Raw genomic sequence first — 57,671 nt, forward strand, 5'->3', positions numbered from 1 at the left:
AGTGTTCCGCTACCTGGAAGAAAACCACACCCTGGACGAGTTCCGGCACAAGTATTTGAACCTGATCGAAACCGGTCTGCGTGAAGTAGGTAAAGCATGAGTCTGCAGCAACCTCTCGTCACCGTGATCATCGCCTCCTACAACCACGGGCCGTACATCGAGCAGAGCATCCTCAGTGTGCTTGGCCAGACCTACGCCAATATCGAATTACTGGTGGTGGACGACGGTTCCAAGGATGACAGCGTGGAACGCATCCAGCGCTTGCAGGCCGAGCACGGGTTTGATTTCCAGGTTCAGCAGAACCAGGGCCTGACCAACACCCTGAATGGCGCCATCGCTCGCGCCAAAGGCAGCCTGATCGCGCCATTCGGTTCCGATGACATCATGCTACCGGAGCGTATTGCCACTCAGGTTGCCTACATGGAAGGCAAACCGAAGGTGGGCATCTGTGCCGGCAATATCGAGTTGATCGATGGTGACGGCAAGCCGTACCCGGAGAAGAAGCAGCGCCGCGATTTGCCGTTTCGCAGCCTGGATTTCGATGACCTGTTCCTGGACCGCAAGCCGTTTCCGCCGGCACCGACCCTGATGATCCGTCGGCAGGCGCTGGAAGAGGTCGGCGGATTCGATCCGCTGATTCCGCTGGAAGACTTGTTGATCGAGTTGAAGATCACCCACGCCGGCTACACCATCGACGTATTGAACGTGGTGATGGCGCGCTATCGCCAGCACGCGACCAATACGTACAAGAATCACCGCTATATGATCCAGAACATCCTCAAGACTTACGGGTTGTTCAGCGATCATCCGGCCTACGATCAGGTTCGCTACAACTTCCTGAACTCGATGTTCCTCAAGACCGCCGACCGCGACCGGCCGCTGGCGCGGGAGATCCTCAAGCAGATTCCCTTGAAGTTCTGGGGACGCAAGACCCTGCGTGGGTTGGTGCGGCTGTATCTGGCGCCGCAGCGCAGCTCATAGGGCTTTGGCCTGGCCATTGCGTATAGCGCAATGGCCAGGGGCTTGGAACCTCAGCGGTTCACACCATCACTTGGCCGGGCCAGCGACCTGCGCGACCGGACTATTGAGCTTCAGCACCTGTTCACGGATCTTCGCCGTGGCACTTGGCGAGGCAACCGAGGCATAGCCCTTGGCCAATTGCTCGAAATGGGTTTCGAACAACCAGTTGCGATCCTGTGGATAACGCTGCATGTGCCGCAGGTTGCGCTGGCGCAGGGCGTTGCGCAGGGCTGACGGGTAGATGCGCATGTCGGCCACGTCAATCAGGCCGAACTCGCCGTCATCCATCAACAGCACGTTGCCCAAATGCAGGGAGCGGAAGTACACGCCGCGCTCGTGAAGCTGGGCCATGAACCGGCCGAAACGCTCAATCAACGATTCCCGCAGGCTGCTGTCCAGGCTTTGCAGGGCCTGGCGCAGGGTCAGGCCGGGCAGCGGCTGATAACGTACGGCGCTGCTGGCATCCTTTAACTGGTAGAGATTGAGGATGACCGGTGATGGAATCCCCAATGCACGCAGTTGCTCACTGTTGCTGGCAAAGCGCTCCGAATAGGGATTGAAACTGCCGGAGGTGTACCAGCGACGAGGGCGGAACAGCTTGAGGAAGCTGCCATCCTCCAGACGCAGGACCTTGGGCCCCAGGCCATCGGCTTCGATCACGTGGGCGTTGGCGCACAGCTGTTCGAAGTCTTGAGGTTTCAGGCGTTGAACCGGCATGCGCAGCAGGCTGCGGCGACGCTGCGCGATGCTCAGGCCGGCGATCAGTGCCAGCGGGATCCACAGCAGAAACCAGTGTTCTTTTGGCCGCGAGAGAATGCCGCCGCCTTCGGTCAGGCCGGCACCGATACCGTAGGCCAGCAGGGAGGAGGCCAGGATGAACAACGGCTGTGCACGTTCCTTGAGGCTTTTGTACAGGCCCCAGCCGAGCATGAAGGCCCACGGGATGAAGCCGATGATGCCGACGTAATACAGCACACCCAGAGCAAAGCTGTGGGGCTCGCGCAGCTGATAGCCGTCGGCAAGCGTCAGGTACAGCTCTGAGTCGTAGCTGTGGCCGATCCAGGGGTGTTCGGCGATACGCTCAAGCGACATGCCCCAGATTTCGAAGCGGAACGAGCTGCCACGATTGGTGATCAGTTCGGGATAGAGCAGCAGAAGCGCCGCAGCCCCCAGCGTCATACAGGCGATCAGCAGGGCCGCGCGCCGATTGCGAGTGGTGAAACTCATCCAGAGTACGGCGAGGACCAGGGCAACCAGCGGCGTTCTCGAGCCGGTGGCCAGCACTGCAGCGGCCATGATTGCCAGTGCCGGAACGCTGAACCAGAGTACGTGCGCACGCTTGGTGGTCATGCATACGTACAGCCAGTAGACGCAGAAGAATCCGAATACGTGAGAGCTCAGTAGCGCATTATCAAGAGCCCCACGCCCGCCGATCATTCGCGCGCCCTCTGCGAAGTGGGGAGCAAAAGCCACCAGGCTGCAGGCACTGGAGACCAGCGCAATCAGCGCAGCGCAGAAGAAGATCGGTTTGAACAGTTCGTTGCGGTAATGCAGCAACAGGCCGAAACCGGCAAACAGCGTGAAGGTATTCGGTGGCCGCTTGAACAGGTCGGAATCTGTCGTGGCCTCAGGGCTCCAGAGCAGGCTGGTGAGCGCCCAGCCCGAGAAAACCAGGAAGGCAATCGCCAGGGGCTCGCGCAGTATCTGCTTGAGTTCGGTCGGGCGCAGGCACAACAGCAACAGTGTCGGCGCGGCGAAGAGCAGGTAGTAGAACCTGTGCAGTACGTTTCGATTGGTGACGAAGAACAGCGAGCTCAGGAGCAGCAACAAGCCGATGGGCAGAATCCACAGACAGAGGAAGTCGAAAACGCGGTTTGAGCCATAGGTGAGACGCTTGGATTGCATACAGAAAAGCCGTTCCAAAATAAAGAAAGCCGACCATACTAAAGTAGTGGCTATACAATGTCGCCCGTTGGATCCAACGGGGCCGCGGTTGTGCTGCGTGCAAGTACAACAGAGAAGCTGTGCTAAAGTCAGCCTCCTTTTTCAAAACCGCCGCGTGATATGACCGACTCCAGTCCGAGCGCAAGCCCTTCGAGCTTGAAAATATACTTCCGCCTGCTCAGCTACGTTAAGCCTTATGCCGGCTTGTTCGCGCTGAGTATCGTCGGCTTTCTGATTTTCGCATCGACCCAGCCAATGCTGGGCTACATCCTCAAGTACTTTGTCGACGGCCTGTCCAACCCTGAAGCGGTGTTGTTCCCCACGGTACCTGGTCTGCGGGACCTGCAACTGCTGCAGGCCGTGCCGCTGCTGATCATCCTGATCGCTGCGTGGCAGGGCCTCGGCTCGTTCCTGGGCAACTACCTGCTGGCCAAGGTTTCCCTGGGCCTGGTGCATGACCTGCGGGTGCAACTGTTCAACAACCTGCTGACCTTGCCGAATCGCTATTTCGACAATCACAACTCCGGGCACCTGATTTCCCGCATCACCTTCAACGTGACCATGGTCACCGGTGCGGCGACCGATGCCATCAAGGTAGTGATTCGCGAAGGCATGACGGTGATCTTCCTGTTCGCCTCGCTGCTGTATATGAACTGGCGCCTGACCCTGGTGATGATCGCGATCCTGCCGTTGATTGCTGTGATGGTCAGCACCGCGAGCAAGAAATTCCGCAAGCAGAGCAAGAAGATCCAGGTTGCAATGGGTGACGTCACCCACGTTGCCTCGGAAACCATCCAGGGCTACCGGGTAGTGCGCAGCTTCGGTGGTGAGGTATATGAGCAGAAGCGCTTCCTCAAGGCCAGCCTGAGCAACACCAACAAGCAACTGCGCATGACCCGTACCGGCGCGATCTACACGCCGGCGCTGCAACTGGTGATCTACAGCGCCATGGCGGTGCTGATGTTCCTGGTTTTGTACCTTCGCGGTGATGCTTCTGCAGGTGACATGGTGGCCTACATCACGTTGGCCGGCCTGTTGCCCAAGCCGATTCGTCAGCTCTCTGAAGTCAGCTCGACCATCCAGAAGGGCGTGGCCGGTGCCGAAAGCATTTTCGAGCAGTTGGACGAAGATGTGGAAATCGATCGCGGCACCATTGAGCGTGACAAGGTCAGCGGCCGCCTGGAAGTGCGCAACCTGAACTTCACCTACCCGGGCACCGATCGCCATGTGCTCAAGGACATCACCTTTACCGCAGAGCCCGGGCAGATGGTTGCCCTGGTGGGCCGTTCGGGTAGCGGCAAGTCGACCCTGGCCAGCCTGATCCCGCGTTTCTATCACCACGAGAGCGGTGAGATTCTGCTGGATGGCGTGGAAATCGAAGACTATCGCCTGCTCAACCTGCGTCGGCACATCGCCCAGGTGACTCAGCACGTGACCCTGTTTAGCGACACCGTGACCAACAACATCGCTTACGGTGACCTGGCCGGCGCACCGCGGGCCGATGTCGAGGCGGCGGCGGCCGATGCCTATGCCAAGGACTTCATCGATCAGTTGCCCAAAGGCTTCGATACCCAGGTCGGCGAAAACGGCGTGCTGCTGTCCGGTGGCCAACGCCAGCGCCTGGCAATTGCCCGGGCCTTGCTCAAGAACGCTCCGCTGCTGATCCTCGACGAGGCGACTTCGGCGCTGGATACCGAGTCGGAGCGCCATATCCAGGCAGCCCTGGACAAGGTCATGCAAGGCCGCACGACCCTGGTGATCGCCCACCGCCTGTCGACCATCGAGAAGGCCGACCTGATCCTGGTGATGGACGATGGCCGGATTGTCGAGCGTGGTACCCACGGCGAACTGCTGGCGCAAAACGGTTATTACGCCCGCCTGCACGCCATGGGCCTGGACGCGCCGATCCCGGCCGACATCACCTGATGTACCGGCGTGAGGGGCCTGGCCCCTCACGCCATTGCCCTCGCAACATCTTCTCTGCACACCCCGACAAGCCTTTGACAACCCTGTGGTAATATCGCGCCCCTGTTCATTTTGTATGTGGGTTGCTCCATGAAGTTGTCCATGCCGCGATTCGATCAAGCCCCTGTCTTGGTGGTCGGCGATGTCATGCTCGACCGTTACTGGCATGGCGGTACCTCACGGATTTCCCCTGAGGCACCGGTACCGGTAGTCAAGGTCGAGCAAATCGAAGACCGTCCAGGTGGCGCTGCCAACGTTGCCCTCAATATTGCCGCTCTCGGCGCCCCGGCCTCCCTGGTGGGTGTGACCGGCGACGACGAAGCCGCCGACAGCCTGGCCAACAGCCTGCGTGGCGCTGGTGTGCGTGCGTTGTTCCAGCGTATTCCCCACCAGCCGACCATCGTCAAGCTGCGGGTCATGAGCCGGCACCAGCAATTGCTGCGTATCGATTTTGAAGAACCCTTCGCCACCGACGCCCTGGCCCTCAGTGCCCAGGTCGACGAGTTGCTCGAAGGCATCAAGGTGCTGGTGCTGTCCGATTACGGCAAAGGCGCCTTGAGAAACCACCAGATGCTGATCCAGGCCGCCAAGGCCCGGGGCATTCCGGTACTGGCGGATCCCAAGGGCAAGGACTTCTCGATTTATCGGGGTGCCAGCCTGATCACGCCGAACCTCAGCGAATTTGAAACCATCGTCGGCGGTTGCGTCGATGAGCACGAGTTGGTCACCAAGGGCGCCAAGCTCATGGCCGACCTCGACCTGGGCGCCTTGCTGGTAACCCGTGGCGAACACGGCATGACCTTGCTGCGCCCTGATCACCCGGCGATGCACCTGCCAGCGCGAGCCCGTGAAGTGTTCGACGTGACCGGGGCCGGTGACACGGTGATTTCCACCCTGGCCGCCTCCATTGCCGCCGGTGAAGAGTTGCCCCACGCAGTGGCCCTGGCCAATCTTGCAGCGGGCATTGTGGTTGGCAAACTGGGTACGGCTGCCATCAGCGCACCTGAGCTGCGCCGCGCCATCCAGCGTTCCGAGGGTTCGGAGCGCGGTGTGTTGAGTATCGAACAACTGCTGTTGGCGATTGACGATGCCCGTGCCCATAAAGAGAGCATTGTCTTCACCAATGGTTGCTTCGACATCCTCCACGCCGGTCACGTGACCTACCTGGAGCAGGCGCGGGCCCAAGGCGATCGCTTGATCGTGGCGGTCAACGACGATGCGTCGGTCAGCCGCCTGAAAGGGCCTGGCCGCCCGATCAACAGTGTCGACCGTCGCATGGCGGTACTGGCGGGCCTGGGGGCGGTGGACTGGGTGATCAGCTTTGCCGAGGGGACACCGGAAAACCTGTTGGCCCAGGTCAAGCCGGACGTACTGGTCAAGGGCGGTGATTATTCGGTCGACCAGGTGGTCGGTGCCGATATCGTCAGTGCTTATGGCGGCAAGGTCAAAGTGTTGGGGCTGGTTGAAAACAGCTCGACCACGGCGATTGTCGAGAAGATCCGCAATAACTGATGGTGGGAGCGGGCTTGTGTGGGAGCGAGCTTGCTCACGAAAGCGGTGGATCAGTCACACATATGCTGACTGACACTGCGCTTTCGCGAGCAAGCCCGCTCCCACATTCGGCCGCCGTGACCTGACGTCCGGTTACCGGTTGGCTTTTTTCTTCGGCACGATCTTGCGCAAGATCTGCCGCGCCTTGCCGGTCAACCGCTTCAATTTCGACTCTTTTTCTGGCGCGCTCAGCCCCTGCTGCCGCAGCCAATCCTTCCAGCGGATCCGCTCATCACGCACTACCCAGCCTTCCTGCTGTGCAAAGCTCTCAGCCAGATATAACCCTCGCGTACTCGCCGGATACAGCTGATCCTTCTTCAAGGTATACAGCTCTGCACACGGCTGTCCGTCCTTCAGCGGCATCAGGTACAGGTCCGGGCGCTGGCGGTCCAGGCGGGCCACCAGTTGGTCGCCCTCCAGGCGCTCGTCCACATGAAACAGACTCAGGGACTTTGCTTCCTTGGGTACTTCCAGGCGCAAGTCATAAATCAACTGCAGCGAAGCCGTCGGCAGGTGCACGTAAGCGCGTGGCCGTTCAATCAATTGCATGGTGGCGCAGCGCACCGGGCGCGCGGCCCCGGACAGCGGTGAGAGACGAAACGGCAACGCTTCGCGGTAGTGCAGGGCAGACGAGTAGGGGGCCGGAAGCCAGGTGTCGTTGAAGCGCCCGCCCAGCCAGCCTTCCGGGGTTTCCAGCAGGCATTCCTCGGCGATTTCCTGGATGGCGGTGTGCAGTGGCAGGTTCAGCTCGTGGGCCGGCACATAACCGGAGATCAGCTTGAGCACAACGTCGCCACGGTCTTGCCGACGCTGGCGCACCAGCACCCAGTAATCACGGTTCTGCCAATGCAGCGTCAGGCGCACCGAGACACCAAGGTTGGCCAGTTCCAGCACGAAACGCTCAGTGTCTTTCACCTCCACCGGCTTGCGCCGTTGCAGGGTCTGGGCGAAGTTGAGCGGCATGCCGACGCTCTGGTAACTCAAGCCTTCGGGCGTGGCTTCGACATGCAGCGGCAGTGTTTTAAAGTTACTCGGGTTTTTTCTAATGAGCGTTCGCGCCATGTCGGCTCCTTCTTGCGTCGGGGTCGGCCGCGTCGGCGGCATCAGAGTTGGCGAATGACCTTGGCAGCGGTCGCTACGTTATGGGCGAGGTGCAGCGGATTGATGGTCCCGACAATAGCACTGGCCACGCCGGTTTGCGCAAACAACAACATGAAACTGGCGTAAATTGGATCCACTCCTGATTCCAGGCAGACATGGCCACTGGCTAGTGCCTTTTTCACCAGGATGCCTTTGCCATGGGCGGCAGCATAATCAATGACGGCTTTCTCGGCCTGTTCGTTCAGATTGTAGGTAACCATGGCGCAATCGCCTTGTTCCAGAGCCTTCACACCGCCCTCGACGGTTTTGCCCGAGAAGCCGAAACCACGGATCTTGCCCTCGCGCTTGAGGTCCTCCAGGGTCTGATACACCTCGCAGTCGTTGAGGATATGCAGGTCATTGCCGTCGGAGTGCACCAGCACTAGGTCGATAAAATCCGTTTCAAGTCGTTTCAGACTGCGCTCCACTGAAAGCCGGGTGTGGGCCGCGCTGAAATCGTGGTGGGACACGCCCTCGGCGAACTCCTCACCCACCTTGCTGACGATCACCCATTCCTGGCGCTGACCACGCAACAGCGGGCCCAGGCGTTCTTCGCTGCGGCCATAGGCCGGCGCGGTGTCGATCAGGTTGATGCCCAATTGCCGGGCCTGGCGCAGCAGCATCCGCGCGGCATCGTCATCGGGAATCTGGAAGCCGCTGGGGTATTTCACCCCTTGGTCGCGGCCCAGCTTGACGGTTCCCAGTCCCAGCGGCGAAACCATCAAACCGGTGCTGCCCAATGGGCGATGAAGGTCATGCAGGGTCGGCAGGGTCATGGCAGCAGTTGCTCCCAGGCAGGTTGGGCGATGGCGGGTTTTGGCAGGTCGGGGAGCGTTTCCGTGACACTTGGCTTGATGCCGTCACGTTCCAGTGCGTTGATCACCCGATCAGCGAAGTCCGGCGCCAATGCCAGCTTGGTCGGCCAGCCCACCAGCAGGCGATCCTGCTCGGCGAGGAAGGCGTTGTCCGGGCGGGTCAGGCCTGACTGCAACGGCTCGGCGCGGTCCACGCGCAGGGTCGCCCACTGAGTCTGGCTCATATCGATCCAGGGCAGCAGCTGCGCCAACTCCTTTTGTGCGGTGGCGATCTGTTGCTCCGGGGTGCGGGCCACACCTTCGGCCTCGGCGATATCGCCGCCGAGGTACCACACCCAATTGCCATCGGCGGCGGGGTGTGTGGTCACAGTGATGCGCGGCTTGGTGCCGCCACCCAGGCAATGGGCGTAGAGCGGCTTCAGGCCGGGGCCCTTGGCGATGATCATGTGCAGCGGTCGACGTTGCATGGCGGGTTGGCTCAGGCCCAGGGCGCTGAGCAAATCCGCAGTGCCGCCACCGGCGCTGAGGACGATACGCTGGGCGCGGATCTCGCGGCCATCGACCTTCAGGCCTGCCAGCGTGCCGTCTTCCATTAACGGTTCGATCTTCTCCCCGGCGAGCAAGCCATCACCGGCCAGTTGCGCCAGGCGTTCGATCAGGCTCGGGACGTCGATCACCAGTTCGGCCAGGCGATAGACCTTGCCCTTGAAGCGTCGGTCCTGCAGGGCCGGTGGCAGGTCATCGCCCTTCACTTGGTCCACACGGCCACGCACGGCCTTGCTGGCGAAGAAGCTGGTGAGGTTGCCGGCGATAGTCCCCGGCGACCACAAATAGTGGGCTTCGGACAGCAGGCGTACGCCCGAAAGGTCCAGCTCGCCGTTGCCCGCCAAGGCTTCGCGCCAGCGGCGGGGCATGTCGGCGATGGCTTCGGAGGCGCCGGTCAGGGCACCATGCAGTGCGTATTTCGCACCGCCGTGGATGATCCCCTGGGACTTCACGCTTTGCCCGCCGCCGAGGGTGGCGCTTTCCACCAGCACCGTGGAAAAGCCCTGGCGGCGCAGGCGCGCATTGAGCCAGAGGCCGGCAACCCCGGCGCCGACAATTAGAACGTCGGTGGAAATAACGGATGGCATGCAGCGACCTCAGTGTTCAAGACAGGCTGCGCAGTATACAGGCTCATGCAGTGAATCTTCGCCCCAGCGCTCCCTAATGACAGGCGCACCGTAGGAGCTGTCGAGTGAAACGAGGCTGCGAGTTTCAGCCTCAGTTGAGTCTCACGTGAACGCTCAGTGCCCGGCCGTTTTCGAGAACAACTGAATCACCACCACCCCCAGCACAATCAGGCCCATCCCGAGCATCGCCGGGATATCCAGTTTCTGCCCATAGATAAACAGCGCGGCGATGCTGACCATCACGATGCCCATCCCGGCCCACACTGCATACGCGACACCCACCGGCACGGTGCGCACCACCAGCGTCAGCATCCAGAAGGCCACGCCGTAACCGACGATCACCAGCAACAGCGGGATCGGCGTGCTGAAACCCTTGATCGCTTTCATGGAAACGGTGGCGATCACTTCCGAGCAGATGGCAATGGCCAGGTAATAGTAGGCGGCGTTCATGGGTAAATCCTCGGTACAGGGGGCAACCGCAGGAGCGAGCTTGCTCACGAAAATCGTCAACGATAACGCAGCGCATCTGGTTTAACGCGGCGTGCTGAGGTTTTTCGCGAACAAGCTCGCTCCTGCAAAGGTCGGCATTTTAGAGAATTACCAGATGCGGTAAAGTCATTACCTATCCGAATTAAAGATGGGTTGAGCCATGAGCGTGCAATGGAGTCTTGAGCAGATGCGCCTGTTTGTCAGCGTCGCCGAGCAGCGTTCGTTTTCGGCGGTGGCACGGGACCAGCGCAGGGCACAGTCGGCGGTCAGCAATGGGATTGCCTTGCTGGAGGCGGACCTGGGCCTGTGCCTGTTTGATCGCAGCAGCGGCCGCCAGCCCCGTTTGACCGAGGCCGGCACGGCATTGCTTGAAGAGGCGCGGGAAGTCTTGCGCCAGTGCGAGCGCCTGAATGGTCGCGCCTTGTCGTTGATGCGCGGCGAAGAGGCGCGCCTGCGCCTGGCCCAAGATGAAGCCATGCTCTATCAGCCGGTGCTTGATAGCCTCGAAGCGCTGGCGGGAAAATTTCCCAGCCTGGAAGTGCAGTTGTCCAGCGCGGCCCAAGGCGATGTCGCACGCAAACTGGTGGAGCGCAAGGCCGATCTGGGCCTGCTGTTCTATCACGATCAAATCCCCGAAGCGCTGGAGCGTCGGGTGCTGGGCAGTGTGGAGATGGTGACCGTGTGCGGTATCGGTCATCCCATGGCCAAGGAACAGTTCGTGGATTGCCAGCGCCTGGCACAGTTTCGCCAGTTGCTGATGGCGACCCAGACCAGTGTGTATCCCGGCAGTGAGGCCGCCAGCCCGCAAGTGTGGCGGGCTGACAGTTTCTACGTGCTGGCCGAATGGCTGGCGCGCGGCCTGGGTTGGGCCTGGTTGCCGCGGCATGTGGTGCAGTATCCGGCCTATCAGAACCAGATGGTCGAACTGAACAGCGAATGGACCCCGCCGGCGCTGGTGGTGGAGTTGGTCTGGCGCCGCGACGAGCCCCTCGGCCCGGCCGCGCGTTTCCTTGCAGAACGTTTTGCCGAGTGCTTGCAGGCGATCGACTGAAAAAGCCGATAAACTCCGCCGCCATGAATAGAACTCTCTACAGCTGTCTGTTTTACCTGGCGCTGCCGTTGGTGGCTTTACGTCTGTGGCTGCGGGCCCGCAAAGCGCCGGCTTACGCGAAGCGCGTGGGTGAACGCTTTTCCTATGGCTTGCCGGTGATGCAGCCTGGCGGGATCTGGGTGCACGCCGTGTCGGTGGGTGAAAGCATCGCCGCTGCGCCGATGATTCGCGGGCTGCTGGAACGTTATCCACAGCTGCCGATCACCGTCACCTGCATGACGCCCACCGGTTCCGAGCGGATCCAGGCGTTGTTCGCCAACGAGCCGCGCATCCAGCACTGCTACCTGCCATACGATTTGCCCTGTGCGGCCAAGCGGTTTCTCGATCGTGTGCAGCCCAAACTGGCGGTGATCATGGAGACCGAGCTGTGGCCCAACCATATTCATCAATGCGCCAAGCGCGGGATCCCCGTGGCATTGGCCAACGCACGGCTGTCGGCCCGGTCGGCCAAGGGTTACGGACGTTTCGCCAAGTTGACCGCGCCGATGCTGGCGGAAATGAGCCTGTTCGCCGTCCAGACCGAAACCGAGGCCGAGCGTTTTCGCAGCCTGGGTGCACGGCCCGAGACCGTCGAGGTCACCGGTTCGATCAAGTTCGACCTGACCATCGACCCGCAACTGCTGGAGCGCGCCGCCGCCTTGCGTGATCAATGGCACGCCAGCGAACGCCCGGTATGGATCGCCGCCAGCACCCACGAAGGCGAAGATGAAGTGGTGCTTGCCGCCCATCGCCAGTTGCTCGCCAGCTATCCCAATGCCTTGCTGATTCTGGTGCCGCGCCATCAAGAGCGCTTCAACCCGATGTTCGAGCTGTGCCAGCAACAGGGTTTCGCCACGGTGCGTCGCTCCAGCGGCGAGGCGGTGACGGCGCAGACATCCGTGTTGCTGGGCGACACCATGGGCGAGTTGCTGTTTCTTTATGCCCTGGCCGACAGCGCCTTCGTCGGCGGCAGCCTGGTCGCCACGGGCGGGCATAACCCGCTGGAACCGGCGGCCTTGGCCAAGCCGGTTATCTGCGGGCCCCACGTGTTCAACTTCCTTGAAATCAGCGCAATGATGCGTGACGCCGGCGCGTTGCAGGAAGTGGACGATGCCGAGGGTTTGGCGGTGGCGGTGCAGCGTTTGTTCGAGCTGCCGCGTGACGCGCAGAGAATGGGGCAGGCGGGGCTGGCGGTGATGCGCGCCAATCAGGGGGCGTTGAAGCGTTTGCTGGATGGGTTGGGCAGACTGCTTAACGTCTAACAACACAAATCAAATGTGGGAGCGGGCTTGCTCGCGAATGCGCAGTGTCAGTCAGCGAATAAGTCGACTGATACACCGCTTTCGCGAGCAAGCCCGCTCCCACATTGGGTTAACGGGCGGTCTTAGTAACCCGGGTTAGCCTTCAACTGCGCCGCAGCCGCCTTGGCCAGGTCCGGCGGCAGGAAGTCCTTGTCCGGGTTGTAGTCGGCCTTCAGGTACCGCGCCAGATCCTGCAGATCCCCCGGGTTCAGCGTTCCCGCCGCCTGCTTCAAGCGCAGGTTGTCGAGGATGTAGTCGTAGCGGCTGTTGTTGTAGTTGCGCACCGAGGTGTAGAGCTGGCGCTGGGCGTCCAGCACATCGACGATATTGCGCGTGCCCACCTGGTAACCGATTTCCGTGGCTTCCACCGCGCTCTGGTTGGAGATGATCGACTGACGGCGCGCCTGCACCTGCTCCACATCGGTGTTCACCGCGCGGTGCAGGTTACGGGTGTTTTCCACCACCTGGCGACGCAGGCCTTCGCGCTGCTGCTCGGTCTGCCCCAGGCGGGAATAGGATTCGCGCACTTGCGAGCTGGTCAGGCCGCCGCTGTACAGCGGGATCCTCAACTGCAAGCCTACAGTGCGTTGCGACACGTCACCGTGATACGGCTGGCCGAAGGCGCTCGGGTTACTGAAACCCAGGGCATCGTTGTCACCTTTTTCATATTGCGCCACGGCATCCAGGGTCGGCGCGTGGCCGGCCTTGCGTTGCTTGAGGGTTTCTTCGGCGGCGGTGACCGCATAGTTGCTGGCCAGCAGGTTCAGGTTCTGGCGCCCGGCGGTTTCGACCCAGGCCTTGGCGTCGTTCGGCGACGGCGGCAGCACCGGCAGCGTGTGCACGATGCCCTGGATCGAGTTGTACTGGCGGTTGGTCAGGGTGATCAGCGCTTCGAAGGCGTCGTCCACCTGGCGCTGGGCCAGGATCCGGTTGGCGCGGGCGGTGTCGTAGCTGGCCTGGGATTGCAGCACGTCGGTCTTGTCCGACAGGCCCACGTCAAAGCGCTCGTTGGACTGGTCCAGCTGGCGTTTGAAAGCCGCTTCTTCGGCCTTGGTCGAGGCCAGGTTGTCCTGGGCCCGCAGCACGGCGAAGTAGTTTTCGGCGCTTTGCAGGATCAGGTTCTGTTCGGTGGCCGAGAGTTGCAGCGAAGCCTGTTCGTTGACGGCTTCGGCAGCCTGCAACTGGAACCAGCGATCAGCGCGGAACAGTGGCTGGCTCAAGGTCGCGCGCCAGGAATGCGCATCGCGGTTGACCGTGGCCGCAGGTTGATCGAGCTGGGTGCGCACATTATTGATGTCGGCACCGGCCGACAGGTTCGGCAGCAAGCCAGCGCGGGCCTGGGGCACCACTTCTTTCTGCGCGCCGTATTGGGCGCGGGCGGCGGCCAGGTCGGCGTTGTTGTCCACCGCTTCCTGGTAGACGCTGACCAGGTCGGTTTTGGTCGTCAGGGGCGCTTCAGCTGCCCAGACCAGTCCGTTGGTCGCACAAGACACGGCGAGAGCCAGTGAAAGTTTGCGCAGCATGAGGCGATCCCTAGAGTAAATATTACGGCGATAATTTGGAGCCCAAGGCTAAGGCGGCCCATTCCTGGCGTCAAGACCTCAAGCAGTCACCGAGTGTAGTGGCGCTATCACGGCACAACAATCCTGTAATTACGCCATTCATCACGATGAATGCACCGCCGTTGGCAATTTGCCTGCTCCATGGTCTAGACTGGCCGCGTTCTTGTCGGGGTGCCTTGTTGGAAGGCTGAGATCGGTAAATACCGGATCCCGTTGAACCTGATCAGGTTAGCGCCTGCGTAGGGAACAAGATTTCTCGTCACCCGGCGAGTCCTCTTGTGCTTCGTCCGGGATGTTGTTCGACAATCGAACAGCCCGTGCGCCAAGCACAGCACTGTCACAGTGCGTCCATCCGTCACAGGTTCACTCCGACAAAAATCCACCGCCTGGATAGTTGGAGAGCCCGTGATGAGCATCGAATTAAAAAGCCAAAAATCAAAAAACACCGTGCACCTGAGTGAATCGGCCAAGGTCGACTCCGGTTCCGTACAGCCTTTTACCCGCTCGCAAAAAATCTACGTCCAGGGCACCCGTCCGGATATCCGCGTGCCGATGCGCGAAGTCAGCCTCGACGTGACCCCCACCGACTTTGGCGGCGAAATCAACGCGCCCGTGGTGGTCTACGACACCTCCGGCCCGTACACCGACCCGAATGTGATCATCGACGTGCGCAAAGGCCTGGGCGATGTGCGCTCGCCGTGGATCGAATCCCGTGGCGACACCGAGCGCCTGTCGGGCTTGAGCTCGCACTTCGGCCAACAGCGTCTGAGCGATGCCGAGCTGACCGCGCTGCGTTTCGCCCACGTGAAAAACCCGCGCCGCGCCAAGGCCGGGGCCAACGTTACCCAAATGCACTACGCCCGCAAAGGCATCATCACCGCCGAGATGGAATACGTTGCCATCCGCGAAAACATGAAGCTGGAAGAAGCCCGTGCCGCCGGCCTGCTGGAGCAGCAACACGCCGGCCACAGCTTCGGCGCCAGCGTGCCGAAAATCATCACCCCGGAATTTGTGCGCGAAGAAATCGCCCGTGGCCGCGCGATCATCCCGGCCAACATCAACCACACCGAGCTGGAACCGATGATCATCGGCCGTAACTTCCTGGTGAAGATCAACGGCAACATCGGCAACAGCGCCCTGGGTTCGTCCATCGAAGAAGAAGTGGCGAAACTGACCTGGGGCATTCGCTGGGGTTCGGACACGGTGATGGACCTGTCCACCGGCAAGCACATCCATGAAACCCGCGAGTGGATCATCCGCAACTCGCCGGTGCCGATCGGTACCGTGCCGATCTATCAAGCTCTGGAAAAAGTCGGCGGCGCCGCTGAAGACCTGACCTGGGAGCTGTTCCGCGACACCCTGATCGAACAGGCCGAGCAGGGCGTCGATTACTTCACCATCCACGCCGGCGTGCTGCTGCGCTACGTGCCGCTGACCGCCAAGCGCGTCACCGGCATCGTTTCTCGTGGGGGTTCGATCATGGCCAAGTGGTGCCTGGCGCACCACAAAGAGAACTTCACCTACACCCATTTCGACGAAATCTGCGAAATCATGAAGGCCTATGACGTCAGCTTCTCCCTGGGAGACGGCCTGCGCCCGGGCTCGATTGCCGACGCCAACGACGCCGCACAATTCGGCGAGCTGGAAACCCTTGGCGAACTGACCAAGATCGCCTGGAAGCACGACGTGCAAACCATGATCGAAGGCCCGGGCCACGTGCCGATGCAGTTGATCAAGGAGAACATGGACAAACAGCTGGAGTGCTGCGACGAGGCGCCGTTCTACACCCTCGGCCCACTGACCACCGACATCGCGCCGGGTTATGACCACATCACCTCGGGCATCGGGGCGGCGATGATCGGCTGGTTCGGTTGCGCGATGCTCTGCTACGTCACGCCGAAGGAACACTTGGGCCTGCCGAACAAGGATGACGTGAAGACCGGGATCATCACCTACAAGATCGCGGCGCATGCGGCGGACTTGGCCAAGGGGCATCCGGGGGCGCAGATTCGTGACAACGCGTTGAGCAAGGCGCGCTTTGAATTCCGCTGGGAAGACCAGTTCAACCTGGGCCTGGACCCGGACACGGCGCGTTCGTACCACGACGAAACCTTGCCGAAGGACTCGGCCAAGGTCGCGCATTTCTGCTCGATGTGCGGGCCGAAATTCTGCTCGATGAAAATCACCCAAGAAGTGCGTGAGTACGCGGCCAACCAGCGCATTGAAGCGGTGGATGTGGACGTCGCCAAGGGACTGGCAGAGCAGGCGGAGCGGTTCAAGCAGGAAGGTAGTCAGCTGTACAAAAAGGTCTGAATCAGAACCTGTGGCGAGGGAGCTTGCTCCCGCTGGAGTGCGCAGCGCTCCCGGAATCTGGATCGGTGTTTTAACTGACACTCATCAGTTGCAGGTTTTGGGGCGGCTTCGCCGCCCAGCGGGAGCAAGCTCCCTCGCCACAGGGGGTTTTCCTGATTCAAATAATAGTGTTCCTCTGAGATAACACCCTTGAGCATTCAACCCAGCACCTATTCCCCAGACATCGCAGTCCCCTTGGACAAACGCGTCTTCGGCGCCCGCGATCTCTTCTCCTTGTGGTTCTCCCTGGGCATCGGCCTGATGGTCCTGCAAACCGGCGCGCTGTTGGCGCCGGGACTGGGCCTGTCCGGCTCGTTGCTGGCGATCTTCCTCGGCACTCTGGTCGGCGTCCTGCTGCTGGCCGCCGTCGGCGTGATTGGCAGCGACACCGGCCTGTCCTCCATGGCTGCCCTCAAACTCAGTCTCGGCAACAAGGGCGCAAGCCTGCCGGCGCTGCTGAACCTGCTGCAGCTGATCGGCTGGGGCTCGTTCGAAATCATCGTGATGCGCGACGCCGCCAGCCTGTTGGGCGCTCGCGCGTTCAGCGAAGGCAGCCTGCTGACCAGCCCATTGTTCTGGACCCTGGTATTCGGCGCCCTCGCGACCTTGCTCGCCGTCAGCGGTCCGCTGACCTTCGTACGGCAGATCCTGCGCAAGTGGGGCATCTGGCTGTTGCTGGCGGCCTGCCTGTGGCTGACCTGGAACCTGTTCGCCAAAGCCGACCTGGCTGCACTCTGGGCTCAGGCCGGTGACGGTTCGATGCCATTCGCCGTGGGCTTCGATATCGCCATCGCCATGCCGCTGTCCTGGCTGCCACTGATTGCCGACTACTCGCGCTTCGGCAAACGCGCGAAAAACGTGTTCGGCGGCACGGCGCTGGGTTTCTTTATCGGTAACTTCTGGCTGATGAGCCTGGGCGTGGCCTACACCCTGGCGTTTGCGCCGAGCGGTGAAGTGAATGCGTTACTGCTGGCATTGGCCGGGGCGGGCCTGGGGATTCCGCTGCTGCTGATTCTGCTGGATGAATCAGAAAATGCCTTCGCCGATATTCACTCGGCGGCGGTGTCCAGCGGGATTCTGTTGCGTTTGAAAGTCGAGCACCTGGCGTTGGCCATCGGCGTTATCTGCACGCTGATCGCCTGCTTCGCGCCATTGGCGCAGTACCAGAACTTCCTGCTGCTGATCGGTTCTGTGTTCGCGCCGCTGTTCGGCGTGGTGCTGGTGGATCACTTCATCCTGCGCCGCCGTGGCCTTGGCGTCGCTGCCAACCTGCGCTGGCCGGCGCTGTTGGCCTGGCTCGGTGGCGTCAGTACTTATCACTTGCTGGCGAATCTGTACCCGGATGTCGGCGCGACCCTGCCGGCGCTGGTGCTGGCAGGGCTGTTGCACTTCATCCTGGGCCGGGCCTTCAGTGGCGTGCGGGCACCAGCTCAGGCTTGATCACGCCGGTCAGGCGCGCATAGGGGATGGTCATTTCGATCAGCCCCAATGCGTAGGGCGCGATGGTGGTCACGTTGTACTTGAGCACCACGCCATTGCTGGTCAAGGCCACATTCGGGGTTTTCTGGAACGGCCAGCTCTTCACAAACTCCGGGTCGCGGTCCATCTGCGAGTTGATCAGCCAGTTGTTGTGGGCGACTTTCGCGGTCTTCCAGAACGCATCTTCCTGGCCCGGCAACAGCATGTCGGTCAGGCTCAGCTCTTTGTGCAGCAGGCGTGAATAGTTGATGAAACCGCGGCCCGGCTCGCCGTGGGCGGTGCCGGTGTCCAGGTAGCTGGACACTTCGATGATCACCAGTCCGTCATGCTGCTCACGTACCTTGGCCTGCAAGTACATGCTGTTGCGGTCAGGCGACTCACGCAAGAACTTGTCGCGGTAGGCGTTCAGGGTGGCGGGCATGCTCTGGCCTGGCGAGGTGCGGGCCATCTGCAGCAGGCGCTGTTCGATGATCTGGTCCAGCTGTGGTTCCGACGGGAAGTGCACGGTGTCGATGTTTACCAACGGGCAATCCGGGCTGCTGCAGCCGGGTTTGATCTGCTCGGAGGCGTCGGAGGTGGTGTCCAGCGGCTTGAGATAGCTCGGTTGGAACAGGCTCTGGCAAGCACCCAGGGTCAAGGCGATACAGGCCACGGAGGCGATTTTTAAAAGCGACATGTGTGTCCTTCATAAATCGAGGAAAGGTGAAAATGTGGAGCTTCGACTCCCGACAAGGCAGTCAGTTCGCCACTAAGCTGATTAGAGTGAGTTTGACGCCCGCCGTCTATCCCGGCAACCGGAAAGGGGCTGCATCAAGGGGCACGAGCGCGTTAGGATGGCGCGATGTCGAGGCCGCCTCGATACCGCAAGGCAAAAAACGAGGGTTGATATGACGGACACAGCGAAATCGACGCCGAGCAAGGTTGAGATTGTTCAGCGCGACAATGCCTATAAGGGCTTCTACAAACTGGATCGGCTGAAGCTGCGGCACGAGAAGTTTGATGGCGGCATGAGCCGTGAGCTCAATCGCGAAGTCTTTGTTCGTCATGACGCCGTGTGTGTGCTGCCCTACGACCCGCAGCGCGACGAAGTGGTGCTGATCGAGCAGTTTCGCGTAGGCGCCATGGGCCGTACCGACAATCCATGGCTGATCGAAATGGTCGCCGGCCTGATCGATAAAGATGAGCAACCGGAGGAGGTTGCACACCGCGAAGCCGAAGAGGAAGCTGGCCTTACCTTCTCTGCACTCTGGCCGATCACGAAGTACTTTCCGTCGCCGGGTGGCAGCACCGAATTTGTCCACTTGTTCCTGGGCCGTTGCGAAAGCGCCGGGGCCGGTGGCGTCCATGGACTGGAAGAGGAAGCTGAAGATATCCGCGTCACCGTCTGGGCCTTTGAAGACGCCCTGCAAGCGGTACGTGACGGTAAAATTTCCAACGCAGCGAGCATTATTGCCCTGCAATGGCTTGCGCTTAATCGCGCGGAAGTGAGGGGGTTATGGCAGTAAAGGCACGGGAGCGATATCGGGTTGACCTGATCGGGCTGCAAGCAGCCTGCGAGGCCAACTATGCACGGCTCATGCGGCTGCTGCCGGACATGCGCCACACCCCCGAGGCGCGGCGCATTGCCGTGACCCACGGCGACCAGATGCTCGGTGTGCTGACCCTGGAAGTGATCGTGAACTGCCCGTACACCACCACCCTGCGGGTGCGCCAGGAGCACAGTCTGCCGTGGCTGCCGGTGCCGCAGCTGGAAGTGCAGGTGTACCACGACGCGCGCATGGCCGAAGTGATCAGCGCCGAACATGCACGACGCTTTCGCAGCATCTATCCTTACCCCAATGTGTTCATGCACCAGCCCGATGAGAAAGCCCAGCTCAATGTGTTCCTCGGCGAATGGTTGAGCCACTGCCTGGCCCTGGGCCACGAGTTCGAAGTCGTTCGATAGATGTGAACTGTGTCCGCTTCACGGGTTTCCTCTTTGTGTCCTGCCCCAGCATAATCGCCTCAAATGTCCATTCCTGTGATCACGCCCTGGGAGAACGCCTTGCCGAGCGTATCCGCCTTGAACCCTGACGCTTCGGCGTTGCTGGTGCAGTTGTCCGATAGCCACCTGTTTGCCGAGGCGGACGGCGGGCTGCTGGGCATGAAAACCCGCGAGAGCCTGCAACGGGTGATCGAGCTGGTGCTGGCGCAGCAGCCGCAGATTGAGCTGGTGCTGGCCACCGGGGATTTGTCCCAGGACGGTACGCTGGAGTCGTATCAGGCGTTTCGTGACATGACCCGACAGATTGAAGCGCCGGCGCGGTGGATTCCGGGGAATCACGATGAGCCGCAGGTGATGCTGCAAGCGGCGATCAACAGTGCGTTGCTGGAACCGGTTGTGGATGTGGGTAACTGGCGGATTACCCTGCTGGACTCGGCGGTGCCGGGCTCGGTGCCGGGGTATTTGCAGGACCAGCAACTGCAACTGTTGGCGCAATCGTTGAGTGAGGCGCCGACTCGGCATCATCTGGTGTGTTTTCACCATCATCCGGTGTCGATTGGGTGTGCTTGGATGGAGCCCATCGGTTTGCGTAATCCTGAGGCGTTGTTTGCGGTGCTGGATCGGTTCCCTCAGGTGCGTGCGGTGCTTTGGGGGCATGTGCATCAGGAAATCGACCGCGAACGCAACGGCGTGCGTCTGCTGGCTTCGCCGTCCACCTGCATCCAGTTCGCCCCCGGCAGCGAGGACTTCAAGGTGAGCGAGGAAGCGCCCGGTTATCGCTGGCTGCGCCTGCATGCCGACGGACGGTTGGAAACCGGCGTGGAGCGGGTGCAGGGCTTTGCGTTTCAGGTGGATTACGGTAGCAGCGGGTACTGACGGCTTTGGGGGCGGCGGCCTACCGGCCGGCTTGAATGTTAAAAGCGAAAGCAAAGCTGCTTTCCTGTAGGAGCGAGCTTGCTCGCGAAAAACCTGAGACCGCCGCGTTGAATCAGGATGCCCGCGTCATCGTTAACGACCTTCGCGAGCAAGCCCGCTCCCACATTTGGACCGTGCCCGCTTCTGGTTTTGCTGTTGCTTTTGCTTCACCACACTCAAGCCGGCCGGTAGGCCGCTGTGCTATCAGCCCTCACCCAAATAACGGATATGCACCCAGAAACCCCGCTAGAGCCTAGCCCTCAAGTTCCCTGTAAACTGCCCCCTCTTTGAGCTGACCCACAGAGGACCCGGAATGTCCGCATCGATCTTGTATATCCACGGCTTCAACAGCGCTCCCGCCTCCAACAAGGCCAGCCAGTTGATCACCGTGATGGGCAGCCTCGGTCTGGCCGACCAGTTGCGCGTGCCGGCCCTGCATCATCACCCCCGCCAGGCGATCCCCCAGTTGGAGGCGGCTATCCGTGAGCTCGGAAGGCCACTGCTGGTAGGCAGCTCCCTCGGCGGCTACTATGCAACCCATCTTGCCGAACGCCATGGCCTCAACGCCTTGCTGGTCAACCCGGCAGTCAGCCCTCATCGGATGTTCGACGGATACCTGGGCACCCAGAAGAACCTCTACACCGATGAAACCTGGGAATTGACCCACGATCACGTTGCAGCCCTGGCCGAGCTGGAAGTACCGGCGCCTCAGGACCCCCAGCGTTATCAGGTGTGGTTGCAGACCGGCGATGAAACACTGGATTATCGGCTCGCCCAGCAGTATTACCGGGCCTGTGCCTTGCGCATCCAGGCCGGTGGCGACCACGGTTACCAAGGTTTTGCCCAGCAGTTACCGGCGCTGTTGAGTTTTGCCGGCATTGGCGCAGATCAGTACCAATCCTTCGATTTCACCGCATTGTGAAACCGCAGGTTACTTTTTAATCGAACGACTCACGACGAGACCCCATGGCCACTCCCAGCGCTAGCTCTTATAACGCCGACGCCATCGAAGTCCTCTCGGGCCTCGACCCGGTGCGCAAACGCCCCGGCATGTACACCGACACCAGTCGGCCGAACCACCTTGCCCAGGAAGTCATCGACAACAGTGTCGACGAAGCCTTGGCCGGGCACGCCAAGTCGGTACAAGTCATCCTTCACGCCGACCATTCCCTGGAAGTGTCCGACGACGGTCGCGGCATGCCGGTGGACATTCACCCGGAAGAGGGGGTGTCGGGCGTCGAGCTGATCCTCACCAAGCTGCACGCCGGCGGCAAGTTCTCCAACAAGAACTACCAGTTCTCCGGTGGCTTGCACGGTGTGGGTATTTCCGTGGTCAACGCCCTGTCGAACCACGTGCGGGTCAAGGTCAAGCGGGACGGCAACGAGTACCAGATGACCTTCGCCGATGGCTACAAAGCCACCGACCTGGAAGTGATCGGCACCGTCGGCAAGCGTAACACCGGCACCAGCGTGTACTTCGCGCCGGACCCGAAATACTTCGATTCGCCCAAATTCTCCATCAGCCGCCTCAAGCATGTGCTCAAGGCCAAGGCTGTGCTGTGCCCGGGCCTGCTGGTCAGCTTTGAAGACAAAGGCACCGGCGAAAAGGTCGAGTGGCATTACGAAGACGGGCTGCGCTCCTACCTGGAAGACTCCGTCAGCGAATTCGAACGCCTGCCCAACGAGCCGTTCTGCGGCAGCCTGGCGGGTAATAAAGAAGCGGTGGACTGGGCCTTGCTGTGGCTGCCGGAAGGTGGCGACAGCGTTCAGGAAAGCTACGTCAACCTGATCCCGACCGCCCAGGGTGGTACCCACGTCAACGGTTTACGCCAGGGCTTGCTGGACGCCATGCGCGAATTCTGCGAATACCGCAGCCTGCTGCCGCGCGGCGTGAAGCTGGCGCCGGAAGACGTCTGGGAGCGGATCGCGTTCGTCCTGTCGATGAAGATGCAGGAGCCGCAATTCTCCGGCCAGACCAAGGAACGCCTGTCGTCCCGCGAGGCTGCGGCGTTCGTCTCGGGCGTTGTGAAGGATGCCTTCAGCCTGTGGCTCAACGAACACCCTGAATTGGGCCTGGCCCTGGCAGAGCTGGCGATCAACAACGCCGGCCGCCGCCTGAAGGCCAGCAAGAAAGTCGAACGCAAGCGCATTACCCAGGGCCCGGCACTCCCGGGCAAGCTGGCGGACTGCGCCGGGCAAGACCCGATGCGCTCCGAGCTGTTCCTGGTGGAAGGTGATTCCGCCGGCGGTTCGGCCAAGCAAGCGCGGGACAAGGAATTCCAGGCGATCCTGCCCCTGCGCGGCAAGATCCTCAACACCTGGGAGGTCGATGGCAGCGAAGTGCTGGCCAGCCAGGAAGTGCACAACATCGCCGTGGCCATCGGTGTCGACCCGGGTGCGGCAGACATGAGCCAGTTGCGCTACGGCAAGATCTGCATCCTCGCCGACGCCGACTCCGACGGTTTACACATTGCGACCTTGCTCTGTGCGCTGTTCGTCCAGCACTTCCGCCCGTTGGTGGATGCCGGTCACGTCTATGTCGCCATGCCGCCGCTGTACCGCATCGACTTGGGCAAAGAGATTTTCTACGCCCTGGACGAAGCCGAGCGCGATGGCATCCTCGATCGCCTGGTGGCCGAGAAGAAACGCGGCAAACCTCAGGTCACTCGATTCAAAGGCCTGGGTGAGATGAACCCGCCGCAATTGCGGGAAACCACCATGGACCCGAACACCCGGCGCCTGGTGCAGTTGACCCTGGAAGATTTCGCCGCTACCTCGGAAATGATGGACATGTTGCTGGCGAAGAAACGCGCGCCGGATCGCAAGAACTGGCTGGAGTCCAAGGGCAACCTGGCCGAGGTTCTGGGCTGATGCGCAGCGGTTTCGCCCTGGCGATACTGTTGTTGAGCGGGTTGGCGACCACTTCGGTGGTCGCGGCGCCTGTGGCTGAGCTGAAGCTGTTGTCGGAACACCCGGTGGAAGGCATGCGCGGCGGAAACCTGTCGGGCCTGGCCTTATGCGGTAACGAATTGTGGACAGTCTCCGATCGCGATGACGACCAGATCTACCGGCTCGATACCGCCGGTGACGTCTGGAAAGCAGAGAAGTACGGGATTGACGTGCCGCCGGTGCCGGAGTCGGGTTTGCCCTTTGGCTTGCGTTCGCGCACCAAGGCGGCTTCGTTGATTCGCGGTGGTGATCTGGATTTTGAAGGCATCAGCTGCGATGCGGCGGGCAACCGTTACATCGTCAGCGAAGCCCACGCGGCGGTGCTGCAAGTGCCGGTGACCGGTGAGCCCGAGTGGTTGAAGATCGCCCCGGGCATGGTGCGTGAGGCGCGGGCCAGTGGGATGCTGCTGCACTTCAACGCGCTGTTTGAAGGCATCGTGGTGAACCCGGAAGGCAATCAAATCTGGCTCGCAGCAGAGCGTGAGCGGCGCGGGTTGATCTCCATCAAGCGCCCGCAAACCCTCTGGGATTGTGACGGCCCTTGTGTACTGCTGAGCGAGGCCGGCCAGGAGATGCAGCCGGCGCAGTTTCCGGGCGCCAAGGCGGTGTCCAAGGACTTTGCCGACCTGGCGCTGTTCAATGGCAAGCTGTTTACCCTGGAGCGCAATGCGTTTCAGGTGTGTCGCCGGGATGCGGTCACGGCCCAGGTGGAGTTGTGCTGGTCGTTTGCCGATGAAGCGCTGACGCCGAATCGGCGTTATGCCCAGGCCTATGGATTGGCCGAAGCCTTGGTGGTGGACGCTGACGGTGCCTGGATCGGTATCGACAATAACTTCGGTGCCCGCGCCGATGGCGAAAAGCGGCCGATGGTCTATCGTTTCGCCGCCCCTGCGGGTGGCTGGAGCGCCAAGCCATGAGTGCGCAACCTCCCGGCAAGCGCGCCGGCCGAGTGTTGATGTTCGTCGCGTGGGGCGCCGGCCTGTTTTTGGCGACCCGATTTTTTGGACAGTGGGAAGCGCGACAGGAAAATCCCAATGCCGTGGTGACCTCGGAGCAACACGAGGGTTATGTCGAAGTAAAATTGCTGGGCAACGGCCAAGGGCATTTCGTCGCCACTGGCCAGATCAACGGCCAGCCGGTGCAGTTCATGCTCGACACCGGGGCCACCGACGTGGCGGTTCCGGCCGAATTGGCCGACCGTCTCGGGCTTAAGCGCGGCATGCCGGTTGGCGTGAGTACGGCCAACGGGCGAACCCAAGGCTTCCGGACCGAGCTGGGCCGCCTGCAACTGGGCGATATCGTCCTTCAGGACGTGCGCGCCATCGTGGTACCGGGTTTGGGCGATGAACAGGTATTGCTGGGCATGAGTGCATTGAAACAACTTGAATTTACCCAGCGCAGCGGCACCTTGCTGCTGCGCCAGACCAAACAATGATGAGGCCCGCATGAGTGACATCCTTGCAGACAGCTTAGACGGCGTTGAACGCCGGTCGCTGGCTGACTTCACCGAAAATGCCTACCTCAACTACTCCATGTACGTGATCATGGACCGTGCCTTGCCGCATATCGGCGACGGCCTGAAGCCCGTACAGCGGCGCATTATCTATGCGATGAGTGAGTTGGGCCTGGACGCTGACTCCAAGCACAAGAAGTCGGCGCGTACCGTCGGTGACGTGCTCGGTAAATTCCACCCCCATGGCGACTCGGCGTGCTACGAGGCCATGGTGCTGATGGCCCAGCCGTTCAGCTACCGCTACACGCTGGTGGATGGCCAGGGTAACTGGGGTGCGCCGGATGATCCCAAGTCCTTCGCCGCCATGCGTTACACCGAAGCGCGCTTGTCGCGGTATTCGGAAGTACTGCTCAGCGAGCTGGGCCAGGGCACGGCCAACTGGGGCCCGAACTTTGACGGCACCCTCGACGAACCGTTGGTGTTGCCGGCACGTTTGCCGAACATCCTGCTCAATGGCACCACCGGCATCGCCGTGGGCATGGCCACTGACGTACCGCCCCACAACCTGCGGGAAGTGGCCAGCGCGTGCGTGCGCCTGCTGGACGAGCCGAAGGCTACGGTCGAGCAGTTGTGCGAGCACATTCAGGGGCCGGACTATCCGACCGAAGCGGAAATCATCACGCCGCGCGCCGATCTGCTGAAAATCTACCAGACCGGTAAAGGCTCGGTGCGCATGCGCGCCGTGTACCACATCGAAGACGGCGACATCATCGTCACCGCGCTGCCGCACCAGGTATCCGGCGCCAAGGTGCTGGAGCAGATTGCCGCGTTGATGCAGGCCAAGCCGTCGAAGCTGCCGCAAGTCGCCGACCTGCGTGACGAGTCCGACCACGAAAACCCGTGCCGCATCGTGATCATCCCGACCAACAGCCGGGTCGACCACGAAGTGCTGATGCAGCATCTGTTCGCCAGCACCGAGCTGGAGTCCAGCTACCGCGTCAACATCAATATCATCGGCCTGGATGGCAAGCCGCAGTTGAAGAACCTGCGGGCATTGCTGGTGGAATGGCTGGAGTTCCGGGTACAGACCGTGCGTCGCCGCCTGAAATTCCGCCTGGACAAGGTCGAACGCCGCCTGCACCTGTTGGACGGTTTGTTGATTGCCTACCTCAACCTGGATGAAGTGATCCACATCATCCGTACTGCCGAGCACCCGAAGGCCGAGCTGATCGCGCGCTTCGAACTCAGCGAGATCCAGGCTGACTACATCCTCGACACCCGTCTGCGCCAGTTGGCGCGGCTGGAAGAGATGAAGCTGCGCGACGAACAGGACGCGCTGCTCAAGGAACAAGCCAAGCTCCAGGCCCTGCTGGGCAGCGAAGCCAAGCTGAAGAAGCTGGTGCGCACCGAGCTGATCAAGGATGCCGAAACCTATGGCGACGATCGCCGTTCGCCGATTGTCGAGCGTGCCGAAGCCAAGGCCCTGACCGAAACCGAGCTGCTGCCCAACGAGAAAATTACCGTCGTTCTGTCGGAAAAGGGTTGGGTTCGCTCGGCCAAGGGGCATGATATTGACGCCACCGGCCTGTCGTACAAGGCTGGTGACGGTTTCAAAACCGCTGCGGCGGGGCGTTCCAACCAGTTTGCGGTGTTTATCGACTCCACCGGTCGCAGTTATTCGGTGCCGGCGCATACGTTGCCGTCGGCGCGGGGGCAGGGCGAACCGTTGACCGGGCGCCTGACACCGCCACCGGGTGCGAATTTTGAATGCGTGCTGCTGCCGGACGATGATTCGCTGTACGTCATCGCCTCCGATGCGGGCTACGGGTTCGTGGTCAAGGGTGAAGACCTGCAGGCCAAGAACAAGGCGGGCAAGGCGTTGTTGAGCCTGCCGAACAACGCCAAGGTGATCCTGCCGCGTCCGGTGGAAGACCGTGAAGGCAATTGGCTTGCATCGGTGACCACCGAGGGGCGCCTGCTGGTGTTCAAGATCAGCGATTTGCCGCAGTTGGGCAAAGGCAAGGGCAACAAGATCATTGGTATCCCCGGGGAGCGGGTGGCCAGTCGCGAAGAGTACGTGACCGACATCGCCGTGATCCCGGAAGGCTCGACCCTGGTGTTGCAGGCCGGCAAGCGCACGTTGTCACTGCGCCCTGACGACCTTGAGCACTACAAGGGTGAGCGGGGTCGTCGCGGCAATAAACTGCCGCGCGGCTTCCAGCGAGTGGACGCTTTACTGGTGGAAACGCCGGTTTAACGCGATATAGAGCGCCCGATCTACGATTTAACCCGTAGATCGACGCTTTCGCGCTGGAGTCATGGCGCATATTCACGGATGATATGGCCTTTCCAGCGCCGGCGTGGCTGAGCGCGTTTAGGTTATTTTTGAGTATTACATTGTGGTTCGCCTTGTGGCAGCCACCTGGATGGGATGATGACTGCTCCGCGCCTTCCTTTATTTTTGTTGCTCGCTGGCGTTTTGGGCCTGGCGGGTTGCAGCACACATCAACCTGTGTCGCTGTATCAGCTGGACAGTGGAAGTCCGGCTCAGCCTGCACAAAGTGCCGGCATGGCCGTATTGCTTGGCCCGGTTGTGGTGGCCGACTACCTGCAACGTGAAACCCTGCTGCAACGTCAGAACGACGGCAGCCTGCAAGGTTCCACCGATGGCCGCTGGGCCGGTAGCCTGTCGTCCGACATCAATCAGTTGATGTTGCGCCAGGTGGCGGGCCATCTGGACAGCCAGCGTGTGGTGTTGGCCCCGGCGCCGTTGGGTTTTGCCCCGGACGTACAGGTGCTGCTGACCATTACGCGGCTGGACTCGGGCGTTTCGCAACCCGCGATCCTCGACGCGCAGTGGCGCTTGATTGACCGCCGTGGCCAGGTGCGGGACAACCGCATCGTGCACTTGCAGGAAGAACACGCCGGCAGCACCGCGTCCCAGGTCCAGGCTCAGGGTGTGTTGCTGCAGCGTTTGGCTGAGCAGCTGTCCGTCGCTCTCAAGCCGCTGGCCAATCAGCCGGCGGTTGCAGAGGCTCCACGCAAACAGGCCCCGGCGCAGCCCAAGGCTGCGGCACCGGAGAAGCCGAAGATGCCGATGGCCGTGCCGATTCGTACGGATATGGAAGTGTTCAGGTTCTGACCTGAATACAGACCAACAAAAAGGCCCGCTGATGAGCGGGCCTTTTTGTTTATGCGGGATCTGAGTCGTTCGCAGATCAAGTGTGGGAGCGGGCTTGCTCGCGAAAGCGGAGTGTCAGTCACCAAATGTGTTTCTGATACACCGCTTTCGCGAGCAAGCCCGCTCCCACAGGGGTTCAGCGTTGTTCTTCAGTTCTTTGCCCGCGTCTCATGCATCCGCGCCAGCTGACGCTCAAGCATCGACGGGTAAGGCTCCATCAGCCGCTCCACACAGCACGCACCCTCAGGGCTGGCAATCGGGCGGATCCGCGCACGCTGGCGAATCAGCACGTCGTCACTGATCTTGCGTTCCACCAGCAGCAGGTTGCGGCTGTGTTGCGACAAGGCCAGGGCGTCCTGGGCAATCTCGGTCAGCAGCAGATCAATCTGGCTCATGCCATACAGATCGTCGCCCACTGTCAGGCCCAATTGCAGCTGCAAGGTGATACCGCTGTCGGCCACTTCGATCTGCAGCGCATGGCCCAGGGCCCGCAGCAGCTCACCGCAGCAGATGGCGTTGGTCAGGTAGTCTTCGCCGCTGTCTTCGCTGTGGAACAGCATCAGCGTGCTGCCATCGTTCAGGGTGTGCAGCTCGCTCTGATACAGCGAGGCCGCCTGGTCGAGACAATCACGATAGCGCTCCAGCAACTCCGTCAGGCGTGCCCGCGGCAAGCGGCGCAGTTGGTCCTGTGCGCCCAACTGCACGGCCAATACGGCGCTGTGCTGGGGCTGGGTGCTGCGCACGGGGGCCGGCTGCGGCACGGTGGTCGTTGGCGCTGAGTTGTCGCGAAGATCGGCGAACGGGTCTTCTTCGTCCAGTTCGTCTTCTTCCGCCTTGATCACATGACGGGCTGCGGGCTTGAGACCGGCCACAGGCGCGGACTCGTCGAAGCTCGGGTCGCGCAGGTTGCGCACCTCAAACTCGGGCTCGTCGTCTTCGTACTCGGTGTCGTCGAACTCAGGCTCGGGTTCAACCTCGGGCACCACGGGCTCCTGCGCGAAGCTGGTGTGCAGCTGGCGGGCGAGGTCGCCGATTTCGTCCTGGCGGTCGGTGGCCGGGGTGTGCTCGTCGATATCCCGCAGCCAGATGCGCAGTTGCATCAGTGGCGTGGAGATATGCCGGCCCAGGCGCAAGCTCAAGGCCAGGGACAGTGCCAGCAGGATCGCACTCAAGATACCCATGCTTTGCAGACTGATGGTCATCGGCTGCTGGAACTGTTGCATGTCCAGGCTGATGCGCAGTTGGCCAGCCTTCACGTCCTGAAACGTGATATTGCTCTGGTATAGACCTTCGGCTTCACCCAGCAGGCCGTTTTTCGGGCGTTGCCCGGCTTCGGCCATGATCCGGTTGTCCACACTATAGATAGCGGCGTGGGCCACCAGCGGGTTCTTGGTCAGGTTGTTGAGCAGCACGTTGAGGCTGAGGATGTCGTTGGACACCAACAACTCAGTCGCCGAGGTGGCGGTCTGGGTGGTCAGGCTCTCGCCCAGGGCGTCGGCTTGCTCATGCATGGCCTGCTTGAACTGCAAACCCATCACGCAGGCGTAGATGACCAGGGCCAGGGCGACCAGGATCACGTTATGGCTGGCAATGCGTAATGCGATCGGTACACGGCGGTGGCGCAGTGCCCGGAAGATCAGCAGGAAGAAGTTGTCGGTTTTTACTGGCGTGGGCCGGTTCACTTAAGCTCGGCTCTTTAGTCCGTGAAGTTGACGCGCAGTATAGCGACAGGCCCAAGACCGGCAAAGCGCTGGCTGTGCCCGATGGTCACTGAAAGTGGGTAGAATGCGGTTTTTTTCCAGCTCGGGGGTGCGCTTTGCGCGAAATTGTCCTGATTAACATCACCGGTGAAGACCGTCCGGGTCTCACCGCAGCCATTACCGGTGTTCTGGCCCAGGGTGGTGTGAACATTCTCGACATCGGCCAGGCGGTGATTCACGACACGCTGTCGTTCGGCATCCTGGTGGAAATTCCCAGCACCGAGCAGGCCTCGTCCGTGCTCAAGGACATCCTGTTTACGGCGTATAAGCTCGATCAGCAGGTGCGTTTCACCCCGGTGTCCGAAGAGGATTACCAGAGCTGGGTGGCCGGCCAGGGCAAGAAACGCCACATCGTGACGCTGTTGACCCGCAAGGTGACAGCCGAGCAACTGCAGCGTGTCAGTTCGATCACGGCTCAGTACGGTTTGAATATCGACCATATTGACCGTCTGTCGGGTCGCATGCCATTGGACACACCAGCGGACAAGGGCAAGGGCTGCATTGAGTTCTCCGTACGCGGTGAGCCGGCAGATCCTCAGGCCCTGCGTGCCGAATTCCTGAGCGTTGCCCAGGAGCTGAACGTCGATATCGCCTTCCAGGAAGACTCGCTGTTCCGCCGCAATCGCCGCCTGGCGGTGTTCGACATGGATTCGACGCTGATCGAAGCCGAAGTCATCGACGAATTGGCCAAGGCTGCGGGTGTGGGCGAGCAAGTCTCGGAAATCACCGAGCGCGCCATGGCCGGTGAGCTGGATTTCCGTGCCAGCTTCAAGGAGCGCCTGGCGCTGCTCAAGGGCCTGGATGTGAGCGTGCTGGACTCCATCGGTGCCTCCCTGCGCCTGACCGAAGGCGCCGAAACCCTGTTCGCCGAACTCAAGCGCCTGGGCTACAAGACCGCGATCCTTTCTGGCGGCTTCACCTACTTCGCCAAGCAACTGCAAGCCAAGCTGGGTATCGACTACGTGTTCGCCAACGAGCTGGAAGTGGTGGACGGCAAGGTGACGGGCGTGGCGGTAGAGCCGATTGTCGACGCGCAGCGTAAGGCTGACCTGCTGCGGGAATTGGCACACAAGGAAGGGTTGCGTCTGGAGCAGACCATTGCGGTCGGCGACGGGGCGAATGACTTGCCGATGCTGGCGATTGCCGGGTTGGGTGTGGCGTTTCGTGCCAAGCCGCTGGTCAAGCAATCGGCCAAGCAGGCGATTTCGACTTTGGGGCTGGATGGGGTGTTGTACCTGTTGGGCTTCCGCGACCGCGACGGTCAGCTCTGAAGATCGTTCCCACGCTCTGCGTGGGAACGCCGCCCTGGACGCTCCGCGTCCGATTTTGAGGTTGAGACGCGGAGCGTCCCGGGATGCATTCCCACGCAGAGCGTGGGAATGATCGCTAGGTCAGGCTTTCGGTAAACCCATGCCCTGGCCCATCTGCACCGGCGTCCCCGCGCGCATTTCTGCCGACCATGTCACCTGGTCCGGCCCAAACAGCACGATCGCCGTCGAACCCAGCTTGAAGCGTCCCAGTTCCGCGCCTTTTTCCAGATGGATCGGCCCGCGGGCAGCTTCGTCGTAGCGGAAGGTTTTCAGTTCGCGCTTCGGCGGTGTAACCAGGCCGGCCCATACGGTTTCAATCGACGCCACGATCATTGCACCCACCAGTACCACGGCCATCGGGCCACGTTCGGTGTCGAAAATGCAGGCAACACGCTCGTTACGTGCAAACAACTCCGGCACGTTTTCGGCGGTGGTCTGGTTTACCGAGAAGATGCGGCCAGGGATGTAGACCATTTCCCGCAGGGTGCCGGCCAGTGGCATGTGCACCCGGTGGTAGTCCTTCGGCGACAGGTAGACCGTGGCGAAATCACCGCCCATGAATGGCGCAGCCACCGCCGAATCGCCACCGAGCAATTCCAGCACGCTGAAGCTGTGGCCCTTGGCCTGGAACACCCGGCCATGTTCAATCGGGCCCAACTGGCTGACAGCGCCGTCGGCCGGGCTCAGCACCGCGCCTGGAGTTTGATCCAGCGGCCGTGCACCGTCTTTCAGGGCGCGGGTGAAGAAGGCGTTGAAGTGCTCGTAAGCGGTCACGTCTTCAACCAGGGCCTGGGACATGTCCACTTGATAGCGCTTGGCGAACCAGGTGGTGAACGCATTCTTGAACCAGCGTACGCGGCATTCGGCAATGCAACCGGCCAGACGCGACAGCAGGTGGTGGGGCAGCAAGTACTGGCTGAGGATGAACAACTGCTTTTTCATTAACTGTCCTTAAACCTTAAATCTCAACGGGGGTGTCGGGGTGGTTGCCCCATTCGCCCCAGGAACCGGCATAACCTTTGACTCGCGGATAACCGAGCGCCTTGGCCACCAGGTAGGTGAAGCCAGAACGGTGGTGAGTCTGGCAGTGGGTGATGATTTCTTTGTCGCGGGTCAGCCCGAGGTCTTCGAGGATCTGCGGCATGTCGCGGCGGATGCGCAGTTGGCGCGCCTTGTCCATGCCGGCGGTCCATTCGAAGTTCACCGCGCCCGGGATATGTCCACCCTTGGCCGCGAGGACTTTCTCCCCGGAGTATTCCAGCGGGCCGCGGGCATCCCAGATGCCCAGGTCGGCAGCGCCGAGGCGGCTTTGCAGGTACTCGCGGGTGGCGGTGGGTTCTTCATGCAACGTCAGGCTGACCGGGCCGCCGGCGCTGGCCGGTACCTCGGTGGACACTGGGTGTTTTTCTTCCAGCCACGCCAGCAGGCCGCCGTCGAGGTAGTGGTATTTCTTGTGGCCGATGACGTCGAGCATCCAGATGAATCGCCCGGCCCAGCCGCCGCCTTCGTCGTCGTACACCACGTAAGTGGCATCCGGAGTGTGGCCCAGTTCGCCGAACAGCTTTTCCAGATCAGCCTTGCCCGGCAGCAGGCCCGGCGCTGGTGGCTGGCCCAGTTGGGTGCGCTTGGGGTCGACAAAGCGTGCGCCGGGGATATGCCCTTCGGCGTAACGCGCGGCGCTGGTGAGGTCCACCAGGATCAGGTGTTCGGCATCAAGGCGACCGAGCAGGTCACTGGCCTCGATAACCAGCGGCAAGCCAGAGAAGTCAGGCATGTGAGGTCTCCTGGGCATAAAAGTTGGGCGCTAAAGGAGGGCGATTGTAGCGCAAGCTTCAGGCGCTGCGGTTGGTAAAGCTGTGCAGGGCCTTTTCGATGCATTGGGCGGTTTTGCCGAAGGCTTGCACGGTGGTTTCCGAGAACGGCCCGCCGCCCTGGTCGGCCACCATCAGCATCACCACCCGGCCATTACAACTCAGAGAGCGCAGCAGCAGATGCTCGCCCTTGAACAGGCGGCGCAGTTGCGCAGGCAGGAGTGCCGAGAACTGAGCATGGTTGTCGGGGTTGAGGCGCACCTGAGCGGACTTGGCCAGCAGGCGTTGCAGCAGGGTGCTTTGTGTCGCGTCGAGGCTCATGTGGTCGGCGTCTTTGGGCAGGCCGTCGACTTGATGCACGCGCAAGGTGCTCAGGGTTTTGTCCGCCATCAGCAGCATCACCCGTTGCATGCCGCAGGCCACCAGGGCTTCCTTGGCGCAGGTGGTCAGGTGCATGGCGTTGGCAAAGCGGTTCGGCTCTACCAGCAATTCGGTGCAGCGCTTGCGCCAGATTGCCAGGGATTCGGCGGTGGGCGGTGGTGCCGGCAGCAACCCGTGGTGAACGCGCTGTACATCCCAGGGCCAGAGCAACGACAACGCCGGGTGCCACAGGTCGCGCATGAGGGTGTTGCGGGCACTGATCGCTGCGTGTTGGTGAGACTGTTGTTGCACCTCGGCCAGCGGTTGTTGCAGGTAAAGCGCGGTCAGGTATTGCCAGCGTTGGGTGTGCGGGCAGGTCCACGACTCCTGCGCCGCCAGCGCCAGGCCGTTGGCCAACAGCACGGTATTCGCCGGCTGATTCAGCCAGCGGCGCAGGTTTGGGTCGGCATCCAGCAACTGCTGTTGACGCAAGGGGTCGTCTGCGCGGGCGATGCGCAGCGCCTTGGCCAGCAAACGCTTTTCCTTCAGCAGTAACGTATAACCCTGGGACACCCAGATCGGCAGGCGCCAGGCCTCGGTCAATCCCAGGCACAGGTCCAGCAGGCGCACACCGAACAGTTCCTGTTCGACTATGCGGGCCGATTCACCCTTATGGATCACTCGCAGTTCCCATGCTTCCAGCAGCTTGGGGTAGGCAATCGCCATCGGCCACAGCGGCGAAAGAAACAGCAGGCTGCCCCAGTGGATGTCCTGCCACAATCGCGCCAGGCGGCTGGCGAAGAGCCCGCTGGCTTGTTGCGAGGCGTGCTGGCTGATCATCTGCAACTGGCGCAGGGCCACGGGGATTTCATTCAGTGGCACTGAAGGCAAACGCGACAGCAGTTCCTCGGTGCGTTTGAGGCCGAGGCGATTGATCGCCACTTCGAGGTTTTCTGCCGGTTCCGCGAGGCTGCCGTGGGCCTGGTTATTCGCCTCGCGCATCACGCTGAGCACCAGTGCCGGGCTGTTCTGCATCAGATCCGCAATATCGCGCAACGAACTGCGGTTATCGGCGATGGCCTTGCAGACACGGTCGTGGCTTGCCTGTGGAACAGGCAAGAGCACATCGTCCAGACGCTTTATCCAAGCGGCCAGTGTCGTGGGTTTTTGAGTTGGGACTGTCGTTTCATTTGCCATGATTGGGGCGCGATCATCACTTGCGGTCAACACGCCCGGGACGGGCCGAACTGGTTTTTCGCCATAACGAGCTATAGTCTGGCGCAGATTTGCCGATAAGTAGAACAAGAGTTTTCAACTCTGGCGAATATGACCCTGAACCCGACGGCGCAAGTACTCATCCCCTATGGCTAAAATTATCGGCATCATCGTCGTCATCGCGAGCGTGCTCGGCGGATACGTCCTTTCCCACGGCAAGATTGCGGCGCTGATCCAGCCCTTCGAAGTGCTGATTATCGGCGGTGCGGCGTTCGGTGCATTCCTGCAAGCCAACCCTGGCTACATGACCATGCACGTGATCAAGAAGTCGCTGGGCATGTTCAGCTCGCGCTTCTCCCACACCTTCTACCTGGAAGTGCTGGGGCTGATCTACGAGATCCTCAACAAGAGCCGCCGCGAAGGCATGATGGCCATTGAAGGTGATATCGAGGACGCTTCGGCGAGCCCGATTTTCGCCAAGTACCCGGCGGTGCTCAAAGACGAGCGCATGACTGCCTACATCTGTGATTACCTGCGCATCATGTCGTCTGGCAACATGGCGCCCCATGAGCTGGAAGGCTTGTTCGACATGGAGCTGTTCAGCCTCAAGGAAGAGCTGGAGCACCCGTCCCACGCCGTGACCGGTATCGCTGACGGCATGCCCGGTTTCGGTATTGTTGCGGCGGTTCTCGGGATCGTAGTGACCATGGCCTCCCTCGGCGAAGGCGATCAGGCTGCCATCGGCATGCACGTAGGTGCGGCGCTGGTAGGTACCTTCTTCGGTATTCTCGCGGCCTACGGTTTCTTCGGCCCGCTGGCCACGTCCCTGGCCCACGATGCCAAGGAAGAAGTAAATCTGTACGAAGCCATCAAGGCGTGCCTGGTGGCATCGGCTTCCGGCATGCCGCCATCGCTGGCGGTGGAGTTCGGGCGCAAGGTGCTGTATCCGAAGCACCGTCCAAGCTTCGCTGAGCTGGAACAAGCGGTTCGCGGTCGCTAAGCCATGGAAAACAACCAGCCGATCATCATCAAGCGCGTCAAGCGCTTCGCTGCGGGGCACCATGGCGGCGCCTGGAAAATCGCCTTCGCCGACTTTGCGACGGCGATGATGGCGTTCTTCCTGGTGCTGTGGCTGATGTCCACCGCTACGCCGGAACAGAAGATCGCCATCGCCGGGTACTTCAAGGACCCCATCGGTTTCTCCGAGAGCGGCACGCCTTTTGTGATCGACCTCGGTGGTTCGCCGCAACTGGCGCCAGAGCGCACCATCAATCCTGAGGTCAAGACCGATTCGCCCCAGGAAAAAATTCCGATCGAGCGCGATACCGTTGAGAGCATGGCCGAACAGGTCGAGCAGGAGCGCCTGGAATTGCTGCTGCAAGAGCTGCAGACCAAGGTTGAGGAAAACCCGCAACTGCTGAAGTTCAAGGACCAGATTTCCTTCGAGATCACGCCCGATGGCTTGCGCATCCAGATCACGGACGCCGCCAACCGGCCGATGTTCGACTCTGGCAGCGCGCGGTTGAAGCCGTACTTTGAAGACATCCTGCTGGCCATGGCCGACACCATCAAGGCGGTGCCGAACAAGATCAGCATCAGTGGCCACACCGACGCCAAGCCGTATGCAGGGCAGGGCGACTTCGGCAACTGGGAGCTCTCGGCCAACCGGGCCAATGCCGCCCGTCGTGCACTGGTCGCTGGCAGCTATCCGGACCCGCAAGTGGCGCGGGTGGTGGGGTTTGCTTCCTCGCAGCTGTTTGATCCCAAGGATCCGTTCAACCCGATCAACCGACGCATCGATATCGTCGTGCTGACCAAAAAGGCCCAGCGGGCGATTGAAGGTGACCCGCCTGCGACGCCACCGGCGCCGACCCAGGGTGAAGGCGCGCCGGGCGAAGTGCCGGCAGACCCGAACGCACTGCCGCCCGAGCAGGAGCCGCTGCCAGCCCATGAGCTGCGGCAGAAGCTGAACCTGTTTGACGATGGCGGTGTGAAGGATCCGACTCAGCCTGCGACGGGTTCATGAGTGTTGTTTCGACCATTAAAAAATGCCCCTAACTCTCGGGGCATTTTTTTGATCGATGTATCAGATCGGGAGATAAGCTTTCACGCCGTCAATCACGCCTCGCATATCCTCTGCGCCCAGACGCGGTACAAAATACTCTCGCCCTGTAGTCCTGGTCTTTCTGTGCAGCTTGTCCAGTCGCTCGAAACTGACGGTGTAGATCATGCCGCATTTCACCCATAGCGCTTTATAGCCATCGGTGTGCAGTGGATTGATCCGCAACAAATGGTGCCAGTCGTACTGAATGTCGGGAGCAGTGGAGGAGGTCGGGACCACTGTGCACAGTTTGCGCTTGTGTGTGGCAGTAGGCGATATGACGACGACTTTGCGGATCTTCAGCATTTCAGGAGCCACAAAGCCCCGTGTGAAGTCGCATAGAAGAACATCGCCTTGTTTAGGATGGTAGTAGAGAGGCAATCGTCGATTCCCCGGAAAAAGCAAAGCCGCCCGAAGGCGGCTTCATTCGACACGCAGTGGAGCTTGCTTCGCCCCTTCTGCGCCGCTGGATCAACCCCGAAAAGGATCCAGACTCCTGCCAGCTTGCGCTGGTGACGGAGCGAGTATGAGCACTGGGAAAATCGAGTTCAAGCTGGCTTGCATCATGGGCCGCCCAGTTGCAGCGGATTCTTGATGGCTGACTTGATTTAATCAATGGGGACGGGGGCTCCGTGCCATGCTTTATGTGTTTCAAGGCATGGCACGGCACCGATTCGCAGCTTAGTAAGTGGTCTCAGGCAAGCTGGCGATGATCGAGCGATAGCTGTTCATTCGCTGCTGCTGTACGCGGCCGTCTTCCAGGGCCTTGAGCAGGGCGCAACCCGGCTCGCGGTCATGTTTGCAGTCGCGGAAGCGGCAGGTGCCGATCAGGTCGTTGAACTCGATAAAGCCCGCTTCAACATCGGCACGGCTCACATGGCCCAGGCCGAATTCACGAATGCCTGGGGAGTCGATCAGTTCACCGCCGCCCGGGAAGTGGAACAATCGCGCGGTGGTGGTGGTGTGGGTGCCCTGGCCGGACAGCTCCGACAATGGACCCACACGGGTTTCGACTTCCGGCAACAGGCTGTTGACCAGGGACGACTTGCCCACACCCGACTGGCCGACGAACACGCTGATGCGTCCATCCAGCTCGGTCTGCAATTGTTCCATGCCATTGCCGTGATGCGCCGAGACTTCCAGCACCGGGTAGCCGAGGGTGCGGTACACCGCCAGCAGCGCGTTGAGCGCCGGGGCGTTCTGCTCGTCGATCAGGTCGAATTTGTTCAGCAGCAACAGCGGGCGAATGCCGGCGTGTTCGGCCGCTACCAGGTAGCGGTCGATCAGGTTGGCATGGGGCTCGGGCAGTGGCGCGAAGACAATGACGATCATGTCGACGTTGGCCGCTACCGGCTTGAGCTGGCCACGGCTGTCGGGGCGACGCAGTTCGGTGGTACGCGGCAGCTGGGCGACGATGACGCCGATGCCCTGGTTACCGGCACGCCATACCACCTTGTCGCCGGTCACCAGCGCAGGCAGGTTGGCGCGCAGGTGGCAACGGAACACCTGGCCGGCGTGATCGCCTTCGGTGGCCTCGACTTCGACCTGCACACCGAAGTGCGCGATCACCAGGCCCGTTTGCTCGGGGCCCAGGTCGCCGCCCTCAAGTGCTTCCACGGCGGAGGATTCACGTTTGGCGGCGCGGGCAGCGCGTTCACCCTGAATCTTTTCGATGCGCCAGTTTTGGCGACGGTTAAGCTGGCGTTTGGCCATTGGTGTTCCGTGTCGATAATGCAAAGGTTAGGTAAAACGGTCGCGAGTCTAGCACGCCCTGCCTGCTAAACTGCGCAGCTACGCCAAGGTGCCAAGGAACCACGACATGCAAAACCCACAGAACCTGATTTGGATCGATCTGGAAATGACCGGTCTGAACCCTGACACCGACGTCATCATCGAGATGGCGACCATTGTCACCGACAGCAACCTCAACACCTTGGCCGAAGGTCCGGTGATTGCCATTCACCACAGCGATGCGGTGTTGGCCACCATGGACGAGTGGAACACCCGCACCCACGGCAACTCGGGCCTGACCCAGCGTGTGCGCGACAGCCGCGTGAGCATGGCCGAGGCTGAAGCGGAAACCATCGCCTTCCTGGAAAAGTGGGTACCCAAGGGCAAGTCGCCGATCTGCGGCAACAGCATTTGCCAGGACCGCCGCTTTCTTTATACCCACATGAAGGCGCTGGAAAGCTACTTCCACTACCGCAACCTGGACGTGTCGACCTTGAAGGAGCTGGCCGCGCGCTGGGCGCCGGAAGTCAAAGACAGCTTCCACAAGGGCAGCACCCACCTGGCACTGGACGATATTCGTGAGTCGATTGCCGAGCTGCAGCATTACCGCAAGCATTTCATCAAGTTCTGACTTGAGTCGTGGTGAAGAGCTGTTGTGGCGAGGGAGCTTGCTCCCGCTGGGCTGCGAAGCGGCCCTGAAAAAATGGGACTGCTGCGCAGTCCAACGGGAGCAAGCTCCCTCGCCACATTAGCAACAGCTTTAAGCTGTTGAGGGCTCGCCCCCTTTTGGTGCCATCACCAAATGATTAGACTGCGCGCCTCTTTGCAAGGATCGCCATCATGCTGCTGATGCTCTACCTCGTCGCCATTACCGCCGAAGCCATGACGGGCGCCTTGTCTGCCGGGCGGCGGGGCATGGACTGGTTCGGTGTGGTGCTGATCGCCTGTGTGACGGCGCTGGGCGGCGGTTCGGTGCGTGACGTGTTGCTCGGCCACTACCCGCTGACCTGGGTCAAACACCCGGAATACCTGGTGCTGACCTCCATCGCGGCTCTGGTGACAATCTTCATCGCCCCACTGATGCGCCATCTGCGCTCGCTGTTCCTCGCGCTGGACGCCGTCGGTCTGGTGGCCTTTACCCTGATCGGTTGCATGACTGCCCTGGAAATGGGCCACGGCATGCTGGTGGCGTCGGTCAGCGGGGTGATCACCGGGGTATTCGGCGGCATCCTGCGGGATATCTTCTGCAACGACATCCCGCTGATCTTCCGCCGCGAGCTGTACGCCAGCGTGTCGTTCCTGGCCGCCTGGTTCTACATGCTGTGCATCTATCTGGAACTGCCCAGCGAGCAATCAATCCTGCTGACGCTGTTCAGCGGCTTTCTATTGCGCCTGTTGGCGATCCGCTTCCATTGGGAAATGCCCAAGTTCGTCTACAACGACGACGTACACTGACGCTCGGCGTGCTGGTTCAGCGCCCATTCCACATGTTCGCGCACCAGTTCCGACGGATATTCCCTTCGCGCCTTCAACGCTTCCAGCACCGGAATGCTTGATGGCGCATTCCCCAGGCCCACCGCCAGATTACGCAGCCAGCGCTCATAGCCGGCGCGGCGCAGGGGCGAGCCTTCGGTGCTGCTGAGGAATTTGTCTTCGTCCCACATGAACAATTCGGCCAGCTCTGCGTTATCCAGATTGTGCCGTGGCTTGAAATCACCTTCGTCGGTAGGCCGGGCGAAACGATTCCACGGGCAAACGATCTGACAGTCATCGCAACCGAATACCCGGTTGCCGATCAGTGGGCGCAAGTCTTCGGGGATCGCGCTTTTCAGCTCGATGGTCAGGTAGGAAATGCAGCGTCGGGCGTCCAGCACGTAGGGGCCGACGAAGGCGTTGGTCGGGCAGATGTCCAGGCAGGCGGTGCAACGGCCACAGTGTTCGGTGGTGTGCGGTGGGTCGACCGGCAATGGCAGGTCGACAAACAACTCGCTGAGGAAGAAGTAGCTGCCCGCCTTGCGATTGAGTACCAAGGTGTTTTTGCCGATCCAGCCCAGCCCGGCTTGTTCGGCGATGGCTTTTTCCAGCACGGGGGCGCTGTCGACAAACGCGCGGAAGCCGAACGGGCCGATCTGCGCTTGAATCCGGTCGGCCAGTTGCTGCACGCGCTTGCGGATCAGCTTGTGGTAGTCGCGGCCGAGGGCATAACGGGAGATGTAGGCTTTTTCGGGTTTGGCCAGCAATTGGGCCATTTGAGTGTCGCCGGGCAGGTAGTCCATGCGCAAGGAGACCACGCGCAAGGTGCCGGGCACCAGTTCTTCCGGGTGTGAGCGCTTGCTGCCGTGGGCGCCCATGTAGTCCATTTCACCGTGGTAGCCGGCCTCGAGCCAGCGTTGCAGGTGCTGCTCATGCTCGGCGAGGTCCAGGCCGCTGATGCCCACTTGTTGAAAGCCCAGCTCGCGGCCCCAGTCTTTGATCGATTGGGCGAGGGCGGGCAGGTCGTAGGTAATAGCAGGCATGAACAAGAGAAACCGCAGGTTAGATGCGTATAATTCTGCCAGACATCGGAGCTTGAAGACGCATGCCGCAGACAAAACACGAAATACCCGACGTTCAGCACCTGTTGCCCGGCCAATTGCCGCAACTCGCTGCGCGTTCCCCGGACGCCCATAAAGGCCAGTTCGGCCATATATTGTTGATCGGCGGCGACCGTGGTTTTGGCGGCGCCGCCTTGCTCAGTGCCGAAAGTGCCCTGCGCAGCGGCGCCGGCATGGTTTCCCTGGCGACCCGCAGTGAGCATGTTGCAGCGGCGCTGGCGCGGTTGCCGGAAGTCATGACGGTGGGCGTGCACTCGGCCAATCAGTTGATGGGCTTGCTGGAAAAGATTTCTGTGATCGTCATCGGCCCGGGCCTGGGCGAAGCCTCTTGGGGCAAAAGCCTGCTGTCGGTCGCGGCCAACGCCAGGCAGCCGCAAGTCTGGGATGCTGACGCCTTGAACCTGCTGGCGACGGGCAGCGTCAGTTTGCCGGCCAATTGTGTGATCACTCCACATCCTGGCGAAGCGGCCCGCTTGATGGGCATTTCGACAGCCGAGGTTCAGGCCGACCGCCTTAACGTAGCGCGCGCGTTGAGTCAGAAATTCAATGCAGTGGCGATCCTCAAGGGCGCAGGCAGCTTGATCGCCAGCCCGGACGGCCGCATTGCCCGCTGCGATCAGGGCCATCCGGCGATGGCGACGGCCGGCCTGGGCGATGTGTTGGCTGGCCTGGTCGGTGCTTTGTTGGCTCAAGGCATGTCTGCATTTGATGCCGCCTGCCTGGCGGTCTGGCTGCATGCCACTGCCGGAGATCGCCAGGGCACCTACGGTCGCGGGCTGGCCGCCAGTGACCTGATTCCTGCCATTCGTCAGTTGCTGGAGGAGCAATCGCCGTGTCTGAAGTAGTCCTTTTCCTGTCCGATGAAGATGCCATGGTCGCGCTGGGCAACCGTATTGCCCAGGTGACGAAAGGCTCGGGCTTGATCTTTCTGGAAGGCGATTTGGGCGCCGGGAAAACCACCTTGTCCCGAGGCATCATTCGCGGGTTGGGGCATCAAGGTGCTGTGAAAAGCCCTACGTTCACTTTGGTAGAACCGTACGAAATTGGCGAGGTACGAGCGTTTCACTTCGACCTGTATCGCCTGGTGGATCCCGAAGAGCTGGAATACATGGGCATCCGCGATTACTTCGATGAAGACGCGTTATGCCTGATCGAGTGGCCGGATAAAGGCACAGGCTTTTTGCCAAAGCCGGACCTGACCATTACCATTACCCCGCATAAGCACGGACGTCAGCTGAAGTTGTTGTCCCAGAGCGCGCGCGGCGAGTCGTGGTGCGCCGCTTTGGCATTGGAATTCAAATAATTGATGGGGTTAGGTATGCGCTTTCGCGCGTTGGTTACTGTCGTAGGGGTGTTGCTTGCGGCAATGACTTTCAATGCACTGGCGGCCTCACAGGTGAAAAGTGTTCGCCTGTGGCGGGCACCGGATAACACGCGACTGGTATTCGACCTGTCTGGCCCGGTTCAGCACAGCGTCTTCACCCTCACGGCGCCCGATCGCCTGGTGATTGATATCAACGGTGCGACCCTGGCCGCGCCGTTGAAAGTCGCCATGGCCAATACCCCGATTACCGCGATGCGCTCGGCCCAACGTACGCCGACCGATCTGCGGGTGGTCATCGACCTGAAAAAAGCCGTGACCCCGAAAAGCTTCGTGCTGGCGCCCAACGCGCAGTATGGCAACCGGCTGGTGGTCGACCTGTTCGACAACGCCGCCGATGCCGCGCCGCCGCCTGCGCCAACTCCAAGCGTCGCGACGATACCGGCGGTGCCGGTCAACCAGTCGCAACCCCAGGTCAAATTGCCGCCGTTGCCACCGGCTCCTGCGGGCAAGCGTGACATTATTGTGGTTATCGATGCAGGTCACGGCGGCGAAGACCCGGGAGCCTCCGGTTCGCGCGGCCAGCATGAAAAAGACGTGGTACTGGCCATCGCTCGCGAACTGCAGCGCCAGATCAATGGCATGAAAGGCTATCGCGCCGAGCTGACCCGTACCGGCGACTACTTTATTCCGCTGCGTGGCCGTACCGAAATCGCCCGCAAGAAGGGCGCCGACCTGTTCGTCTCGATCCACGCCGACGCCGCCCCTTCGGCGGCTGCGTTTGGTGCTTCGGTGTTTGCCCTGTCGGATCGGGGTGCAACTTCCGAGACCGCTCGCTGGCTGGCGGACAGTGAAAACCGTTCCGACTTGATCGGCGGGGCCGGCAACGTGTCCCTCGACGACAAGGACAAAATGCTCGCTGGCGTATTGCTCGACCTGTCGATGACCGCCTCGCTGACCTCCAGCCTGAACGTCGGGCAGAAAGTCCTGAGCAACATTGGTCGCGTCACCTCGCTGCACAAACAGCGCGTGGAACAGGCCGGGTTCATGGTGCTCAAGTCGCCGGATATTCCGTCGATCCTGGTGGAGACCGGATTTATCTCGAACTCCAACGAAGCCTCGAAACTGGCCTCGGCCAGCCATCAGCAGGCGTTGGCGCGCTCCATCAGCGCCGGTGTTCGGCAGTTCTTCCAGCAGAACCCGCCGCCGGGCACTTATATAGCCTGGCTGCGTGACTCCGGGAAAATCGCCCAGGGCCCGCGTGACCATCGCGTGCAGCCGGGCGACACCCTGGCGATGCTGGCGGTGCGCTTCCAGGTGTCTGCGGCAACCTTGCGCAGTGCCAATAACCTGAAGACCGATGAATTGAAGGTCGGCCAGGTGTTGACCATCCCGGGCACTGAACTGGCGGCGCAATAATGAGCGAAACAGTCTTGAGCAACACCTCGCGCATTGAGCTGCTAAGCCCGCGCCTCGCCAACCAGATCGCGGCGGGCGAGGTGGTCGAGCGGCCAGCGTCGGTGATCAAGGAATTGCTGGAAAACAGCATCGACTCCGGCGCCAAGCGCATCGACGTCGACGTTGAGCAGGGCGGCGTCAAGCTGCTGCGGGTACGCGACGACGGCAGCGGGATTTCCTCCGATGACCTGCCGCTGGCCCTGGCCCGTCACGCCACCAGCAAGATTCGCGACCTGGAAGACCTTGAGCGGGTGATGAGCCTTGGGTTTCGTGGTGAGGCCCTGGCTTCCATCAGCTCCGTGGCTCGCCTGACCCTGACGTCCCGCACCCGCGACGCCGATCAGGCCTGGCAGGTTGAAACCGAAGGCCGCGACATGGCGCCCCGGGTCCAGCCGGCGGCACATCCGGTGGGCACCTCGGTGGAAGTGCGCGACCTGTTCTTCAACACCCCGGCCCGGCGCAAATTCCTCAAGGCCGAAAAAACCGAATTCGATCACCTGCAGGAAGTCATCAAGCGCCTGGCCCTGGCCCGGTTTGATGTGGCTTTCCACCTGCGCCACAACGGCAAGACCATCCTCAGCCTGCATGAGGCCCATGATGATGCGGCCCGTGCCCGGCGCGTCTCGGCTATCTGCGGCGCGGGGTTCCTGGAGCAGGCGCTGCCGATCGAGATCGAGCGCAATGGCCTGCGCCTGTGGGGTTGGGTCGGGTTGCCGACCTTCTCCCGCAGCCAGGCAGACTTGCAGTACTTCTTTGTGAACGGCCGGGCGGTGCGCGACAAACTGGTGGCCCACGCGGTGCGCCAGGCGTATCGCGACGTGCTGTTCAATGGGCGGCATCCGACGTTTGTGCTGTTTTTCGAGGTCGACCCGTCGGTGGTGGACGTTAACGTGCACCCGACCAAGCACGAAGTGCGCTTCCGTGACGGCCGTATGGTTCACGATTTTCTCTATGGCACCTTGCACCGCGCCTTGGGCGATGTGCGCCCGGATGATCAACTGGCGGCGCCGATTGTCACGGCCATCGTCCGTCCTACGGGGCCGGAAGCCGGTGAGTTCGGGCCTCAGGGCGAAATGAGCCTGGCGGCCAACTTGTTGCAATCGCCGCAAGCCCAGCCGAGCTATACCGCGCCTGGCTCAGGTTCTGGCGCCGGCTATCAATACCAATACACGCCGCGCCCGCAATCAGCGTTGCCGGTGGCCGAAGCCCAGGCAGCCTATCGCGAGTTTTTCGCGCCGCTGCCCGGAGCCGACTCAGGGGCGGCCGCCTTGCCGGAAGGCCAGGGCGATGTGCCGCCGCTGGGTTACGCACTGGCTCAGCTCAAGGGCATCTACATCCTTGCGGAAAACGCCCATGGCCTGGTGCTGGTTGACATGCACGCTGCTCACGAGCGGATCATGTACGAGCGTTTGAAGATCGCCATGGCCAGCGAAGGCCTTAGTGGCCAGCCGCTGCTGGTGCCGGAATCCCTGGCGGTCAGCCAGCGCGAGGCCGATTGTGCCGAAGAGCACATCAGCGTGTTCCAGAAACTGGGCTTTGAGCTGCAACGCCTGGGCCCGGAAACCCTGGCTATCCGCCAGATCCCGGCTTTGCTCAAGCAGGCCGAGGCCAACCGGCTGGTGGCCGACGTACTGGCGGACCTGATGGAGTACGGCACCAGTGACCGCATCCAGGCCCACATCAATGAACTGCTCGGCACCATGGCCTGCCACGGCGCCATCCGCGCCAACCGCCGGCTGGCTTTGCCGGAAATGAACGGTTTGCTGCGGGACATGGAAAACACCGAGCGCAGCGGCCAATGCAACCATGGCCGACCGACCTGGACCCAGATGGGCCTGGACGACCTCGACAAACTGTTCTTGCGCGGTCGTTGATGAGTGCCTTGCCCCCCGCAATCTTCCTGATGGGCCCGACGGCCGCCGGCAAGACCGACCTGGCCATCGAGCTGACCAAGGTTTTGCCGTGCGAACTGATCAGTGTCGACTCTGCACTGGTTTACCGGGACATGGACATCGGCACTGCCAAACCTTCAAAAGAGCTGCTGGCCCAGTATCCGCATCGGTTGATCGACATCATCGATCCCAGCGAGAGCTATTCGGCGGCGGATTTTCGTACCGATGCCCTGGCAGCCATGGCCGATATCACCGCGCGGGGCAAGATTCCGCTGTTGGTAGGCGGCACGATGCTCTACTACAAGGCGTTGCAGGAAGGGCTGGCTGATATGCCGCCAGCTGATCCACAGGTGCGCGCCGAACTTGAAGAAGAGGCTGCGCGCCTTGGCTGGCAAGCCCTGCACGACCAGTTGGCGGCTGTGGATCCGGTTTCGGCCGCGCGGATTCATCCCAATGACCCCCAGCGGCTGACGCGGGCGTTGGAAGTCTGGCGGGTCAGTGGCCAGACCATGACTGAACACAGGCTGAAACAAACTGCGCAAAGTGCTGAAGCAGGCGCTTCGGGACACTCACAATTACCCTATACTGTGGCGAATCTGGCCATCGCTCCGACGGATCGCCAGGTGCTGCATGAACGAATTGCACAAAGATTCACAATTATGTTGGAACAGGGGTTTGTGGAGGAGGTCGTAGCACTGCGTTCAAGAGGTGATCTGCATCCGGGGTTGCCTTCGATACGTGCTGTAGGCTACCGCCAAGTCTGGGATCATCTGGATGGCAAGCTGACGTCAGCCGAAATGCAGGAGCGCGGCATCATTGCCACGCGCCAATTGGCAAAGCGCCAGTTCACATGGCTACGCAGCTGGACTGATTTACACTGGCTGGACAGTCTGGATTGCGACAATCTGTCACGCGCCTTGAAATACTTGGGAACGGTCTCCATATTGAGCTGAGTCCTTGCAATTGCCGTCTATCCTTGGGGGTGTGACGGCCATAAGCTATCTATTTTCCGATTTTTTATTATTGATCCTTAAAGGAGTGCGGCACATGTCAAAAGGGCATTCGCTACAAGACCCTTACTTGAATACTTTACGTAAAGAGAAAGTGGGGGTTTCCATCTATCTGGTCAACGGTATCAAGCTGCAAGGTACGATCGAGTCGTTCGACCAGTTCGTGATCCTGCTGAAAAACACCGTAAGCCAGATGGTTTACAAACACGCTATCTCGACCGTAGTGCCGGTTCGTCCGATTCGTCTGCCTAGCGCAACCGAAGAACAGGGTGACGCCGAGCCTGCACCGGGTAACGCCTGATAGGAGTCTCCTTTGTTCTTTGAGCGCCACGGTGGTGGTGAGCGAGTAATCCTCGTTCACTTGGATGGACAGGACCCTGAGGCGCGCGAAGATCCGCAGGAGTTTCAGGAGTTGGCAAATTCGGCCGGCGCCGAGACCGTCGCGTTTTTTAACGTGCCGCGTCATCGGCCAACCGCCAAATTCCTGATTGGCAGCGGCAAGGTCGAGGAACTGCGCGACCTGGTCCATGCCGAAAAGGCCGATCTGGTGATTTTCAATCACATCCTCACGCCCAGTCAGGAACGTAACCTCGAACGAGTCTTCGAGTGTCGCGTGATCGACCGCACGGGTCTGATTCTCGATATTTTCGCTCAACGCGCCCGTACCCATGAAGGCAAGCTCCAGGTAGAACTGGCCCAGCTTGACCACATGAGCACCCGGCTGGTTCGTGGCTGGACTCACCTTGAGCGTCAGGGTGGCGGTATCGGCATGCGTGGCCCGGGTGAAACCCAGCTGGAAACCGACCGGCGTCTGCTGCGGGTGCGCCTGCGACAGATCAAGGGCCGCCTGGAGAAGGTGCGCAGCCAGCGCGAACAATCGCGACGTGGCCGTATGCGTGCGGATATCCCTACCGTTTCCCTGGTGGGCTATACCAACGCTGGCAAATCCACGCTCTTCAACAACGTGACGAAATCGGACGTATACGCGGCCGACCAACTGTTCGCGACCCTCGACCCGACCTTGCGCCGTCTGGAACTGGACGACCTGGGGCCGATTGTCCTGGCCGATACCGTGGGTTTCATTCGTCACTTGCCCCACAAGCTGGTCGAGGCATTTCGGTCTACGCTCGAAGAGTCGAGCAATTCCGACCTGCTGCTGCACGTGATCGATGCGGCTGAACCGGATCGCATGTTGCAGATTGAACAGGTCATGGTGGTACTGGGCGAGATTGGTGCCCAGGACTTGCCGATACTCGAGGTCTATAACAAACTCGATTTGCTTGAAGGCGTTGAGCCACAAATCCAGCGCGACGAAAACGGCAAGCCCCAGCGGGTCTGGCTGTCGGCGCGTGATGGCAGTGGTCTGGAATTGCTTGAACAAGCCATTGCCGAGTTGTTGGGCAGCGATTTGTTTGTTGGCACCTTGCGCTTGCCTCAGCGTTTTGCTCGACTGCGTGCACAGTTTTTTGAGCTGGGCGCGGTACAGAAAGAAGAACACGACGAAGAAGGTGTCAGCTTGCTGGCCGTTCGATTGCCGCGCACGGAGCTGAATCGGCTGGTCAGTCGGGAAGGTGTTGTGCCGGCGGAGTTCATCGAACAACACACTTTGCAATAAAAGCCTGAGAAAGCGGTTGTGCCGCTGTGACAGGCATTCTGTAGCATTGGTCGGCGCGCCGTGGGTGCGTCTTTGCTTTATCAGATGGAGAGCGCTATGGCTTGGAATGAGCCGGGTGGCAACTCGAATAATCAGGATCCTTGGGGTGGTAAACGCCGCAATAATGGCGACCGCAAGGGGCCACCAGATCTCGACGAGGCCTTCCGAAAGCTGCAGGAAAGCCTGAATGGGTTGTTCGGTGGTGGAAAAAAACGTGGTGGTGACGAAGGCGGTCGTACGAGCAAGGGCGGTGGTTACGGCCTGCTCGGCATCGGCCTCGTTGTGCTGGCGGCCGTCTGGCTGTACAGCGCCGTCTATGTGGTGGACGAGCAGGAGCAAGCCGTGGTGCTGCGCTTCGGCAAGTACTACGAGACCGTCGGCCCCGGCCTGAACATCTACTTCCCGCCGATCGACAAGAAGTACATGGAAAACGTCACGCGTGAGCGTGCCTACACCAAGCAGGGCCAGATGCTGACTGAAGACGAGAACATCGTCGAAGTGCCGCTGACCGTGCAGTACAAGATCAGCAACCTGCAGGACTTCGTGCTGAACGTCGATCAGCCGGAAATCAGCCTGCAACAAGCGACCGAAAGTGCCCTGCGCCACGTGGTGGGTTCCACCGCAATGGATCAGGTGTTGACCGAAGGTCGTGAATTGATGGCCAGCGAGATCAAGGAGCGCCTGCAACGGTTCCTCGATACCTATCGCACCGGTATCACCGTAACCCAGGTCAACATACAGAGCGCAGCCGCACCGCGTGAAGTACAGGAAGCCTTCGATGACGTGATCCGTGCCCGTGAAGACGAGCAGCGTTCGCGCAACCAGGCTGAAACCTACGCCAACGGCGTCGTGCCGGAAGCCCGTGGTCAGGCCCAGCGTATCCTTGAAGATGCCAACGGTTACCGCGACGAAGTGGTCTCCCGTGCCAAGGGTGAGGCAGATCGCTTCACCAAGCTGGTGGCCGAGTACCGCAAGGCACCGGAAGTCACCCGTGAGCGTCTGTACCTGGACACCATGCAGGAAGTCTTCAGCAACACCAGCAAGGTTCTCGTGACCGGCAGCAAGGGCGGGCAGAACAATCTGCTGTACCTGCCGCTGGACAAGATGATCGAAGGTGGTCGTAGCAGCACCAGCGCACCGGCCTCCGGTTCGACTGCCGCTGCCAACGAAGCGAGCGCCCGTGCGGCCGCTGACTTGCTGCAACAGCAAACACGTACCAGGGAGAGTCGTTGATGAGCAATAAATCGCTGACCGCCCTGATTGTGGGCGTCGTCGTGGTCATCGCTGCCTGGAACTGCTTCTATATCGTGTCTCAGACCGAGCGCGCGGTGTTGCTGCAATTCGGTCGCGTGGTCCAGGCAGATGTCCAGCCGGGCCTGCATGTGAAAGTCCCCTACGTCAACCAGGTGCGCAAGTTCGACGGCCGCCTGATGACCCTGGATGCACCGACACAGCGCTTCCTGACCCTGGAAAAGAAAGCCGTGATGGTTGACGCCTACGCCAAGTGGCGCGTCAAGGATGCCGAGCGTTTCTATACCGCGACCTCCGGCCTCAAGCAGATTGCCGACGAGCGTTTGTCGCGCCGTCTGGAATCGGGCCTGCGTGACCAGTTTGGTAAGCGCACCCTGCACGAGGTGGTATCCGGTGAACGTGATGCGCTGATGGCTGACATCACGCGTTCGTTGAACACGATGGCGGAAAAAGAACTGGGCATCGAAGTGATCGATGTTCGGGTCAAGGCTATCGACCTTCCGAAGGAAGTGAACCGCAGCGTGTTCGAGCGTATGAGCACCGAGCGTGAGCGCGAGGCTCGTGAGCACCGCGCCAAGGGTAACGAACTGGCAGAAGGGATCCGTGCGGATGCCGACCGTCAGCGTCGCGTACTGTTGGCAGAAGCCTATCGCGAGTCTGAAGAGGCCCGTGGTGATGGTGATGCTCAAGCCGCTTCGATCTACGCCAAGGCCTACGGCCAGGATCAGGAGTTCTACGCGTTCTACCGTAGCCTGCGTGCCTACCGTGAAAGCTTCGCGAACAAAACCGACGTCATGGTGCTGGACCCAAGTAGCGATTTCTTCCGCTACCTGGAAAAGTCCAAGTAACCCGCATGTAGTCTGAGAGTCACTCCGTCGGGCGGCTAAAATGCCGGGCGGGGTGATCCTTTCAGAAAACGGGTGTATGATGCGGCAGCCGGGAAATTCCCGGCTTTTTTGCGTCTGCATGTTTGATTGTGGTTTTGCTCCGCAGGCGCCACAGGTTTTTCGAGGAAAGTGCCCGACGAGGCCGATTGTTGGTCGTTCGTCACGTCGCTCTTGCGCGTGGTTTATGCAGGGGCCGGGTATTTTCTGCTTCACTCAAGGCTCGCCCGAGGGCTGGCCGCCCGGATCATAGGGGAATGGCGTAATGGCAACGGTAGACCGCTGGCTGCTGCCAGATGGCATCGAAGAAGTACTGCCACCAGAAGCTGCGCGCATTGAAATCGCGCGCCGCCAGGTGTTGGATCTGTTCCAGAGCTGGGGTTACGAGTTTGTCGTGACCCCCCATATCGAGTACCTGGAATCCCTGCTGACCGGCGCGGGCCAGGACCTGGATCTGCGCACCTTCAAGGTCATCGACCCGCAATCGGGCCGGCAAATGGGCTTTCGTGCCGACATCACGCCGCAAGTCGCGCGCATTGATGCGCACACCCTGCGTCGCGAAGGGCCAAGCCGCCTGTGCTACGCCGGCAGCGTGCTGCATGCTCAGCCGCGTGCCTTGTCGTCTTCCCGTAGCCCGATCCAGTTGGGCGCCGAGTTGTACGGCGATGCGAGCCCGAGCAGCGACGTGGAAGTCATCAGCCTGATGCTGGCCATGCTGCAATTGGCCGATGTGCCGGATGTGCACATGGACCTCGGGCATGTCGGCATCTACCGCGGCCTGGCCCGTGCGGCCGGTCTGTCGGGTGAAGTGGAACAACAGTTGTTCGATGCCCTGCAACGCAAGGCCATCGATGAAGTGATCGCCCTGACGGCGGGCGTGCCTGCTGACCTGGCCGGCATGCTGCGTGCGCTGGTGGATCTGTGTGGCGGCCGTGAAGTACTGACCGCCGCCCGTGATCGTCTGGCGAACGCGCCAGCTGATGTATTGGCGGCCCTGGACGATGTTGTGGCGATTGCCGAGCAGTTGTCTGCGCGCTTCCCGCAGTTGCCGCTGTATTTCGATTTGGGTGAGCTGCGCGGCTACCACTACCACACCGGTGTGGTGTTTGCGGTGTTTGTCCCGGGTGTTGGCCAAGCCATTGCCCAGGGCGGTCGTTATGACGATATCGGCGCCGACTTCGGTCGTGCCCGTCCGGCGACCGGCTTTTCCACCGATTTGAAAACCCTGGTGACCCTGGGGCGTGCTGAGGTCGTGCTGCCGTCTGGTGGCATCTGGATGCCCGACAGTACGGACGCAGCACTCTGGCAGCAGGTTTGCCAGTTGCGCAGTGAGGGTCAGCGTGTGGTCCAGGCCCTGCCTGGGCAGCCATTGGCCGCCGCCCGTGAAGCGGACTGCGACCGGCAATTGATTCAGCAGAATGGGCTTTGGCAAGTATCGCCACTGGCTTCTTGAGTTTTCCTGCCGGCCGCTGCCGGCACCAAGTTTGCGCGAATGAGGACAAGTGTTATGGGTAAGAATGTCGTAGTCCTGGGCACCCAATGGGGTGATGAGGGCAAAGGCAAGATCGTTGATCTGCTGACCGAACATGCTGCCGCCGTAGTGCGCTACCAAGGTGGCCACAACGCTGGCCACACCCTGGTCATCGATGGCGAAAAAACCGTCTTGCACCTGATCCCGTCGGGTGTACTGCGCGAAGGCGTGCAGTGCCTGATCGGCAACGGCGTGGTGGTTGCACCTGACGCCCTGCTGCGCGAGATCACCAAGCTGGAAGAGAAAGGCGTGCCAGTGCGCGAGCGCCTGCGTATCAGCCCTTCCTGCCCGCTGATCCTGTCCTTCCACGTTGCGCTGGACCAGGCCCGTGAAAAGGCCCGTGGCGAGCTGAAGATCGGTACTACCGGTCGCGGTATCGGCCCGGCCTACGAAGACAAGGTTGCACGTCGTGGCCTGCGTGTGGGCGACCTGCTCAACATGCCGCGCTTTGAAGACAAGCTGCGTGAACTGGTGGATTACCACAACTTCATGCTGGTGGGTTACTACAAAGAGCCAGCCATCGAGTTTGAAAAGACCCTGGCTGAGTGCAAGGAATACGCTGAGCTGCTCAAGCCGCTGATGCTGGACGTGACTGCCGAGCTGCACGACCTGCGTCGCGCGGGCAAAGACATCATGTTCGAAGGTGCCCAGGGTTCGTTGCTGGACATCGACCACGGCACCTACCCGTACGTCACCAGCTCCAACACCACCGCTGGCGGCGTTGCGACCGGTTCGGGCGTTGGTCCGATGTTCCTGGACTACATCCTCGGCATCACCAAGGCGTACACCACGCGTGTGGGTTCGGGTCCATTCCCGACTGAACTGTTCGACGACGTTGGTGCGCACCTGGCCAAACAAGGTCACGAGTTCGGCGCAACTACCGGCCGTGCTCGTCGTTGTGGCTGGTTCGACGCCGTTATCCTGCGTCGCGCTATCGATGTGAACAGCATCTCGGGCATCTGCCTGACCAAGCTGGACGTACTCGACGGCCTGGAAGCCATCAACATCTGCATCGGCTACAAAGATGCGGAAGGCAAAGACGTTGCCCCAACCGATGCTGACAGCTACGTAGGCCTGCAGCCTGTGTACGAAGAAGTGCCGGGCTGGACCGAATCGACCGTGGGCGCCAAGACCCTGGAAGAACTGCCAGCCAACGCTCGTGCTTACATCAAGCGCGTTGAAGAGCTGATCGGTGCGCCAATCGACATTATTTCGACGGGCCCGGACCGCAACGAGACCATCGTTCTGCGTCACCCGTTCGCTTAATAAGCTGTTGATGTAAAAAGCAAAGGGCTCCTTCGGGAGCCCTTTGTCGTTTCCGGCTGGTAAACGGCACGGCCCTTGCTATGGTTCTTTCTTTCGCGGTGCTATCAAATTAGTGGCACCCGTGGTGGAGGGATTCCCAGTGTCTGCCGTTCTCTCATTGTTACAAAGCCGGCTGTTGCGGCCGGTGTTCGTTACCCTAGGTATCGCTCTTTTGGTGCAAGTACTGGTGGCTGTCGCTCTGACCCGGAGCACGGTCACCGCCCTGGAAGCCGATTTAGACAATCGGCTGGGTGTCGACAGCCAAAAGCTTTCCGGTGAACTGGCCCAGGCCGGCAAGGAAGTCACCTCCAGTCTGGACAGCCTGTCTTCCAGCACTCGCCAGCGTCTGACCGCGGGGCTTTCCACGCGCCTGCAGGACGAGCAGAAGCAACTGCGTGCGACCCTGGAAAAAGACCTGAAGGACTCCGCCAACGATATGGCGCAACTGCTCGCCTCGGTGGCGCCCCGCGCAATGTGGGACAGTGACGTGCCGACGCTGTCGGAATTTGCTCGGCGTGCCCAGCGCAATCCCAATGTGTTGTTCGTGGTCTACGACGATGCCACGGGCCAGCACCTGACGCGCTACCTGAACCGGGATAACCCGATTAACGCAGCGTTGCTCGAGAAAGGGCAGGGCGAGCGAGCCCTGGATAAGGTCTTGGATGCGGCGAAAAACGATCCGGCGGTCTACTACCTCGAGGCGTCTATCAGTCCCAATGGCGTGGAAATCGGCAAGGTCATCATGGGGGTTTCGACCGCTTCGGTAGACGTTGATCTGGCGGCGCTGGATAAGCGCTTCGCCGCGTTGATCGCCAGCAGTGATCAACTGGTGGGCGACAGCCTCAAAGGTGCCGCCGCTGACAGTGCTGCCGCCATGGGCGCGCGCTTGCAGTCGGCACAAGCAACGGCCACCCAGATGACCGCCAATACCACCAATGCCGTGCAAGAGGCGGCAGGTACCTTGCGCTGGCGCATCGGCATGGGCCTGGCGGTTGTAGGCTTTGGCGTGCTGTTGCTGATTGCCGTGGTGCTTGGGCGTCGGGTGGTCAATCGCCTGAAGCTGCTGATTGCAGCGATGGACGACCTGGCGGCAGGCGAGGGCGATCTGACCAAGCGCGTGCAGATCAACAGCCGGGACGAAATCGGCGACATGGCCTCGGCGGTCAATCGCTTTGTGGATAAGTTGCAGCCCATCGTGCGCGAAGCGGGTGATGTGGCCCAGCGTACGGGCGTGGAAATCGGCGCGATGACCCTGCGCAATGCGGGTGCCGATGCCGCCGCCGGCCTGCAGCGTGATGAGGTTGCCGAAAGCCTGCGGGCGCTGTCGCAAATGGCCGACGAGGCCCAGGCAGAAAGCCATGCGATGCAGGCGGCCTTGCAGCAGGTGGTGGATATTCGCCAGGCCACTGATGAGAACTCACGTACTTCAGCCGAAGTCGGCAGCCTGATCGAGGCGTTGGCGGGGCAGGTGCAGGCGGGGTCCAAGGTGATCGAGCGTCTGGCGCAGCAGAGCGAGCAGATTGAGGTGGTGTTGACGGTGATCCACGGGATTGCCGAGCAAACCAACTTGCTGGCACTCAACGCGGCGATTGAAGCGGCGAGAGCCGGCGAGACCGGGCGCGGCTTTGCAGTGGTGGCGGACGAGGTTCGTGCCCTGGCCAGCAAAACCCAGAGTTCTACCGGTGATATCCAGGCCCACATCGTGGCCTTGCAGCAAGGCGCCCGTGAGGCGGTAGAGACCATCGGCAAGGCCGGGCGTCAGGCCAGCGAAGGTTTGCTGGTGTTGCGCGATAGCGTGCGGCTGCAGCAGTCCGTGCAAGCCTCGGTAGAGCAGGTGCATGCAGCGATTGGCCTGGCGACGCGTGCAGCTGAGCATCAGGCGCAAGGCGCGCATGCGGTGCGTGGGCGGGTGGAGATCATTCATGCACAGGCCGAGCGCGCGGCTCAGGCAGTGGTGGAGACCACCGCCAGTGGCAAGGTGCTGGATGGGTTGGCAGCGCAGTTGAAGGCGAGCCTGGGGCAGTTCCGGGCTTGATGTCGCCTGGTGCGGCCCTTTCGCGAGCAAGCCCGCTCCCACATTCGACCGAGTTCCACTTCTGGAATACGAGCAAATGTGGGAGCGGGCTTGCTCGCGAAAGCTATTTCAGCGGCTCAGATACATCCGCGTCGTAAGCAGATACACCGGTAATCCCGACACCAGAATCAACAACGCCGCATACGGCGCGGCAGCCGCGAATTCCACATTCGAGGTATGCGCCCACACGGCAGTAGCGAGTGTGTTCAATCCAGTAGGACTAAGCAGCAGCGTCGCCGTCAATTCCTTCATCGCATCCAGAAACACCAGCGCAAACGCCGCGCCCAATGCCGGGAAAATAATCGGCAGTGTCACCCGGCAAAACGCACTGAACGACGACGCCCCCAGCGTTCTCGCGGCCTCTTCCAGCTGGGGTGCCGCCTTGTTCAGTGCCGTGCGGATCGGCGCCTGGGCCAGCGGCAAAAACAGCAACGCATAAGCGATCAGCAACAACGCCGACGTCTGATACAGCGCCGGTACGTAATGCAGGGCGAAATACACCAGCGTCAACGCAATCACCAGGCCGGGCAGGGCGTGCAGCAGGTACGGCAGGCGTTCGGCCCACAGCGCGAGCTGACCCTTGTAGCGCACCACCAGCAAGCCTACCGGCACTGCAAACAACAGGCAAAGCGCAGCGCCGCCCAAGGACAACGCCAAGGAAGAAAGCAGCGCCTCGCTGATCTCTGCAACCGGAAATGCCGCCGAACTGCCCACTGCCAGCCAGTAACCGAGCATGCCCAGTGGAATGCCGCTGCCAATGATTGCCAGAAGCAGGCAATACAGCTGCCCCAGCGGTGCCCATTTACCGAGCCGGACCTGCTCGGCATGCCGCGCCGCGCCCTGGCCGGTGCGCACATGTCGGCCTTTGCCGCGCACCCGCAGCTCCAGCCAGAGCAGCGTCAGGCACATCACCAGTAGCACTGCCGAGAGCATTGCCGCATTGGCGTTACTGAATTCCAGCTCGAATTGTTGATAGATCGCGGTGGTAAACGTCTGCAGGCCGATGATCGACAGCGCGCCGAATTCAACCAGCATATGCAGGGCAATCAACAGCGCCCCGGCCAGTAGCGATGGCCACAACAACGGCAAAGTGATGCGAAAGAACACGCCCCAGCGATTCAGTCCCAGGGTGCGGGCCGATTCTTCCAGGGATGGATCAAGATTGCGCAGGGTCGCCGCCACCGGCAGAAACACCAGCGGGTATTTGGACAGGGTCATCACCAGGATCGCCCCGCCCAGCCCCTCGAAATTGGCGCTCAACGAAACCCAGGTGAAGCTGCTGACAAATGCGGGCACCGCAAACGGCAGGCACAAGATCACTCCCCAGATTCGCCGCCCCGGCAAGTTGCTGCGTTCCAGCAGCCAGGCCAGGGACAAGCCGATCACGCCGCAGGCCACGGTCACGCCGACCATCAGTGCCAGGGTGTTGCGCAGCAACCCGAACACATAAGGCCGCCACAGCAAATGCACCGCCTCGGCCCAACCTGCTTGCCAGGCCTTGAGGCCGACATACGCCAGCGGCAACAGACTCAGGCCTACCAGCAGCAGGACCGGCAGCAGCAACCAGATTGAAGGACGTTTGCGTCTCGGCGTAAAACCCCCGCGCAAGGCGGGGGCGGGGAGCGATGGGTTCATCAGTTCAAGCCAACGTCACGTTCCAGTTCCAGGGCTTCTTCGGCGTTGCCCAGGTCGGCAGGGGTGACCTTTGGTGGTTGCAGCTCGCTGAAAGGCTTGAGGCCGCGGTTGGATTCCATGCCCTTGCGCAACGGGTATTCGGCGGAGGTGTTGGTGATCACCCGCTGGCCTTCTTCGCTGGCCATAAAGGCCAACAATTGCTGGGCTTCCTTTGGATGCTTGCTGGATTTCAGCGCCGCTGCGGCAGACACGGTGATCAGGCCGCCGGCATCACCGTCGGTGAAGTAGTGAAGCTGCGAATCCAGGTTGGTTTTTTCTTTCTTCAGGGCGAACCAGTAGTAGTTGTTCACCAGGACGGTGGCGACTTCGCCATTTTCCACGGCCTTGAGCGCAACCATGTTGTTGCTGTAGA

At 61.2% G+C, this 57,671-nt stretch carries 50 protein-coding genes and 1 riboswitch (2 of these 51 cut by a window edge); of the genes, 34 read left to right on the forward strand and 16 right to left on the reverse strand.

Annotated elements, in window-relative coordinates; all coding sequences use genetic code 11:
* Both NVB75_RS22515 and NVB75_RS22520 read left to right on the forward strand, forming a co-directional pair.
* A protein-coding gene (locus NVB75_RS22515) for a glycosyltransferase family 4 protein (protein WP_258343388.1) crosses the window boundary here: on the forward strand, nucleotides 1–100 show its 3' portion. The gene continues 1,049 nt to the left of window position 1, outside the view; only the last 100 of its 1,149 coding nucleotides appear in the window; its start codon lies off the left edge, out of view; its stop codon occupies nucleotides 98–100.
* Entirely contained in the window at nucleotides 97–981 is an 885-nt protein-coding gene (locus NVB75_RS22520; protein WP_177039701.1) for a glycosyltransferase, read from the forward strand. The genes NVB75_RS22515 and NVB75_RS22520 overlap by 4 nt, the downstream gene beginning before the upstream one ends.
* 66 nt (nucleotides 982–1,047) lie before the next feature.
* Here the strand turns inward: NVB75_RS22520 and NVB75_RS22525 are convergent, their stop codons facing one another.
* Complete coding sequence (locus tag NVB75_RS22525; RefSeq protein ID WP_258343390.1) at nucleotides 1,048–2,925, reverse strand: O-antigen ligase family protein; 1,878 nt, start codon at nucleotides 2,923–2,925, stop codon at nucleotides 1,048–1,050.
* Between the two features lie 159 nt (nucleotides 2,926–3,084).
* Here NVB75_RS22525 and msbA point away from each other — a divergent pair, with 159 nt between their 5' ends.
* Together msbA and hldE are read left to right on the forward strand one after the other, a co-directional pair.
* The gene (gene msbA / locus NVB75_RS22530; protein WP_258343391.1) at nucleotides 3,085–4,890 is read left to right on the forward strand and encodes a lipid A export permease/ATP-binding protein MsbA; all 1,806 of its coding nucleotides are present in this window, start codon (nucleotides 3,085–3,087) and stop codon (nucleotides 4,888–4,890) included.
* Nucleotides 4,891–5,019: 129 nt separating this feature from the next.
* Nucleotides 5,020–6,441 (forward strand): bifunctional D-glycero-beta-D-manno-heptose-7-phosphate kinase/D-glycero-beta-D-manno-heptose 1-phosphate adenylyltransferase HldE, encoded by a 1,422-nt coding sequence (hldE, locus tag NVB75_RS22535; protein ID WP_258343393.1) that lies wholly within the window; start codon nucleotides 5,020–5,022, stop codon nucleotides 6,439–6,441.
* A gap of 132 nt (nucleotides 6,442–6,573) precedes the next feature.
* Here the strand turns inward: hldE and NVB75_RS22540 are convergent, their stop codons facing one another.
* From NVB75_RS22540 to NVB75_RS22555, 4 genes are all read right to left on the reverse strand, one after another.
* Nucleotides 6,574–7,542, reverse strand: a complete 969-nt coding sequence (locus NVB75_RS22540) for a metal ABC transporter ATPase (protein ID WP_258343395.1) — start codon at nucleotides 7,540–7,542, stop codon at nucleotides 6,574–6,576.
* A gap of 41 nt (nucleotides 7,543–7,583) precedes the next feature.
* The gene (locus tag NVB75_RS22545; protein ID WP_258343397.1) at nucleotides 7,584–8,396 is read right to left on the reverse strand and encodes an aldo/keto reductase; all 813 of its coding nucleotides are present in this window, start codon (nucleotides 8,394–8,396) and stop codon (nucleotides 7,584–7,586) included.
* On the reverse strand, nucleotides 8,393–9,568 hold the full coding sequence (locus tag NVB75_RS22550) for an FAD-binding oxidoreductase (protein WP_258343398.1): 1,176 nt from the start codon (nucleotides 9,566–9,568) through the stop codon (nucleotides 8,393–8,395). The genes NVB75_RS22545 and NVB75_RS22550 overlap by 4 nt, the downstream gene beginning before the upstream one ends.
* A 153-nt stretch (nucleotides 9,569–9,721) precedes the next feature.
* Entirely contained in the window at nucleotides 9,722–10,057 is a 336-nt protein-coding gene (locus NVB75_RS22555) for a multidrug efflux SMR transporter (protein WP_003209492.1), read from the reverse strand.
* 199 nt (nucleotides 10,058–10,256) lie between these two features.
* On the opposite strand from NVB75_RS22555, the gene NVB75_RS22560 reads away from it, so the two are divergent.
* Nucleotides 10,257–11,147, forward strand: coding sequence for a LysR family transcriptional regulator (locus NVB75_RS22560; protein WP_076015520.1), 891 nt, complete (start codon nucleotides 10,257–10,259; stop codon nucleotides 11,145–11,147).
* A 23-nt stretch (nucleotides 11,148–11,170) separates the two neighbouring features.
* Nucleotides 11,171–12,448, forward strand: a complete 1,278-nt coding sequence (gene waaA / locus NVB75_RS22565) for a lipid IV(A) 3-deoxy-D-manno-octulosonic acid transferase (RefSeq protein ID WP_258343402.1) — start codon at nucleotides 11,171–11,173, stop codon at nucleotides 12,446–12,448.
* Nucleotides 12,449–12,570: 122 nt separating this feature from the next.
* Here the strand turns inward: waaA and NVB75_RS22570 are convergent, their stop codons facing one another.
* Nucleotides 12,571–14,010: a TolC family outer membrane protein gene (locus tag NVB75_RS22570; protein WP_258343403.1), complete on the reverse strand. Its 1,440-nt coding sequence runs from the start codon at nucleotides 14,008–14,010 to the stop codon at nucleotides 12,571–12,573.
* 196 nt (nucleotides 14,011–14,206) lie between these two features.
* Nucleotides 14,207–14,312: riboswitch (TPP riboswitch) on the forward strand.
* 145 nt (nucleotides 14,313–14,457) lie between these two features.
* On the opposite strand from NVB75_RS22570, the gene thiC reads away from it, so the two are divergent.
* Both thiC and cytX read left to right on the forward strand, forming a co-directional pair.
* Nucleotides 14,458–16,362, forward strand: a complete 1,905-nt coding sequence (gene thiC, locus NVB75_RS22575; protein ID WP_258343405.1) for a phosphomethylpyrimidine synthase ThiC — start codon at nucleotides 14,458–14,460, stop codon at nucleotides 16,360–16,362.
* Between the two features lie 189 nt (nucleotides 16,363–16,551).
* Nucleotides 16,552–17,841: a putative hydroxymethylpyrimidine transporter CytX gene (gene cytX / locus NVB75_RS22580; protein ID WP_258343407.1), complete on the forward strand. Its 1,290-nt coding sequence runs from the start codon at nucleotides 16,552–16,554 to the stop codon at nucleotides 17,839–17,841.
* Here cytX and NVB75_RS22585 read toward each other — a convergent pair.
* Nucleotides 17,810–18,556 carry an RsiV family protein gene (locus NVB75_RS22585; protein ID WP_258343408.1) on the reverse strand — a complete coding sequence of 249 codons (747 nt, stop codon included), beginning with the start codon at nucleotides 18,554–18,556 and terminating at the stop codon, nucleotides 17,810–17,812. The genes cytX and NVB75_RS22585 overlap by 32 nt on opposite strands.
* Before the next feature lie 211 nt (nucleotides 18,557–18,767).
* On the opposite strand from NVB75_RS22585, the gene NVB75_RS22590 reads away from it, so the two are divergent.
* The 9 genes from NVB75_RS22590 to NVB75_RS22630 all read left to right on the forward strand — a co-directional run bounded on the left by NVB75_RS22590 (nucleotide 18,768) and on the right by NVB75_RS22630 (nucleotide 28,323).
* Complete coding sequence (locus tag NVB75_RS22590; RefSeq protein ID WP_003209505.1) at nucleotides 18,768–19,385, forward strand: NUDIX domain-containing protein; 618 nt, start codon at nucleotides 18,768–18,770, stop codon at nucleotides 19,383–19,385.
* On the forward strand, nucleotides 19,376–19,825 hold the full coding sequence (locus NVB75_RS22595) for a DUF1249 domain-containing protein (protein WP_003209507.1): 450 nt from the start codon (nucleotides 19,376–19,378) through the stop codon (nucleotides 19,823–19,825). The genes NVB75_RS22590 and NVB75_RS22595 overlap by 10 nt, the downstream gene beginning before the upstream one ends.
* A 99-nt stretch (nucleotides 19,826–19,924) precedes the next feature.
* Nucleotides 19,925–20,740 (forward strand): 3',5'-cyclic-AMP phosphodiesterase, encoded by an 816-nt coding sequence (gene cpdA, locus NVB75_RS22600; protein ID WP_258348718.1) that lies wholly within the window; start codon nucleotides 19,925–19,927, stop codon nucleotides 20,738–20,740.
* Between the two features lie 352 nt (nucleotides 20,741–21,092).
* Nucleotides 21,093–21,701, forward strand: coding sequence for a YqiA/YcfP family alpha/beta fold hydrolase (locus NVB75_RS22605; protein WP_258343410.1), 609 nt, complete (start codon nucleotides 21,093–21,095; stop codon nucleotides 21,699–21,701).
* A 44-nt stretch (nucleotides 21,702–21,745) separates the two neighbouring features.
* Complete coding sequence (gene parE, locus NVB75_RS22610; protein ID WP_003209518.1) at nucleotides 21,746–23,650, forward strand: DNA topoisomerase IV subunit B; 1,905 nt, start codon at nucleotides 21,746–21,748, stop codon at nucleotides 23,648–23,650.
* Nucleotides 23,650–24,645: an esterase-like activity of phytase family protein gene (locus NVB75_RS22615; protein WP_258343411.1), complete on the forward strand. Its 996-nt coding sequence runs from the start codon at nucleotides 23,650–23,652 to the stop codon at nucleotides 24,643–24,645. Before parE ends, NVB75_RS22615 begins: the two co-directional genes overlap by 1 nt.
* Entirely contained in the window at nucleotides 24,642–25,163 is a 522-nt protein-coding gene (locus NVB75_RS22620; RefSeq protein ID WP_167664818.1) for a TIGR02281 family clan AA aspartic protease, read from the forward strand. The genes NVB75_RS22615 and NVB75_RS22620 overlap by 4 nt, the downstream gene beginning before the upstream one ends.
* A 10-nt stretch (nucleotides 25,164–25,173) precedes the next feature.
* Complete coding sequence (gene parC, locus NVB75_RS22625; protein WP_258343412.1) at nucleotides 25,174–27,438, forward strand: DNA topoisomerase IV subunit A; 2,265 nt, start codon at nucleotides 25,174–25,176, stop codon at nucleotides 27,436–27,438.
* A 177-nt stretch (nucleotides 27,439–27,615) separates the two neighbouring features.
* A complete protein-coding gene (locus tag NVB75_RS22630; protein WP_026078082.1) occupies nucleotides 27,616–28,323 on the forward strand; it encodes a membrane integrity-associated transporter subunit PqiC in 708 nt (235 codons plus the stop codon).
* 188 nt (nucleotides 28,324–28,511) lie between these two features.
* Here NVB75_RS22630 and NVB75_RS22635 read toward each other — a convergent pair whose 3' ends face one another.
* Entirely contained in the window at nucleotides 28,512–30,044 is a 1,533-nt protein-coding gene (locus NVB75_RS22635) for an AhpA/YtjB family protein (RefSeq protein ID WP_258343413.1), read from the reverse strand.
* Between the two features lie 134 nt (nucleotides 30,045–30,178).
* Here NVB75_RS22635 and serB point away from each other — a divergent pair, with 134 nt between their 5' ends.
* Nucleotides 30,179–31,393, forward strand: a complete 1,215-nt coding sequence (gene serB / locus NVB75_RS22640) for a phosphoserine phosphatase SerB (protein ID WP_003217536.1) — start codon at nucleotides 30,179–30,181, stop codon at nucleotides 31,391–31,393.
* Between the two features lie 120 nt (nucleotides 31,394–31,513).
* Here serB and asd read toward each other — a convergent pair whose 3' ends face one another.
* The 3 genes from asd to NVB75_RS22655 are packed head-to-tail and all read right to left on the reverse strand — an operon-like array spanning nucleotide 31,514 to nucleotide 34,800.
* Entirely contained in the window at nucleotides 31,514–32,374 is an 861-nt protein-coding gene (gene asd, locus NVB75_RS22645) for an archaetidylserine decarboxylase (protein ID WP_076018069.1), read from the reverse strand.
* 16 nt (nucleotides 32,375–32,390) lie between these two features.
* On the reverse strand, nucleotides 32,391–33,206 hold the full coding sequence (locus NVB75_RS22650; RefSeq protein ID WP_102367974.1) for a rhodanese-like domain-containing protein: 816 nt from the start codon (nucleotides 33,204–33,206) through the stop codon (nucleotides 32,391–32,393).
* A 58-nt stretch (nucleotides 33,207–33,264) separates the two neighbouring features.
* Nucleotides 33,265–34,800, reverse strand: a complete 1,536-nt coding sequence (locus tag NVB75_RS22655; protein ID WP_258343414.1) for an HDOD domain-containing protein — start codon at nucleotides 34,798–34,800, stop codon at nucleotides 33,265–33,267.
* Nucleotides 34,801–34,966: 166 nt separating this feature from the next.
* On the opposite strand from NVB75_RS22655, the gene motA reads away from it, so the two are divergent.
* Nucleotides 34,967–35,818, forward strand: coding sequence for a flagellar motor stator protein MotA (motA, locus tag NVB75_RS22660; RefSeq protein WP_258343415.1), 852 nt, complete (start codon nucleotides 34,967–34,969; stop codon nucleotides 35,816–35,818).
* A 3-nt stretch (nucleotides 35,819–35,821) separates the two neighbouring features.
* A complete protein-coding gene (gene motB, locus NVB75_RS22665; RefSeq protein WP_258343416.1) occupies nucleotides 35,822–36,844 on the forward strand; it encodes a flagellar motor protein MotB in 1,023 nt (340 codons plus the stop codon).
* 60 nt (nucleotides 36,845–36,904) lie between these two features.
* On the opposite strand, the gene NVB75_RS22670 is transcribed toward motB, so the two are convergent.
* Both NVB75_RS22670 and rsgA read right to left on the reverse strand, forming a co-directional pair.
* Nucleotides 36,905–37,300, reverse strand: coding sequence for a type II toxin-antitoxin system PemK/MazF family toxin (locus tag NVB75_RS22670; RefSeq protein ID WP_258343417.1), 396 nt, complete (start codon nucleotides 37,298–37,300; stop codon nucleotides 36,905–36,907).
* Between the two features lie 300 nt (nucleotides 37,301–37,600).
* Nucleotides 37,601–38,632: a small ribosomal subunit biogenesis GTPase RsgA gene (rsgA, locus tag NVB75_RS22675; RefSeq protein ID WP_258343418.1), complete on the reverse strand. Its 1,032-nt coding sequence runs from the start codon at nucleotides 38,630–38,632 to the stop codon at nucleotides 37,601–37,603.
* Between the two features lie 106 nt (nucleotides 38,633–38,738).
* Here rsgA and orn point away from each other — a divergent pair, with 106 nt between their 5' ends.
* The gene (orn, locus tag NVB75_RS22680; RefSeq protein ID WP_003217529.1) at nucleotides 38,739–39,281 is read left to right on the forward strand and encodes an oligoribonuclease; all 543 of its coding nucleotides are present in this window, start codon (nucleotides 38,739–38,741) and stop codon (nucleotides 39,279–39,281) included.
* Between the two features lie 206 nt (nucleotides 39,282–39,487).
* On the forward strand, nucleotides 39,488–40,105 hold the full coding sequence (locus NVB75_RS22685) for a trimeric intracellular cation channel family protein (RefSeq protein ID WP_173860422.1): 618 nt from the start codon (nucleotides 39,488–39,490) through the stop codon (nucleotides 40,103–40,105).
* On the opposite strand, the gene queG is transcribed toward NVB75_RS22685, so the two are convergent.
* Nucleotides 40,084–41,166: a tRNA epoxyqueuosine(34) reductase QueG gene (gene queG, locus NVB75_RS22690; RefSeq protein WP_258343419.1), complete on the reverse strand. Its 1,083-nt coding sequence runs from the start codon at nucleotides 41,164–41,166 to the stop codon at nucleotides 40,084–40,086. The genes NVB75_RS22685 and queG overlap by 22 nt on opposite strands.
* 62 nt (nucleotides 41,167–41,228) lie before the next feature.
* Here queG and NVB75_RS22695 point away from each other — a divergent pair, with 62 nt between their 5' ends.
* The 12 genes from NVB75_RS22695 (at nucleotide 41,229) to NVB75_RS22750 (ending at nucleotide 55,585) form a co-directional block, all read left to right on the forward strand.
* Nucleotides 41,229–42,089 (forward strand): NAD(P)H-hydrate dehydratase, encoded by an 861-nt coding sequence (locus tag NVB75_RS22695; protein ID WP_258343420.1) that lies wholly within the window; start codon nucleotides 41,229–41,231, stop codon nucleotides 42,087–42,089.
* Complete coding sequence (gene tsaE, locus NVB75_RS22700) at nucleotides 42,077–42,547, forward strand: tRNA (adenosine(37)-N6)-threonylcarbamoyltransferase complex ATPase subunit type 1 TsaE (RefSeq protein ID WP_258343421.1); 471 nt, start codon at nucleotides 42,077–42,079, stop codon at nucleotides 42,545–42,547. Before NVB75_RS22695 ends, tsaE begins: the two co-directional genes overlap by 13 nt.
* A 3-nt stretch (nucleotides 42,548–42,550) precedes the next feature.
* Nucleotides 42,551–43,984: an N-acetylmuramoyl-L-alanine amidase gene (locus tag NVB75_RS22705; RefSeq protein ID WP_202948682.1), complete on the forward strand. Its 1,434-nt coding sequence runs from the start codon at nucleotides 42,551–42,553 to the stop codon at nucleotides 43,982–43,984.
* 14 nt (nucleotides 43,985–43,998) lie between these two features.
* Nucleotides 43,999–45,897, forward strand: coding sequence for a DNA mismatch repair endonuclease MutL (gene mutL, locus NVB75_RS22710; protein WP_258348720.1), 1,899 nt, complete (start codon nucleotides 43,999–44,001; stop codon nucleotides 45,895–45,897).
* Entirely contained in the window at nucleotides 45,897–46,868 is a 972-nt protein-coding gene (miaA, locus tag NVB75_RS22715) for a tRNA (adenosine(37)-N6)-dimethylallyltransferase MiaA (protein ID WP_258343422.1), read from the forward strand. The genes mutL and miaA overlap by 1 nt, the downstream gene beginning before the upstream one ends.
* Nucleotides 46,869–46,962: 94 nt before the next feature.
* A complete protein-coding gene (gene hfq, locus NVB75_RS22720; protein ID WP_003217515.1) occupies nucleotides 46,963–47,226 on the forward strand; it encodes an RNA chaperone Hfq in 264 nt (87 codons plus the stop codon).
* Between the two features lie 12 nt (nucleotides 47,227–47,238).
* Nucleotides 47,239–48,540, forward strand: a complete 1,302-nt coding sequence (gene hflX / locus NVB75_RS22725) for a ribosome rescue GTPase HflX (protein ID WP_258343423.1) — start codon at nucleotides 47,239–47,241, stop codon at nucleotides 48,538–48,540.
* A 96-nt stretch (nucleotides 48,541–48,636) separates the two neighbouring features.
* Nucleotides 48,637–49,812, forward strand: coding sequence for an FtsH protease activity modulator HflK (gene hflK / locus NVB75_RS22730; RefSeq protein ID WP_258343424.1), 1,176 nt, complete (start codon nucleotides 48,637–48,639; stop codon nucleotides 49,810–49,812).
* Nucleotides 49,812–50,678, forward strand: a complete 867-nt coding sequence (gene hflC / locus NVB75_RS22735; RefSeq protein WP_017478342.1) for a protease modulator HflC — start codon at nucleotides 49,812–49,814, stop codon at nucleotides 50,676–50,678. The genes hflK and hflC overlap by 1 nt, the downstream gene beginning before the upstream one ends.
* 301 nt (nucleotides 50,679–50,979) lie before the next feature.
* A complete protein-coding gene (locus NVB75_RS22740; protein WP_258343425.1) occupies nucleotides 50,980–52,167 on the forward strand; it encodes an ATP phosphoribosyltransferase regulatory subunit in 1,188 nt (395 codons plus the stop codon).
* A gap of 54 nt (nucleotides 52,168–52,221) precedes the next feature.
* Entirely contained in the window at nucleotides 52,222–53,511 is a 1,290-nt protein-coding gene (locus tag NVB75_RS22745; RefSeq protein WP_258343426.1) for an adenylosuccinate synthase, read from the forward strand.
* A gap of 139 nt (nucleotides 53,512–53,650) precedes the next feature.
* A complete protein-coding gene (locus NVB75_RS22750; protein WP_026078087.1) occupies nucleotides 53,651–55,585 on the forward strand; it encodes a methyl-accepting chemotaxis protein in 1,935 nt (644 codons plus the stop codon).
* A 108-nt stretch (nucleotides 55,586–55,693) separates the two neighbouring features.
* Here the strand turns inward: NVB75_RS22750 and NVB75_RS22755 are convergent, their stop codons facing one another.
* Entirely contained in the window at nucleotides 55,694–57,259 is a 1,566-nt protein-coding gene (locus NVB75_RS22755; RefSeq protein WP_167664826.1) for an iron ABC transporter permease, read from the reverse strand.
* Nucleotides 57,259–57,671 carry the final stretch of an extracellular solute-binding protein gene (locus NVB75_RS22760; RefSeq protein WP_063033383.1) on the reverse strand. Its footprint extends 613 nt past the window's final position, so only the last 413 of its 1,026 coding nucleotides appear in the window; its start codon lies beyond the right edge, outside the window; it ends in the stop codon at nucleotides 57,259–57,261. The genes NVB75_RS22755 and NVB75_RS22760 overlap by 1 nt, the downstream gene beginning before the upstream one ends.

The sequence above is a fragment of the Pseudomonas sp. CBS genome (assembly GCF_024734645.1).
Taxonomy (GTDB): Bacteria; Pseudomonadota; Gammaproteobacteria; order Pseudomonadales; family Pseudomonadaceae; genus Aquipseudomonas.

Coding starts and splice junctions, on each gene's coding strand:
- waaA (WP_258343402.1), top strand. CDS start 11,171: ATGAATAGAACTCTCTACAGCTGTCTGTTTTACCTGGCGCTGCCGTTG.
- NVB75_RS22755 (WP_167664826.1), bottom strand. CDS start 57,259: ATGAACCCATCGCTCCCCGCCCCCGCCTTGCGCGGGGGTTTTACGCCG.
- hflC (WP_017478342.1), top strand. CDS start 49,812: ATGAGCAATAAATCGCTGACCGCCCTGATTGTGGGCGTCGTCGTGGTC.
- NVB75_RS22655 (WP_258343414.1), bottom strand. CDS start 34,800: ATGGCAAATGAAACGACAGTCCCAACTCAAAAACCCACGACACTGGCC.
- NVB75_RS22740 (WP_258343425.1), top strand. CDS start 50,980: ATGGCAACGGTAGACCGCTGGCTGCTGCCAGATGGCATCGAAGAAGTA.
- miaA (WP_258343422.1), top strand. CDS start 45,897: ATGAGTGCCTTGCCCCCCGCAATCTTCCTGATGGGCCCGACGGCCGCC.
- hldE (WP_258343393.1), top strand. CDS start 5,020: ATGAAGTTGTCCATGCCGCGATTCGATCAAGCCCCTGTCTTGGTGGTC.
- hflK (WP_258343424.1), top strand. CDS start 48,637: ATGGCTTGGAATGAGCCGGGTGGCAACTCGAATAATCAGGATCCTTGG.
- NVB75_RS22745 (WP_258343426.1), top strand. CDS start 52,222: ATGGGTAAGAATGTCGTAGTCCTGGGCACCCAATGGGGTGATGAGGGC.
- NVB75_RS22590 (WP_003209505.1), top strand. CDS start 18,768: ATGACGGACACAGCGAAATCGACGCCGAGCAAGGTTGAGATTGTTCAG.
- parC (WP_258343412.1), top strand. CDS start 25,174: ATGAGTGACATCCTTGCAGACAGCTTAGACGGCGTTGAACGCCGGTCG.
- NVB75_RS22555 (WP_003209492.1), bottom strand. CDS start 10,057: ATGAACGCCGCCTACTATTACCTGGCCATTGCCATCTGCTCGGAAGTG.
- NVB75_RS22605 (WP_258343410.1), top strand. CDS start 21,093: ATGTCCGCATCGATCTTGTATATCCACGGCTTCAACAGCGCTCCCGCC.
- NVB75_RS22620 (WP_167664818.1), top strand. CDS start 24,642: ATGAGTGCGCAACCTCCCGGCAAGCGCGCCGGCCGAGTGTTGATGTTC.
- hfq (WP_003217515.1), top strand. CDS start 46,963: ATGTCAAAAGGGCATTCGCTACAAGACCCTTACTTGAATACTTTACGT.
- NVB75_RS22560 (WP_076015520.1), top strand. CDS start 10,257: ATGAGCGTGCAATGGAGTCTTGAGCAGATGCGCCTGTTTGTCAGCGTC.
- NVB75_RS22545 (WP_258343397.1), bottom strand. CDS start 8,396: ATGACCCTGCCGACCCTGCATGACCTTCATCGCCCATTGGGCAGCACC.
- NVB75_RS22630 (WP_026078082.1), top strand. CDS start 27,616: ATGACTGCTCCGCGCCTTCCTTTATTTTTGTTGCTCGCTGGCGTTTTG.
- motB (WP_258343416.1), top strand. CDS start 35,822: ATGGAAAACAACCAGCCGATCATCATCAAGCGCGTCAAGCGCTTCGCT.
- NVB75_RS22585 (WP_258343408.1), bottom strand. CDS start 18,556: ATGTCGCTTTTAAAAATCGCCTCCGTGGCCTGTATCGCCTTGACCCTG.
- NVB75_RS22595 (WP_003209507.1), top strand. CDS start 19,376: ATGGCAGTAAAGGCACGGGAGCGATATCGGGTTGACCTGATCGGGCTG.
- NVB75_RS22650 (WP_102367974.1), bottom strand. CDS start 33,206: ATGCCTGACTTCTCTGGCTTGCCGCTGGTTATCGAGGCCAGTGACCTG.
- parE (WP_003209518.1), top strand. CDS start 21,746: ATGGCCACTCCCAGCGCTAGCTCTTATAACGCCGACGCCATCGAAGTC.
- NVB75_RS22520 (WP_177039701.1), top strand. CDS start 97: ATGAGTCTGCAGCAACCTCTCGTCACCGTGATCATCGCCTCCTACAAC.
- NVB75_RS22705 (WP_202948682.1), top strand. CDS start 42,551: ATGGGGTTAGGTATGCGCTTTCGCGCGTTGGTTACTGTCGTAGGGGTG.
- asd (WP_076018069.1), bottom strand. CDS start 32,374: ATGAAAAAGCAGTTGTTCATCCTCAGCCAGTACTTGCTGCCCCACCAC.
- NVB75_RS22540 (WP_258343395.1), bottom strand. CDS start 7,542: ATGGCGCGAACGCTCATTAGAAAAAACCCGAGTAACTTTAAAACACTG.
- msbA (WP_258343391.1), top strand. CDS start 3,085: ATGACCGACTCCAGTCCGAGCGCAAGCCCTTCGAGCTTGAAAATATAC.
- orn (WP_003217529.1), top strand. CDS start 38,739: ATGCAAAACCCACAGAACCTGATTTGGATCGATCTGGAAATGACCGGT.
- NVB75_RS22525 (WP_258343390.1), bottom strand. CDS start 2,925: ATGCAATCCAAGCGTCTCACCTATGGCTCAAACCGCGTTTTCGACTTC.
- queG (WP_258343419.1), bottom strand. CDS start 41,166: ATGCCTGCTATTACCTACGACCTGCCCGCCCTCGCCCAATCGATCAAA.
- motA (WP_258343415.1), top strand. CDS start 34,967: ATGGCTAAAATTATCGGCATCATCGTCGTCATCGCGAGCGTGCTCGGC.
- NVB75_RS22550 (WP_258343398.1), bottom strand. CDS start 9,568: ATGCCATCCGTTATTTCCACCGACGTTCTAATTGTCGGCGCCGGGGTT.
- NVB75_RS22615 (WP_258343411.1), top strand. CDS start 23,650: ATGCGCAGCGGTTTCGCCCTGGCGATACTGTTGTTGAGCGGGTTGGCG.
- thiC (WP_258343405.1), top strand. CDS start 14,458: ATGAGCATCGAATTAAAAAGCCAAAAATCAAAAAACACCGTGCACCTG.
- rsgA (WP_258343418.1), bottom strand. CDS start 38,632: ATGGCCAAACGCCAGCTTAACCGTCGCCAAAACTGGCGCATCGAAAAG.
- NVB75_RS22570 (WP_258343403.1), bottom strand. CDS start 14,010: ATGCTGCGCAAACTTTCACTGGCTCTCGCCGTGTCTTGTGCGACCAAC.
- NVB75_RS22695 (WP_258343420.1), top strand. CDS start 41,229: ATGCCGCAGACAAAACACGAAATACCCGACGTTCAGCACCTGTTGCCC.